Genomic DNA, 57,671 nt, shown 5'->3' on the forward strand with positions numbered 1-57,671 from the left:
AGGCAGAGATCCCTAAAAACCTGGTCAAGGAAAAAGAGCTGGCCGCCAGGGTACACGCTGCTGATCCGGATATTATTTTGCAGGCATGTATTTTTGAGATCGTAACACCGCAGGTAAATGAGCTGGCGGTCCCTGAATGGGCCTTTAAGGCGCTGAACCTGCCCGTGGAAAAACGGAATTTCAGCTACGATGCGATGTTGTATCCCGATGGGAAATTTAAAGGGCAATGGGGCCGCGGTTCGGTACCCGATGTAAGTCAGAACGAAACAAAATTGTTTTTCTATTACCTGGGGGCGTCCTATATTAATGCGGGTATTGAGGGGCTGCATTTTGGCCAGGTAGAGCTGATGAATAAAAATGATAAAAACCTTGACCATTACGCACAGATACTGGGGCTGATACGTGATTATGCCCACAAACATGCCCGCCGTAAAATGGTGATCTGCGATTCGCATGTACCGGGCGGCGGCTTTGTGAAGGACGGGCATTTATTAATGGATGTACATGCGTTCCCGCTAAGGATAAAAGAAATTCCGGACAGGCCCGAAGAGGCAAAACTGGAAGTTGGCCATACTGACGCCTTGTTTTTACGCAGTAAAGGCGGCATTACTCCCAGTGGGTGGAGCTGCGAACATTTGCCATACCTGGTTGAGTTTGATAACTATGGTGTAAGCAAGCAACCCAGCCAGGCAAAAGCAGCAGGTCTTTCTATCTGGGTATGGGGATATGATGAAATAAGCTGGTTTGCTCATCAGCCGGCGGCATATCGGCAAAACTGGTTGCATTATGCCTATGATTGGGTAAAGAAAACCGACCCTAACGGCCATGTGGAAATGCCGGGCGGGCGGCAGACAACCTCGCCAATTGATAAAAAACGCTGGTATTATGCCAACAACCCCGGTACTGCCGTACCTGACGGGTACGGTGATGAGGATACCATCCGTGATATATGGGCAGCCGGTACAGAAAAATAACCATAAAAAAAAGCCGCTTATAGATAAGCGGCTTTTTTTATTATATCAGTGATGTGGTGAATTTATTGATCCCCATGCTTCGCAGCCGGACAAGAATGCTAAAGATCTCTTTATTAATGTTGGCCAGGGACAGCCGCTTTTTATGCTTGATCTCGACGGCTGTTATTACGTCGTTTAATTCTTGCATAATGTTGTCAGCTAACGGCGTATGGTTGTCTGCCTGAACAGCATCGCTAATCCCCGATGTTTTCCTTAAAAGGTAATTGGTATTGTTTAAACGAATACCGTATATCAATTGATGTTCGTCTTCTCTTGTGATATGATTTACAGTAAAGAAATAGGTTTGACTATTAATATGTGCCTGAATCATAAGATATAAAAATTAAGTACAGATATAAATGCAATTAACATGCCACCTTACAACTTTACGTTGTCAGCAGGTTATAAGCTGCCTTAAAAGAAAAAATCAGGGTACGGCGGGTCGGGTTTTAAGCAAGGGAGTTGCCCAACTGTAAGGCAGTGTGCTCCAGGTTTTCGCGGGTGTTTTTTAGCGCGGTTTGCAGATCGTCAGTATTCTTATTAATTGCAAGCAAAATATCAAAATATTGGTTTAATGCCCTGATCGGTTCAGATGGCACTATCCCGGCTAAACCAACCACCTTAATGTTTCTTTTTTTTGCCCGCGACGCCACTACGGCGGGTGCCTTGCCTTGCAAAGTTTGCTCGTCAATGCTGCCCTCACCGGTAATTACCAGGTCGGTATTTTGCAGTGCTGCATCAAAACCGGTGAGGTTTAAAAAGCTATCGGCACCGCTAACCAGTTTGGCATTTATAAATGCAAATAACCCGGCGGCGGCACCACCTGCGGTACCACTGTGCTTAATTGTAGTCATATCTTTACCGGTTTGCTGCAATGCAATGGCGGCAAAATTGGTAAGCATCCGGTCAAGCTGTACAACCTCAGCCCCCGTAGCCCCTTTCTGCGGCCCAAAAACCGCGGCAGCGCCCCGGTCGCCTAACAGCGTACTGTCAACATCGCACAAAACGATGATTTCACAATCCAAAATGCGCTTATCTAAACCGGTTGTATCAATTTGCTTAAGGTTAATAAGCGCTTCGGGCACAGGTTTCAAAATTGCCCCGTCACCGGCAAGAAAATTAATACCCAGTGCGTTTAAAATACCGGCGCCACCGTCTACCGTTGCCGAACCGCCCATCCCGATAATGATTTTGTTAACGCCCTTATCAAGCGCTGCTTCAATCAGCTCACCGGTGCCGGTGCTGGTAGCCAGCATCGGATGCAGGTCACCGGCATCCAACAACCTCAAACCTGATGCCGCCGCCATTTCAATAACCGCTGTCTGTCCGTTATCAACCAGCCCGAAAGCCGCCGTTATCTGGTGGCCGTAGGCATCATGTACAGCCACATTGATTAACTCGCCGCCCAGGTGTTTAATCAGCAGGTCGCCTGTGCCGTCGCCGCCATCGCCAACCGGGAAAAGCCGGCAATTACAATCCAGCTTACTCTGTTTCAACCCGGATGCTATTGCCGCTGCAACGCCTTGCGCATCAAGGCTGTTTTTAAAGGCGTTGGGGGCGATCAAAATATTCATACGCTAAACTAAGCGTATTTTGCTATATTATGTATCACCTCATCCGCAAAGCGAATAAATTAGGGCAATAAAAAAACCATAATCTTTTTAACTCATCTGCAAACCGTTTAAGGCCTGCCTTCGTCAAAAAAACTATGGTTTTTAATTATGGTACTTTTCTGTTTAGTAGCCGATTTTGCCTAAACCCGGTTCTTCTTTTTCAATAGAAGCATCAAAGGGGTTTTTCACAGCCGGATCGGTTGCTTCTCCGCCAATTGCACTTTGGTCAAGGCTGCCTTCGCTTACGGGCAAGTTTGACCTGGTAGTTGCGCCACGGTCATAAAACCGGTCCACATCAAAATAATCGTGGTTATAAAACCCGTTACGATCATACACCAGCGTAGTTGCCGATCCTTCAAACGCATGCCTGGTAGCTAACTCCATTTCAGGGCTTACACTACCGGGTACATAGCCCGGCAATAAAACCAGCTGGGCTGCTGTTGCCGGTATAATTACTACATTTCCATCATAAGCAGGGTTGTACATGCCGCTTTCGTTACCTTCATAAATAACGGCCGAATGATCTACGGGGTCAATCACGGTAACGCTATTAACGGTGCTGCCATCTGTGCCGGCCACTGCTTCGCTTAAATCATTGCTGCTGCTATATAACTGGGCTATACCTATCGGTATCAGCACGTTTTTTCCGTCGGTGACATCTATTTCACTGTCTTCAAGGCTAACAACCAAATAACGCACTTTGCGCGCCTGCGGGTCGAACAGCATTTCGGCTACCTCGCCAATTTTTAAGCCCTGCTCATTTTTTACGTCCCAGTTTTTTATATCCGGTTCGCCGTCTACTATCTCGTAACCACTACCACTTAGTTCTTCCAGGTGGGTTGATCTATATGCTTCATTATTATTGTCGAAACTCATGTCTTTAAATTTTAAGTAATTTCCCTCTTGATTATTTATGGTCCGGAAAGGCAACTATCTGCACATTACGGTTTTGTTGCCTGCCGCTTGCGGTTGCATTACTTGCTACCGGTTTACTTTCGCCAAACGTGTGTAATGATACTTTGGTTGAGTCAAGCCCGTTGGCTACCAGCCAGTTTTTAACCGCTACTGCGCGCCATCCGCCCAGGTCGGCATTGTGTTGGCCTGTACCGGTTGAATCGGTATTGCCGTAAATGGCTATAGGCGCACCGTTAAAGCGTTTGTTTAATGAAGCCGCTATCTGTTTAAGCTTGGCACCCGCGCTGCCCTGCAACGTGTTTTTATCGCTGCCGAACAGGATGTTTTCGCCCAATGTGTAGATGGTATATTTATCTGTACCCGTAACGGCGATATCTTTATCCGTAACATCAGGGTCGGTAGTAGCCGGTGCGTTAAAATCCACATTGTTCCAGTCGGGTTGTGTTACCGCAATAGTTTCTTTACTACTGGTAGAGTCAGTAACTACCTGGGTGGTTTTGCCGTTACATCCTTTTAGCAGGAGCAGTAAAACCAATATCGCGAAAATTGCCAGTAAAAGCCAGATCCACCAGGGGGCCGACTTTTTGGGTTGAACATCTAATTGTGCCATGTTGTGTGTGTGTTTGTTTTAAATGGATAATGATCTGCAGTAATTACTGCAGCCATCCGTTAAGAAAAATAATTTCCCTTCAGAGTGAATAAAGAAGGGATGGGGATAGAAAATGTTTTATAAATTAAATATTTAATTTATAGGATTAAAAATTCAACGGGTAATAGTGCTGCAATGATTCTTGCCGTCGCGGCGCAAAGCCGGCGCCATTGGTTACCGCCGGGTGTACTATATAATTTACTGGTTTTAAAAAAGATGAATATAATAATATGCAGTCAACCAGAAGTTTACCGGCTAATATGGGCCTAAATCGCCTTTTGGGGGCCTAATTGCAAAAGGGTTCGTTTTTTGCAGGTGTGATCCCGCAGAAATCTTCAATCTGTTACTTATACTTTATGGAGCAAGCAGAACACAAGCGATTAGAAATAGTACGGCGGTTTAAAGCATTAAATTTAAGTAAGAGCCAGGAGTTAAATGACCTGGTGCTGCTGGCCTCTGAGATATGCAATACACCGATCGCCATGATCACCCTCATGGATGACGACATACAATGGATAGAATGCGCCATAGGTGCGGACATAGACCACAACAGCCGCGAAAATTCATTTTGTAAATACCTGGTTGAGGCCGAGGACGTATTGGTTGTGCCGGATGCGCTTAAAGACTCCCGCTTTACAGAAAACCCAATCGTTACAGGCCCGGCCCATATCAGATCATACGCCGGGGCGCCGCTGATCACCAGCGACGGTTACCATGTAGGTTCGTTATGTGTATTTGATCAAAAACCGCATTCGTTTTCGGCCAGGGAAACCAGGTTACTGGCCATCTTATCAAAACAGGTAGTTAACCTGATGGACCTGGAACTGAGCCTGCAAACCGTAAAATTGCAAAAAGAAATTATTATAGCTTCCGAGCAAAAGCTTCGTGCGTATTTTAACAGCTCCTCGTCCAGTCATATGCTGCTCGGCAAGGATCTGGAGATCCTGGATTTTAACCAGGCCTGCCAAAATTTTGTTGCCAAATTAAATTTGAAACACGTAGTACTGGGGGCTAACGTTCTTGATTATGTCAGGCCGTCTTTTAAAACTAAATTTGTGGACTTTTTCAAGAAAGCGTTAGGCGGAAAATCAACCTACTATGAAATTTTAATGGAGTATGAAACCGGGCCAGCCTGGTGGAAAATAGGGTTTGAACCGGTTAAAGACGAGCATGGGAAAATTATCAGCGTAAGTTACCAGGCCACGGATATCACCGAAAGTAAACAGCAAATAGCAGAAATCGTATCCAAAAACGAGTCGCTTTTAAATATCGCCTATATCCAGTCGCATGGTTACCGCAAACCGGTGGCCTCTATCATGGGCCTGATGAATATCATTAAGGGTGAGGATTATAAGCCGCAAAAAGAATGTTTATTAATGATGGAAGAAGCCGTTAATGAACTGGACGAAAAAATTAAAGAAGTGGTTAATTGCACAGATATCAATAGCTGCAAGAATTCTGCCTGAAACTATTTAGGGCTCTATTGACGGTTCAACATATATAAGAGACCGGCCGGCTTTATTTTTCGTTTATTTTTTTAGTGAATTGGGCCTGCAAATCTTTTAATTGCGCATCATATCCTTTCCTGTCTATAAAAGCCGCCGGATTATAGGCCGAGCCGGGCCTGTGCTTATCATAAAGACCAAACTGGCTGGCATGCGATGCCAGCCAAATATCAAATGTCAGTTTTTTCATTGCTGCCAGGGTATAGGCATAATCAGCGGCAATATGCGGGTACGCAGGGATCTCTGAGAATTTTTTATCCGTAATAATGGTAGGCAGGTTGGCAATCAGCACCCTGTACTTTCGTTTGCTGTCTTTCACATCAAACAAAAAACTGCACGAGCCTTTGGTATGCCCCGGATGATGAAGCACCACCAGCGACATACCGCCTAATTTTACAGTATCGCCGTTATGTAACAGCCGGTCTGCCTTTACAGGGGCATAGGGGCTTGTTGTACTGCCCAAAGCATAATCAGACCGGCCGCCGTCGGCTAATACGGCAGCGTCGCCTGCATCCACCATCATTTTGGCGCCGGTAAGCTTCTTTATGGCCGCCATAGCGCCCATGTGGTCATAATGGGCCTGGGTGGTTAAAAGAATTTTGGTGTCGGCCAATTTAAAGCCCAGGGCTTCAATACCTGTTTTAATAACCGGTGCCGACGATGCCAGCCCGGTGTTGATCAGTATATTACCCTTCGGCGTTACAATCAGGTAGCAGGCCAGGTCATAAGTACCCACATAATACAGGTTACCCGCAATTTGAAAAGGGGGATAAGGCTTTGACCATTCAGGGTGCGCAGTTGTTGAGGGTTCGGCTACTTTTTGCGCCAGGGCCAAATAGTTAACACCTAACAGGATGATCAGGAACAGGTACTTTTTCATGCATACGAATATTGATAACGACTAATATAGATGTTGGGTATCGTAGTTGCAAACGAGTGCATGATAGAGCCCACTGTCTGTCACTTATCCTAAACTGTTTTTTTAATATAATTCCGAACATCGTTTGTATCAGAAACGGACACCCAAAACCATTAATTAGTTGACAACTAATTAAAAATCAGTATTTTGAATAAATGGCATAGCATTTGGTCCCCATTGAGACATGAAAAAACTAGTCCTGGCTTTTGCTTTGTTTGCATTATGCGCAAATGTTTTTGCACAATCTTCTGAAACCGGTAAGTTTATTGAGGCATTTACAAAGAAAAATAACTTTAACGGAACGATTCTTATCGAGCAAAATTCAAAGACCATTTATAAGAAAAGCTTTGGATTTGCAAACTTGCCCTTTAAAGTGCCTACTACAACCGATACAAAATACAAGGTTGCGTCCATTACCAAAGCGTTTACTTCTGTCCTGATATTGCAATTAGTTGAGCAGGGAAAAATTGATTTAGAAAAACCGATTACGACCTACTTACCCGCGTATAAAGGCGCTGGCGGAATTAAAGTGACGATCAAACAATTGTTGAATATGACTTCCGGCATGCGCAATTTTGATGAGAACGGAGCATCGCTGGACTCTGTTTTAAGAAACGGGATACCACAATACCAGTTACCTTTTACCTCTGATCAATTGTTGACTAAATTTTGCAGCTACCCCTTGGTCAAAGAACCAGGTAAGGAATTTGACTACAATAACGCCGATTTTATTATTCTTGGAAAGGTTATCGAAAAAATCAGCGGCAAAAGCTATGAACAAAATTTACAGGAAAAAATATTCCAGCCTTTACAAATGGCCAGTTCAGGACTTTTGTCACAAAACAAGATCATTGACAAACTGGCTGACACCTATTTTTACCGGGGCGACCTTAAAGCATTGGTTAATGACCTGCCTGTATACATGGAAAACTGGTATGCAGCAGGAGCGATCTATTCAACAGCTGACGATATCCTGAAATTTTCAAACGCTTTATTTAGTGGAAGATTGTTAAAACAGGAAACTATGAACCAAATGTTTACTTCCGGGCTTGGTGAATATGGCTTGGGCGTTTGGGTATATCTGAAGTATGAAATCAATCATAAAATGTTTACCATTGTTAAGCGGCCCGGTTCTATAATGGGCGCTCAGGCCATGCTCTTTCATATACTCGAAGATGGGTCAACCATTATCATCTTAAGTAATACAGGCACTGTAAGCCTGGATGATTTCGCGGCTGACATCGCCAGGCAAATTATTAAATAATCAGGCACTATAACATCAACATCGGGCTGGTTTTCAATGCGATACAACCGCTGCAAAAAATTATGCACGCCCTTTGCAAACGAATGCAGGCAGGTAAACAAAAGGCTCCCGGTATACCGGGAGCCTTTATCAATCTTTTGAAAATTTAATATTATTCACTGCCTTATGATATATCAATTGCTTATATCGTCATTACTTATGCCCCGTTTATTTTTCTTTATCGATTCTTTTAATTTTCCTAATTTATAACTCAGGGATGCGCCGAATGAGCTGAAGTTCTGCTGATCGTGGCTTACCTGGTCAAAATTTGGCCCGAATGAATGGGTAGTGTTAATGCGGTAGCGTTTGTACGGATTATTAGTGAAGGCCGAAAAAGTCAGTTTATCTTTAATAATATCCTTGCTCATATTAAACGATGTGCTGATATACGCGTTTGATTGCTGCTGAACGGTAAGCTGGCCGCCATTTACGTAGATATTAATGCCGGTTCGCCAGCCATTGTTTAATTTCAGGCCCGAAGTAAGGTTGGCGTTAAACATAAACCCATGATTGCGTATTGGCTGGCCGTTGCTTACCCCGGTTGCCCAGCCATGTGCCAGGCCACCGTTCAGGCTAACATTCCAGGTTTGGGTTAACGGATAGTTGAAGTTAATATTGGTTCCTAATGCCTTAGCGGTTCCGGTATTTTCAAAACGTGTACGGGTAATATTGGTTACTTCATCATACGAAGATACCGGGAAGATAAGACCCTTTATCCAATTATACTGCAGGTTAAAAAACAGGTTGCCTTTGCCGCCCCAATCAAACCCAAATCGTACCTGGTTACCCGTTGTGGGGCGTAGATCAGGATTGCCGGAAGTTTCGAAGGTGGGGTTTGACCGGTCAACAAAAGGATTTAACTGGTTGATACCCGGGCGCTGGATGCGCTGGTTCCAGCCAAAGCTAATACCTGTGGTTTTAAAGCGCCGGCTTAGGGCTACAGCAGGTACTACGTTAAAATATTTTTGTGATACCTGCGAAGCAGTCGACATAAAATCGGCAGCAATATCAGTATATTCAACCCTGACACCGGCTTTTAGCGACCAATTGTTGATGGTATATTGATAAGAGTTGTAGCCGGCCAGGATAGTTTGCCGGTTGTTAAAAGTATTTGTTTTTGAGGGGTCGGCTAAATAATTGCCGCCTGAATCCTCGGCTAAATACTGAAAGTCGCTTTCGTTAAACCGGATAATTGCTTTTAAGCCTGCTTCAATGTTGATCTTATTGAGCGGATAGACATGATCTAACTGCACGGTATGCTCGCTCATTACGCTTTTATTAGCCTGGCGAAAATCGGGCAGCGCGTAATTTACCCTGTTGTTAAAAAGCTGACCGGCATTTTGGTTATTGGCAAAGCCATAATACCGGTAAGAAAAAGTAGTGAGTTGATTTTTGTTTCGGCGATAACCTTTCTGATAATTGACAGCCAGGTCTGCGCCTTTCCCGTTATTGTCATTGTCTGTCAGCAGATCATAGCGCTGGGTAATAGCGGCGTCCTCACCTAATACTGAGTTTTGTGACGACCGCCCGGTCCCTTTGCTTCCGTTCACATTAAACTGCCCCGAGATCAAATTAAGCGAATCGATCTCATAACTTAATTCCACACCCAGGTAAGCATTCTGATTGTCGCTCTTGCGGTCGCCTGACTGGAAAAGAGCTGATGACAGATCCTTACTGGTACGCAAAACGTCGTTTGTTGTTACGGGATTATTAGCCAGGCCACCACCGCCAAAAGCCGACAGACCAAACTTACCGGATTTGGTGGTAAATGATCCCCCGACAGACTGGCCGCCCGCCGGAAAGCGTTCGTTAATATTGATGTTGGCGTTATAGCCGTCGTCTATCGTTTTATTGGTGATGATATTAATGATGCCGGCCAACCCTTCTGCATCATATTTGGAAGAAGGTGTGGTGATAACTTCGATTTTTTGGATGCTGGATGCAGGCATGCTTTTTAAGACGTCTTTTGGATTGCGTTCCAACAAGCTCGATGGTTTGCCATTGATAAAGATCCGGTAAGCCGGGCTGCCGCTTAACTGGATGTTATCTTCAGCATCAACCGTTAATAACGGGACCTTTCGCATCATCTCCAATACATTGTTGAATTTGCTGGTAGCATCGGCCTGTATATCGTAAGTAATCCGGTCAGCTTCCTGTTTAATAACCGGTCGGTTAGCCTTTATAGCTACAGCTTTAATTTGCGTGGCCGAGGCGCTGATAACCACATCCCCTAAATCAAGCGGCCTGTTACCGTCAGTATTGATATTTATGGATTTACCCGTATAGCCAACCAGTGTAAAACTGATTATAAATTTCCCCGGCTTAACATCACTGATGGTAAAAGTGCCATCCATTTTGCCGACAACCGTTTTTAGCTGCTGGTTATTCAGGTCTTTAAGTGCCACCGTGACAAATTCGGCAGGCTGCCGGGTTACCGAATCAATAAGCCGCCCTTTAATGTTACTGCCGGCGGTGCTTTGTGCAAGCGATGCATATACCCCCACGCACCAAAGTAATAAGGTTAAAGTTGTTTTTAGTTTCATCTGTAAGTTGTTTTGGGGGTTAGACTACAGGCGGCCGTACTATGTTACACATAGTACTAAAATATTGCATAGAACTTTAAGATTTTGATAAAGCGCTTACAATTCACAGCTTAAAAGCCGGGATACGCTAAGCGGGCCATCGGTTAACCCGGAGCACGGGATGTTTGAGGAGAAGTGATGATGCCAGGTTGGTGGCTTGTAATTCGGGCGTTGCCTCCGGCCCGTGCTTTCCACTCATACTGCGCGGGCATTAGCCGCGGGCCGGTATCCGTTTCAATCACTAACGCAACAGCAGGGTGTGCGTCTGCAAAAGGGACGGGACAGGTTGGGCTGGGCGGACGCACTTCACCGCACGTCATTGCGAGGAACGAAGCAATCTAACACTGTCCGAAGTTTGCAACTTCGGACGACTATGCCCGTAGTCTTTAGACTACCGGACCAAGTTAGCGCTGTCAGAATAATAATGCCAACAATGCCCGCTTGCCCGCTGTCCGAAGTTTATAATTTCGGACGACTATGCGAGTAGTCTAAAGACTACCGGCCAAGTTAGCGCCGCCAGAATAATAATGCCAACAACGCCCGCCCGGCTCTCCAAATTTTCGTATCTTTGAGTAACCTATACGCCTGGGGCCGGCCCGTAAATCAGCCTAAAAATTTCAAACACATTTTTACCTGTTTTTTGAAGGATTGCATTTATTTGATTGATAATCAGAGTTTTATACTAAAATGTCACTACCGGTATAACCCCCAATACCCGAAAAACACCATTTTTTACTACCGGCATAGCGCCTGATACCTGAAAAGTGCCCTGTTTTACTACCGGTGAAAACGGCAATACCCGGAAAAAGGTGTTTTTTACTACCGCCAACCGGCTTTATATCGGTGTTAATTAATTACTGCGTACACCAATAACCCGGCCGGCCAGAGTTAATAATTAGGGTTCCGCCAAACCAAAAAGGCCCGGGAAAATATCCCGGGCCCCTGGCAATTGTTGTAAGTTTAAATTATCGTTATTCGCCGCCGCCGCTATGGTCATGCACTTTTTCCTCGCGGAAAAGCTTGGCGCTGAAATAGTCGTTATTCATGCGGCTGATGTTGGTCAGCGTGATTTCTTTAGGGCATTCAGCCTCGCAGGCGCCGGTGTTGGTGCAGTTACCAAAGCCTTCTTCGTCCATTTGGGCTACCATGCTTTGTACGCGGCTCCAGCGCTCGGGCTGGCCCTGGGGCAACATGCCCAGCTGCGATACTTTGGCCGATACGAACAACATAGCCGAAGCGTTTTTACAAGCTGCCACGCAGGCGCCGCAACCGATACAGGTGGCCGAGTTGAAAGCCTCGTCGGCAATAACCTTAGGGATGGGGATGATATTGGCATCGGGCACACCACCGGTATTTACCGATACGTAACCGCCGGCCTGCTGGATCCTGTCAAACGCTGCACGGTCGACCGCCAGGTCTTTGATAACCGGGAAAGCTGCTGCGCGCCACGGCTCGATGGTAATGGTTTCGCCGTCATGAAAGCTGCGCATGTGCAGCTGGCAGGTAGTAATGGCGCGTTTTGGTCCATGCGGACGGCCGTTGATATATAACGAGCACATACCGCAAATGCCTTCGCGGCAGTCGTGGTCAAAATGGATGGGCTCATCCCCTTTAAGGGAAAGGCTTTCATTCACTACATCCAGCATTTCTAAAAATGACATATCCGGCGAGATATTCTCGGCCTTGTAAGTCACCATTTTCCCGCTGCTGTTAGCGTCTTTTTGTCTCCACACCTTAAGTGTCAGATTCATGTTTCCGTCGCTCATTTTCTTTTTAAATTTGAGGTGTGAGATCTGACGCCTGTGCGTCTAAAATCTCAAATTGTTCTTCACTAGTTATTACCGGCTTTTTAAGAATTCTATTTTTTTCTTTAAAGCCTTCGCAATATGTATTTGTATCTTCTATTTTAAAACCACGTTCAAGGTCAATGTCGTTTTTGCGTTTATGCTCGCCCCAGGCAAAAAACCGTTCGAAAAACGGGAGCAGTTTATTGCTTTTTATCTGTTCATAAAAGTAAACTTCGTGCTCTTTTTCCTTCAGGCTCATCTCGTACAAGATCTCATCATGCTCAGTAATACCCTGGGCATTAAAAAGCCTTTTCATCCGCACATATTCGCATACGTTACCGCTTTCTAAACTGCCGGCAAAGTAAAATGGCATAAACCAACCTATCAAATAACAACTCGCGCTTATCGTTTTACCTATAACATGATCCCTAAACTCGTACCATTTTGAAGTTGGCACGTTATACAGATCCATCATTTTCAGCACTTCGGCCCTATGATTCCACTCGTCTATCTCAATTTGTTTGATAGCCGTTTTCTCATCAGCCTTACTTACAGCACCCGCATGTCCCTGGTAAGCAAACGCCGCGGCTTTCTCGCCCGAGTATGCCTGCTTCAATAGTCTAACCAAAATAGGGTCTGTAATGGTCATTCCTTATTTATAGCTACGCTGTGTTAAATGAACAAATTCAAAGTCCAGCGCTTCTTTGTGCAATTCCTCCGGCTGGTTATCACCTTTGTACTGCCATGCACCTACGAAAGCAAATACATCGTCATTACGCAGGGCCTCGCCCTCTTCGGTCTGTGATTCCAGGCGGAAGTGGCCGCCGCATGATTCTTTGCGCATCAGGGCGTCGTCAACCATTAGTTCGCCAAGCTCCAGGAAGTCGGCCACGCGGCCGGCCCTTTCCAGTGAAGCGTTTACTTCTTCGTTAGCGCCAACTACCAAAGCGTTCTTCCAGAAATCGGCACGCAGGGCCTGTATCAACCCTTTGGCTTTGGTAAGGCCCTCTTCGGTACGTGCCATGCCGCAATATTCCCACATAATGTGGCCCAGGTCGCGGTGGTATTCGTTTACCGTTTTGGTTCCTTTTAAAGCCAGCAATGAGTTGATACGGTCAACCACGTCCTGTTTGGTTTTGGTAAAAGCAGGGTGGCTGGCGTCAACCGGTTTCGGACCGATGGTAGCCAGGTAATCGCCCAGGGTAAACGGAATAACGAAATATCCGTCAGACAGCCCCTGCATCAATGCCGAGGCGCCCAGGCGGTTTGCGCCGTGGTCGCTAAAGTTACACTCGCCCAGGGCATAAAGGCCCGGTACGTTGGTGCTTAAGTTATAATCAACCCAAAGGCCGCCCATAGTATAGTGTACGGCCGGGTAAATGCGCATAGGTTGGGTATATGGGTCCTCATCGGTAATCTGATAGTACATATCAAACAGGTTACCGTATTTGGCGGCTACCGCATCTTTGCCCAAACGTTTAATCGCGTCAGCAAAGTCAAGGAAAACGGCAATGCCCGATCCGCCTACGCCGCGGCCATCGTCAACCATTTCTTTAGCGTTACGTGATGCCACGTCGCGCGGAACCAGGTTACCAAATGATGGATATTTGCGTTCCAGGAAATAATCGCGGTCCTCTTCAGCTACCTGTGCGGCAGTGATCTGTTTGGTGCGCAATTTCTCGGCTACTTCTTTTGTTTTAGGCGCCCATACACGGCCGTCGTTACGTAACGACTCAGACATCAGCGTTAGCTTGCTCTGATGATCGCCGGTAACCGGGATACAGGTTGGGTGTATTTGGGTATAGCAGGGGTTGGCAAAAAACGCACCGCGTTTATGCGCACGCCAGGCCGCTGTAACGTTTGATCCGATGGCGTTGGTTGACAGGTAGAACACGTTACCATAACCGCCGGTACATAGCAGTACCGCGTGGCCGGTATGGGTATCAATTTCGCCGGTAACCAGGTTACGGGTGATGATGCCCTTGGCATGGCCGTCAACGGTAACCACGTCCAGCATTTCGCTGCGGGTATACATTTTAACCTTACCCTTGTGGATCTGGCGGTTTAATGCCGAGTAAGCGCCTAATAATAATTGTTGTCCGGTTTGGCCACGTGCGTAAAACGTACGTGATACCTGCGAGCCACCAAATGAGCGGTTGTCCAGCAGGCCGCCGTACTCGCGGGCAAACGGTACGCCCTGCGCCACGCACTGGTCTATAATATTTACCGATACTTCGGCCAGGCGATATACGTTGCCTTCGCGGGCGCGGTAATCGCCGCCTTTAATGGTATCATAAAATAACCGGTAAACGCTGTCGCCATCATTCTGGTAATTTTTGGCCGCATTGATACCACCCTGTGCAGCAATAGAGTGCGCACGGCGCGGGCTATCCTGGAAACAAAATGCTTTTACATTATAACCCAACTCGGCCAGCGATGCTGCTGCTGATGCACCTGCTAAACCGGTACCTACAACTATTACATCGTATTTACGCTTGTTGGCAGGGTTAACCAGCTTTAAGTTAAATTTATGCTTGCTCCATTTTTCGGCTAATGGGCCCTGCGGAATTTTAGCATCTAAACTCATGTTTTGTTTATGTTTTTGGCTGATTTGGTTGATTGGTTAATTACTTAAGTCCATCAACTGGTTCAACTTAATCTAACTCTATTTAACTATTTACTGATACTGTGCAGATAATAATAATACACCGGCATCAGCGCAAATCCCAGCGGGATGATCACCGCAAAGAACCAAGTGCCTATAAATTTTACTACCGGTGTGTATTTACGGTGTGTCCAGCCTAAGGTCTGGAACGCGCTCTGGAAACCATGCAGCAGGTGGAACGATAAGCTGCCCATTGCAATTACATAGATGATAACATACCAGAGGTTACTGAAACTGGCAGCCACCTTGGTGTGCAGATCCTTAACCCTGACAATCTCCTCATCATTTTCTGTGGTTGATGAATGTTCAAAGGTTGGGTCGGCAGGTGTAAAATCCGTAACGGTACGCTGGTTGGTCAGCACGTTGGTGCGGTATTCTTTAAAGCCTACGCTATCGGTAAATTTGTATTTATACCAAAAATCGCCCATATGGATCACGATAAACAAAAACAGGATAGAACCCAGCAGCCCCATGTTTTTTGACGACCATGATGCCGGCGCCTTATTTTGCGATGCATAAGCAACCGGGCGCGCCTTGCGATTTTGAACGGTTAATATTAAGGCGTAAAGGGCGTGTACCAATATAGCCAGGTAAAGCAGGTAAGCTATCACTTCTATCGGCGGGAAATGCGTCAGGAAGTTGGCATACACATTAAAACCATAACCCTGGTCATTTTTAAACAGGAACAGGTTGCCGCCCAGGTGTACGATAATAAATGTACACAAAAACAAGCCTGTTAAAGCCATTATCAGCTTTTTGCCCAGCGATGAGTTAAAGGTTTGTTTAATTTCGCTCATTATTTTATTGTAAATGAATATTTACGCAAAAGTATTTATTAAAAGCCAAAAGATATAAATGGTTTCTATTAATTAACAGGCAATCCATTATTTAGAAACAATCTAATAAAGAGTGTATTTTTTCTGTTAATATTCGTTTCTGATTTTGTAGCTAACTATAATTTGCAGTAATTTGGCCTTATCAAAAACCTATGCCGTTATGAAATACATCAGCTTTTTATTTTTACTCCTAGTATTCGCATCGTGCAAGCATATGCAGGGCGATATTGAAATTAACGGTATTGCAAAAGGTGTAACTTATGGCAATGTTATTATAAAGGATCAGGCCAATACCAATATTTTCAGGGCCGATATTGAAGCCGGCAAATTTAATATCAAGTCTTATTTACAGTATGCCGGATATTACAAAATGCTTTACGCATCAAAAGCGACGAAGGGCGGCTCGCGCGAGATCGAGGTGTACCTTGAACCCGGTACCTATACCATTGATATCAATCAGGATAAGATCAACGATTACCCGCTTATCACTTCCTCATCTGAAACCCAGACACAATTATCAGCCTATAACAATGTGCGGGATTCGCTGAGGCACGAGGCGCGTCAAAGAGCCATCGCCATAAATAATCAGATGAGGGGTGTAAACAGCGATAACGGCGTAAAATCAATGTCAGACCTGGATACGTTGAATAAACTGCAAACAGCCGAGTTAAAAGCTAACCAGGTTGATGAAATGAATGTTTTCAATGCCTTTATGGCTAAATATCCTGATAATGAAATTGCCGCACACCTGCTTAAGGCTTTAGATTATCAGAATGACCCGGTAGGTTATTATAAGCTTTTTCAAAAATTCAGTCCCGTTGCCAGAAACAGTGATGATGGTAAGCAGCTGGAAGTTAAACTTAAAGAACTAAGTAAACTGGCGCCCGGCAGCCCGGCCCCGGCTATTACCGGCACCACGCCTGATGGCAGGGAGCTGGATATCAAAGCCATGAAGAAGAAGATCTTTTTACTTGACTTTTGGCGGTCAAGCAATGGTTCGAGCCGGGATAATCATCAGCAAATTATAACCCAGCTGTTGCAGTTGAAGCCCAAAGGCTTTGATGTGGTTAGTATTTCTTTTGATACCGATAAAGATAAATGGCTGGCGGCTGTAAAATCAGATAAAATGGACTGGACCCAACTATCAGATCTTAAAGGAGACGACTCGCCCAACGGCGCTACCTGGGGGATCAAAAGCATCCCGGCTTATTTCCTGTTAGATGGGGGCGGTAAGATCATAGCCCGTATTGCCGACTTTGCCGACGTACCTGCGGCGGTTGATGAATACATGAAAAAACATTAATTACTAAATTTTTAGTTTTTAATATTTTATGGTAATTTGGTTGCACCTATTACCTTTTTCGCCATGAAATATTTATACCTGCTCTTTATTGCTGTGGCTTTTGCCGGATGTACCCGCAATGAGATTGAAATAACAGGCACTGCCTACGGCGTTGCTGACGGGACTATATTATTAAAGGACGCTTCCGGGCAGACACTGGCCGGCGTTAACATCAGTAACGGCAGGTTCCATATCGGCAAAACCTATTTACCATATTCCTATTATGGTACGCTAACCCTATCCCAAGCGGGCAAAAGTGCACAGGATTTTGAACTTTATCTGGAGCCTGGCCAATACGAGATTGTGTTCGATAAAAATAACTTAAACAATTATCCACAGGTGACCTCGGGGTCGGCCATACAAAACCAGCTCTCGGCTTATCATGCCCTGGATGAAGAAATAAAGGACGCCTCCGAACAAAAACTCCGGTTGCTTGACGGAAAATACAAACGCGCCATAAAATCGCCCCAAAAGTGGGATGACAGCACCACGAGTATTGCCAACCAGGCACAAATTGAGCGGACAAAGGCATTGGGCATTGGCCAACAGGTGATGATGGCTTATGTAAACAAATATCCTAAAAATGAGATAGCAGCGCACATGATGCAGGGGATGGACTTTGAGGCGGATCCGGCCGGTTATTATGCCGTTTATCAAAAATTAACCTCGTCACAAAAAAATAGTGACGAAGGCAAAGCCATAGGCAGTAAACTAAAAGCGATCATCCGTTTGGTGCCCGGTGCACCGGCCCCGCCCATTGTCGGCACCACGCCAGATGGCAAAACGGTAGACCTGGCCGCCCTGCACAAAAAAGTTATACTGGTTGAGTTTTGGAAGGCCGCTAATGTGGCGAGCCGCAGAAACCACCAGGTTATGGTGAGTAATCCTTTCCCGGCTATGATGAGCAATAAGCTGGCCATTGTGAGCGTATCGCTTGACAGAAAGCGCGATTGGTGGCTGGGATCCATGCGGGATGATAAATTAACCTGGACCCAGGTTTCTGATCTGAAAGGGATCGACTCGCCCAACAGGAATAACTGGGCCATTGATGATTTACCAACCTATTATTTGCTTGACGGCAAGGGCCGTATTATTGAGCGTAACGTATCGTTTAACCACATCTCAACATCTGTAGGTAATTATCTGGACAGCCATTAAGCAATCGGCATTACTTTATCTTTCAATACGGCAAATATACGGTCGGTTTTTAAACTGCGGATAGCTACCCGGCCGGTAAACTTACCAAATGACGGCAGTATACCCTGCCTTTTGCCAAATGCAAAACAGGGCAGCGTTACGCCCTGCCGCCCTTTGCCTTTTAAACTTACCCCGGGGTGGATATGCCCGCAAAATACATAACCGTTTAATTGGTCCAGCTCCCCGTCATCCTGCGGATGGTGCAGCATTAAAAAAGGTTCTAATAATAAGGAGTGGTGCAGGCCGATATTCAATTCGTGGTAATGGTCATCATGCACGATATCGTGATTTCCGCGTATCAGGATGATCTCCAGCTTTGGGAATTGTTGCCGCCATAGCTTGAACCAATCCCAGTCGGCATTCATATCACTATGGAAAAGATCACCCAGGAATATTATTTTTTCGGGACGGTATTCGTGGATCAGGTCTGATAGTACCGCCAGATCATTTTGCTCCATATCGCGCGGGACAGCGATACCTGCCTTACGGAAATGCCCAACCTTGCCTAAATGAACATCGGCAGCTATCAGCGCCTTTTGCTGCTGCCAGTAAATGGCCCGCTGGGGTAATAATAACAGGTCCTGATCTAATAATGTAAAAGGGGTGGCCGCACTCATCGTCATAGTTAATGCAAAAGTAGTAAAAGGTAATTTTATTGTAGGGCGATCACCGGCTGATGATAATAAGTTATTTAAATGCCGTAATTAAACGCAGATCAACATTAGCGCTTACCGCCTGATTTTTCTCCGAAAAATTAAATATCTTGTTACTTTTAAGTAAGATGAAAAAATTAACTGCCTTTTTAATTGGTGCAGCACTTGTACCGGCATTGAGCGCCGGTGCGCAAACCGTCGACCCTGACGATGCCGGATCGGCCCTGAAAAACCTTAAGCAGCTACAGGAACAATTGCAATATGCTCCGTTGGCAGCCGGGGCAGCGCGTGTTGGGCAAATAAACCAAATGTTAAAGTTGGGGGTATGGGACAGGGCCTGGAAGCTGATTAACGCTGCGCCTGTTACCGCAGACAGCCGCCTGCTAAAAGCCGACTACCTGCTATTGCATAATGATTTTTTTAATGCCGAAGCACAGGTGAATGCGGTGCTTAAAACCCGGCCCGAAAATATAAAGGCCCGGCAACTTAAAGCAACCTTACAGATACAGGCATGGCGATTACCGGAAGCCATTGCCATCTGCAAAAATATATTAAAATCACATCCCGAATCTGAAGCTACTGAGTTGATTATGGGTAGGGCAATGCTGTTGCAAAAAAGGTATCCCGAAACGCTGGCTATTGCCAGGAAGATTGAAAGCCGCGACGCTGCCAGCGCCGGCGCTTACCAGTTGGAGGCCGACGTTTATTTTTGGGATCAGCACCCGGAGCTGGCAGAGGCGCCGCTGAAAAAATCGTTGGCGATCGATCCTTATAATGCCGATGCCCGGTTTAGTTATGGTTATGCCATTTGGCGCCGGGTTGATGCCATGCAGTTAAACGCAATGGCCGCACAATGGGAGGTAGCGTTGACGGTTAATCCCCTGCATTTTTCAACCAACTGGCATTGGGGCAACGGGCATACCAACCTAACCTATGCCGACTATGCCCAAAAAGATGATGATGAAGTGCGCACCGCTTTAGAAAAAGCAGATGCCTTATTCAGCGCCAATAAAATTGACGAAGCCATAGCATATACCCGCACCGTGCAGCGAAAATATCCGGCATCGGTATTGCCGCTGATGCACCGCGGCTCGCTTTACTACAGTGCTTTTGATATGAACCGCCGGCTAAGGCTGGATTCGGCCGAGCGTATTTTCAGGCAAATCCTGCTGTTGAAAAAGCATTACGGGCCTGCGCACAATGGATTGGCAGCCGTAATCAAGTCTAAGCGGATCCCTTACCTTTCTATTTATGACTCGGTAACCCGCGTATTGCAAAATGTAAAGATCACCGATATGAAAAACTTTGAACAGGTTTTTCCGGATGTGTCTTATTATCCCGGCAATTTGGCCAAAGCCATGGTTTGGAACCAGCTATATGCTGCGGTGGTTTATTTTCCGTTCCTGTCAAAACAGGGAGAGACATTCCGGGTATCGCCGCTGCATATTGACCTGGCAATTACTATGCATTCGCCCTATTTCAGGTTCATGACGACTTTTGATAACCGCCAGTGGATGGATATCCGCGGGGTGGGCAGCGGCTGCGCAGATATGGAATATGTTGAACGCGGAGCCTATCAGGAGCGAAATGTCATTTTGCATGAATATACCCACCTTTATCATGGCACGGTGTTTACTGACGAAGAAAGCCGGCAGGTTAGGGCACATTACTATAAAGCAATGGCCGAACACCGGACATTGGACTATTATTCCCAAAATAATGAGTCGGAGTATTTTGCACAAACTTACCCGGCTTATTTTGAACCTGTAAAAGTGCACCCCTTGGATTTTAAATCGATGAACACCACCAATGATCTGAAGACAAAAGATCCGGGGATGTATGCGTTTATTGATAAACTGGTAAAAAAACAGCGGGCTTACCTGGGCGGCGACAAAGGCGCCATGGCCGATAACTGGGCACAGGTATACCTTAATTTAAGCCAGTCGAGACGGGGCAGCGGCCCGGGGGAAATGCAGGCCTGCCTGGATACCTCACTTAGTTATGATGATAAGTATCTGCCAACTTACCTTGCCTGTTCGAGATTAAAATCGGCTCAAAAAGATTTTGCCGGTGCTGCCCAATGGTTGGAAAAAGCTGAAGCCATTAACCCCCGCTACGCACCCATTTATGTGGCGCGGGCTGATTTGGCGCTGGCCCGGTATAACGCAAAGCTGATCGATCAGCCTGAAGCCGTTAACCAGCAAGCCGGTTTTTTAAACAAAGCCTACAAACTGGAAGATGATTACCAGGAGCTGGCGGCCATCAACCTAAAACTGCGCGAGATGTACCGCCATAACGGGCAAATAGCCGACGCCATTGCTGCTGCCGAAGCTTATGTAAAAACGGCCGCTACCGTATCCACCTATTTAAGAGATCAAAGGGATGATGCGGCTGCGTTTGTGGCATCGCTTAAATCAGAACTGGGCTATACTGAGCCGGTAATTACTTTGCAACATTTAGTGGAGCAGAAACCGCAGAATTTTGAATACCGTACCATGTATGCCGATGCCCTTGCTGCTAATAAACACTATGACCGGGCAATAGTCACCCTGCAACAGGCCCAGCGTATTTTAAAGGCGAGCGGCAGCGGCCGTGCCGGTTTCGACCTGCAAATTGCCGAGTTTTATAACAACCTGCACCAGCCGGATTCGGTAGCTAAATACCAGGCCGCTTCGGGTCTGGGTACACCAATCAGTAACAGATATGGGCGTAACGCCGATAATAGCCTGCGAAATATCCGCCTGATGGCGGCGGCAGGCAATATTGAAAAGGCAACAGAAGCGCTAAAGGCCCTCCCGGCAACCGGCGACAATGCTTATCTGAGCGAGTTGGCCTATACGCAGGGTAAATTGCAGGAAACAGCCAACCCCGAACTGGCGGCGGTAAGTTATGAAACCGCTATCAGGTATAATCCCTATATGTTTAAGGCGTATCCCTGGTTGTTGAGTTATTATAATAAAAACGGCCTGCCGGCTAAAAGCAGGGCTTTGAAAGACAATCTTAATTCTTTAAAAATACAACCCGGCCCCGGTATCGGGCCAATGTAACAAAACCAGGCAGCCACCCAATTGGATGGCTGCCTGTATGGATAGGTTACTGATTGTAAATATTGTCCCGCTTCAATAAATTAACCTCGCCGGGTGTTATGTCTACTATGGCACGCATGTTATTGTTTGTGATATTCAGCTCATCCATCATATTCACCATGTTAGCGTAGTTTGACTGGTCGCTGGGTTTTATCAGTACGATCATGTCTTTGCCCTGTTGCTGCTTTATACGCGCACTTTGTTCAAGCAACGCCCTGCGTATGCCGTTTTTACCAAAATTGTCAACCGACGGCTGAGTTAAAGGATGCCCCGGCTGGCCGATGTACCATTCCAGTTTATTATTGGCTCCCAATAAAACAGTCATTGTTCGCGACTCGGGCACTTTGATACGCGTATCGCCCTGGTCGGGCATTACCAGGTCCATTGCCGTGGGCTTTTGCAGAGTAGTGGTAAGGATGAAAAAGGTGATCAGCAAAAAAGCCAGATCTACCATGGCTGTTAAGTCAACACGGGTTGATTTTTTGTTGCTTTTGGTCCGGCCGCCGTTATTATCCGCAGCGGGTTTGGTTTCTAATTCTGCCATAACTTTAAGATTGGTGCCATAGGGCGTTAATAATTAGGTTGATTGCCAGGTGAGTGCCCGACTAATTATTAAACGCAACATTATTGCATTTTGTTTCAATCTTAATAAAGTATTTTCAGGCAGTTTTTGCCTGTTGTTCGGATATAAAAGGATAGGGGTAAACCGGCCGTATATCTGGAATAATTAACCCGTAGCCTCGGCTTTTTTAAGCAACTGATAGCCAATACCAGCAAATACGGCAAAAACCACATGCGCCGGGATTAACTGTAAATAGTATTTATTAAAACTTAAAACCGGGGGCAGCGGATGCAGCTTAAACGTAGTTTTCCAAATTGCTACCGCAATAATGCCGCTAACGCCGCCAAGCAGTAAATTCCGTTTGATGGACGATTTGATCTTTTTACGGCTCCAAAGCTCAACATATACCAGGGCAAACAGCAAGCCGACAGCATAATGAGCGGCCCAGCCGGTTAGTTGTTTTTCTTCTTTGTTTAGCATGGGCAGCAGGTTGTGTGCCAGTTGGCCCAGGCGTTCGGGCTCGCTAAAGTTTTCGCCGTCCAGTTCAGAAACCAGGTAGCTAAACGCTGTCATAAATGTGGTGCCGGTAATGCCTGCTACTAAAATATCCCTGGTTTTCATAGTATAGTATTTGTCTGAATAACACCGGCCGGTTTCTAACTGTTTTGACTATTAGTAAAATCCTGAAATTTTAGCAATCCGGTCGCCTGCAGAGGTTAAGCTCCCGGCATTAGCATAGGTAGTCAAAAAATGCCCGGGAATGTAATAATTTCATATCACTTTAGGGTAAAGGGCCACCTGGGCGGGTGGCTTTTTTGTTTACTCCATCTTTTTTATAAATTTAGGCAGCGATATTAACCGCTCAACTGATCTCCCAAAAAAAGTTCAATAATCTCATGAAGAAATTTTATCTATTCTTTCTACTTGCACTATCTCTATATCAGGTAAAGGCCCAAACGCCCGTTGTAACCCCGCCTCCCGCTAAAGGCAATTATCAGCTGGCTTCCAAATTCTCTGCCGATAAGATCAAAAAGATGGTTTTCTCGACGGTTGTCGACCCGCATTGGTTAAAGCTATCCAACCGGTTTTGGTACGTTTATGAAACCAGCGATATTAAAAGCTGGTATTTGGTTGACCCCGCCGCGCATTCAAAAAGGCGGATGTTTGATAACGAAAAGCTGGCCGCACTGATAACCTTAATTGTTAAGGACCCCTTTGACGCGCAACACCTGCCTATTGAAAACCTGAAATTTACAAAGGATGAAACCAGTATCCAATTTGAGCTGAAAAGTACCATTGATGTGGTAAAGAAGGATCGAAAGGATAAAAAAGCGGCCGACTCACTGGAGAAAAAGACTTTTTACTTTACTTATAACCTGCAAACCAATAAGCTGGCCGAGTTAAAAGATTTTAACAAGGTTAAGCCTAAGCCTGCCTGGGCCTCAATAGCGCCCGATAGCTCGGCCATTGTGTTCTCAAAAAACTTTAACCTGTACTGGATGGATAAAGAGAATTACAAAAAAGCCGTAAAAGATGAAAACGACAGTACCATTGTTGATCATCAGCTGACTAAAGACGGCATTGAATTTTATGCCTACGGCAGCTCAAGGGGCGATGATGAAATTAATATGGATAAAACCAAGGCCGCCAAAAAAAGAAGGCCCGCCGGTGTGTTATGGTCGCCCGATTCGAAGTATTTCGTGATGGAGCGCGTGGACGAACGTAAAGTAAAGGACCTTTGGGTGATCAACAGCATTGCCGATCCGCGCCCTACTTTAGAAACTTACAAATATCATTTACCCGGCGAAAAAGAGTCGCCTTTAAATGAAATGATCTTGTTTGATTTTGCTGATAAATCTTACAAAAAACTAAATACCACCCTGTTTAAAGACCAGGACCTGGGCCTTTGGCGCGCGCCGACGCTGCAAAAAAACAGGGATGACGAATTTAGCCCTAACGTTTGGCTGGGTACTACAAGCAAGTTTTATTTTTACCGGACTTCGCGCGACTTAAAACGCATCGATGTTTGCAGCGTTGACATCAAAACCGATAAGGTTATTGTGCAGGCGCAGGAGCGCATGAATACGTATGTAGAGATTGCTACGCCGGGTTTAATTAACGGCGGTAAGGAACTGGTAGAGTGGAGCGAGCGCGACGGCTGGGCGCATTTTTATTTGTATGATGACGCCGGTAACCTGAAAAATCAGATCACATCGGGTTCTTTCCACTGCGACGATATTGTCAAGATCGACGAAAAAAACCGCGTGCTGTATTTTACCGCATCTGGCCGCGAACCCGGCGAGAGCCCTTACTATGTGCACCTGTACCGGGTTAACCTGGATGGCAGCGGATTGAAATTGCTGAATCCCGGTAACTTTAACCATACCAGCAGCCTGAATGATAACCCTACCTATTTTGTCGATAATTTTTCAAGGGTTAATGCTGCACCAAAATCAATATTATATGATAATACGGGCCGTAAGATAATGGACCTGGAAGCCGCCGACCTTTCAAGATTACTGGCCGCCGGATATAAATTCCCGGAGCCCTTTAAGATCAAAGCGGATGATGGTATTACCGATCTGTACGGTGTAATGTACAAGCCCTTTGATTTTGACCCGGCCAAAAAATACCCGATTATTGAATATGTTTACCCCGGCCCGCAAACCGAGGCTATAAACATAGGCTTTACCACCAGCATGAATTATGTTGACCGTTTGGCACAACTTGGCTTTATAGTGGTAAGTGTTGGTAACCGCGGCGGCAGCCCTGAGCGTTCAAAATGGTACCATAACTTTGGCTATGGCAACCTGCGCGATTATGGCCTGGCTGATAAAAAGGCGGCGGTTGAGCAACTGGCAGACCGTTTTCCGTTTATCGACATTAGCAGGGTTGGTATTACCGGCCACTCGGGTGGCGGTTTTATGAGCGCGGCGGCTATGTTTGTTTATCCTGATTTCTTTAAGGTTGCGGTGTCTGAGTCGGGTAACCATGATAACAGCGTATACAACCGCTGGTGGAGCGAAAAACACAATGGGGTTAAAGAAGTAATTTCGGCCAAAGGTGACACTACTTTTCAATACACCATTGATAAGAATCCGGATATCGCCAAAAATCTTAAAGGCAACCTGATGCTGTCAACCGGTGATATTGATAATAATGTGAATCCGGCAAATACTATCCGCGTAATTAACGCGCTGATAAAAGCCAATAAACGGTTTGATTATGTACTGTTACCGGGCCAGCGCCACGCTTATGGTGATATGACCGAATATTTCTTTTGGCGCAAAGCGGATTATTTTGTACAGCACCTGCTGGGCGATTACTCACAACCGGTAGATATTTTAGAAATGACGCGTGAAGTTGAAATGAACGGCAAAAGGAAATAAAGCTCAATCAACCCCTCTCCCCAACGGAGAGGGGTTTTATTTCGAAGTATGCTTGTAAAAAAGCTAAATTTACTATCGTCATATCAACAGCTACCCAATGACCGTTAAATTACTCATTATTGTCCCGTGTTATAATGAGCAGGCCGCCCTGCCGGATTTGCTGACAGAACTGGACAAGTTAAGTATACCTGGATATGAAATTACCACGCTGGTAGTTAATGACTGCTCAACAGATGATACCTATGCGGTCGCCATTCGGCACAACGTAAAAGTGCTTAACCTGCCCATCAACCTGGGTATTGGCGGCGCGGTGCAAAGCGGGCTGATTTATGCATTCAATCATCAATTTGATCTGGCCGTACAACTGGACGGCGACGGCCAGCATCCGCCAAAAGAATTAACTAAACTGTTGACCTGCCACCGGGCCACGGGCGCCAACCTGGTTATTGGCTCAAGGTTTATTAAGAAGGAAGGTTTTCAATCGTCATTTACGCGCAGATTGGGCATTGGCTATTTTCACCGGCTTAACCGGTTTTTTACCGGGATGTATATTTTTGACAGCACCTCGGGCTTTCGCTTGTTTGATAAAAAAGCAATTGAACTGGCGTCGGTTTATTACCCGGATGACTATCCGGAACCCGAATCACTGGTGTATTTCGCAAAAGCGGGTTTTAGTATAGAAGAAACGCCCGTTATAATGGCCGGCCGGGTTAGCGGACAATCGTCTATCAGAAATTTTGCTTCTTTGTATTATTGTATAAAAGTTACCATCGCTATGTTTTTTTCGGCAATACGTAAAACCCAATAATTATGGCCCGCATACAGATCATTACCATTATTACCAGTTTATTGTTCCTGTTTTATATTTCAAAACTGATTATAAAAGGCAGGCTGCGCGAAGAATATTCCATCGTTTGGTGCGTTTGCACACTGATACTGGTGATCTTTTCTTTTTGGCGCAGCGGACTGGAAGTAATGTCAAAATTATTTGGTGTTTATGAGGCCCCCAACCTGGTATTTACCGCCTGCATTTTTGCTATACTGATTTATTTGCTGCATCTAAGCGTGGTAGCCTCAAAACTGCATAAGCAAAACAAGCAACTGGCACAGGATATCGCTTTACTGAAAGAAAAAATTTACCGGGAAGACGGCCAGATCGTTTAGGGCTCCTTGCGCCGGCAGGCGTTACTAAACCCCAAACTGCCCCAAATGATGATCCAGGTGTTTATAAAACATGATATTCCATTCGGCGGCCGATAGTTTGCCAAAAGAATGCGATTCTTTATTGTCAAAATATGCCTCGCCCAGTTGTTGGGTTTGATTAAGATGACTTAACAGGCGGATTTTTTCGGCCTCAAAGTTTTTTTCATCTTTTATTAAAAAAGCCGGGGCGGTTGGGGCGCTGTGTTTATAAGGCGCAGGGCCAACCACCTTATTTTTTACCAGCATTTTCAGGATTAATTTCATAAACGGATTGGGCCTGGGATGTTTGTCGGTATAAACCATCTCATAGCTGACATTGGTATGGGCCAGCATTTGTGCTACCGTCATTTTACCCCAAAGCGGTTGGCTGTCGGGCCTAAGTTTATTGATGCGATAGATAAGTTCCATCACATCGGCGGGGTTAAATACACTTTTCATCAGGGTTGATTTATATAAAGATGGCAATTTACTGCCGGACATTCAAACGAAAAAAGGTCCGGGGAATTATACCATACCGTCGCAAAGTTTGTAATTTTAAAAAATGCGCCGGGGATATCAACTTGCTATATTATTAATGCTGCTGCTTTACTGTACCGGTATCTTTGCCCGACAACCGGTTAGGCCATTCCCCCAGCACAGCCATTATTTTGCGGGGACAATAACACCCGCCCATATCAGTCAGGCTCAATTGGATAACGCTGTCCGTACTTTTTACCTGTCCTGGAAAAGGCGCTTCGTAAAAAATGTCCCCGGTAAAGCCGAAAACTACATCTGGTTTGAAAACAAAGGCGGCAAACAATGTGTGTCCGAAGGGCAGGGCTATGGCATGATCATCTTGGCATTAATGGCGGGGTATGACCCATTGGCCAAAGATACTTTTGACAACTTATTCAGATACTACCGGGCGCACCCCAGCGGCCGCAGTAAATACCTCATGGCCTGGGCGCAAAATACCAGGGGCAAAGACCTTGACCGGACATCGGCATCAGACGGGGATATGGATATTGCTTTTTCGTTGCTGCTGGCGGCAAAGCAATGGGGGAACACAGGCGCAATCAATTACCTCGGCGAAGCTAAACTAATGATCAATGCCATTATGAAGTATGAGGTTAACCATAAAACGGGGTCGGTTTTATTAAGTGACGGCATTGAGGCAGAGAGCAAAGATTATTTCGCCATGCGATCATCAGATTTTATGCCTTCCCATTTTAAGGCATTTAAACAGGCAACTCATGATGCGCGCTGGAACAAAGTAATTGATGCCGGGTACCGCATATTTAGCAATATGCAGGCAGTTTACAGTCCGGATGCCGGCCTGCTCCCAGACTTTATCATCAACATCAACAAAATACCAAAACCCGCCGGCGCTTATTTTTTAGAGGGCAGGTATGACGGCCAGTATAATTACAATGCCTGCCGCGTGCCCTGGCGCATAGCTGCCGATTATTTGTTGACAGGCGATAAACGTGCGAGAAATATCACCACCAAAATAAACAGCTGGATACGCGAAACCACAAATAATAACACATATAATTTATCTGCCGGTTACACTTTGGCTGGTAATGACATTAAAGGCCGTTACTTTGAAGCTTTAAGTTTTGTTGCCCCGTTTGGCGTGTCGGCCATGGTTAATGGTAAGAACCAGGCCTGGTTAAACCATGTCTGGGATTATTTGACAGCTTTTAAACAAAGGGACTATGATTATTATGATAACAGTATCAAACTGCTCAATATGCTCATTATGTCCGGAAATTATTGGCAGTAAAAACAATTAAACTCGCGCTGCTGTCGCTTATCAATATATATTACAATTAGGTTTTAGGCATTCGTCAAAATCGCTATCTTGGCGGCCATGTACGATATTTGTTGCGTAGGGCACATCACATCTGATAAAATTGTTAATACTAAAAGTACACTGCACATGCCGGGAGGCACGGCGTTATACTTTTCATGCGCTGTAAATAAGCTGGATGTAAATTATGTTTTGGTAACCGCCCTTGGCGCGGCCGAGATGGAGTATGTTGACTATCTGCGCGGCAAAGGTATTGAGGTAAAAGTGCAGCCCAGCGCGCACACCGTTATTTTTGAAAATATTTACGGCGAAAACCAGGACGAGCGCACCCAGAACGTATTGCAGATAGCTGATACATTTACGATGGAACAGCTGGAGGATGTGGAGGCAAAAATATTCCACCTCGGCCCGCTGCTGGCAGGCGACTTTAGTACAGATCTTATAAAAACACTGGCAGCAAAAGGTACCATAGCGCTTGATGTGCAGGGCTATCTGCGTAAAGTCGTCAACCAAAAAGTTTACTTAACAGATTGGGCCGATAAGAAGAACGCCCTGCAATATATTGATGTTTTAAAGGCTGATGTTGCCGAACTGGCTGCATTATCCGGTTATGATACCGTAGCTGACGGCGTAAAATTCCTGGCCGGCCTGGGCGTAAAAGAAGCGGTAATAACTAATGGCAGCCGGGGTTCAACCATTTATAGCGATGACGTTTTTTATGAGATCCCGGCCTATCACCCAGAAATGGTAGTTGATGCCACCGGTTGCGGCGATACTTATATGGCCGGCTATTTATACAAACGGATTAAAGATTTTGACCTGCAGCAATCGGGCGAATTTGCGGCTGCTATGGCCGGGCTTAAAACCATGTCGCCCGGGCCCTTTGTTGGTACCGAAGCGGAGGTCATGAAATTTTTAAAAGACCGCAGTAATAACTAATAGCTGCAATTACCCTTTAAACATTACAGGCTGTTTTATTGTTGTATTATTGGCAGCTGGTTTTTCTGCAGCCAAAGTTTTCCTGTTTCTTTTAATGCCAATATTTCTCCTGAAAAAATGGGCGGTTTGTTGGGAAAAATTAATCAGCTGGGATGTATAATATTAAAATTTAGTTAAATTTTGCTTGTTTTATGGCGATTTTAATAAAATAGGTCATAAATAATTGTAAATTATTCAAAAAAACTTGCAATTATTTGAAAACAGTTTCTATATTACATCTTTATAACATAACCGGTTAACAAAAAATAATTTTAGCCTAATATTTCATGCAGGAATCAGCTTATTTTGATAAATACAATCCGATTGGCGGCGTTTGGGACGAAATGTATGGAGCAGATTCAAATGTGCGTGACCATTACCGAAAGGTAATTGAATACATTTCAAGAGAATCGGCCGACGATCTGAATAAAAAAGAAGAGCTGGCAAAACGGCTTTTCATGAGCCAGGGTATAACCTTCACTGTTTATAACAGCGGTGAGGGCATAGAAAAAATCTTTCCGTTTGATATTATTCCGCGTATAATTACGGCGGCCGAGTGGGCCTTTGTTGAGAAAGGCATCAAGCAGCGTTTAACGGCCCTTAATCATTTTTTAAAAGACATCTATCATAACCAGTTCATCATCAAAGATGGTGTGGTACCTATTGATATTATTTACTCCTGTCCGCATTTTCTGCGCGAAATGTACCAGCTGCAGGTGCCGTATGATATCTATGTACATATATCAGGTATTGATCTGATCCGCGATCATGACGGTACATTTTATGTGCTGGAAGATAACCTGCGCACACCGTCGGGCGTAAGCTATATGCTTGAAAACCGCGAGATAACCAAGCGCCTGTTCCCGGACCTGCTGCCGCAATGCGGGGTACGCAGCGTTACTGAATATCCTTCGATTTTATACAAGAACCTGCTGGCGCTTTCACCAAGGCAGATCGCTAACCCAAACATCGTATTGCTTAGCCCGGGTATCTATAACTCGGCTTATTTTGAGCACACTACGCTGGCCCGTTTAATGGGGGTAGAGCTTGTTGAGGGGCGCGACCTGGTGGTGAACAATCATAAGGTGTACATGAAAACCACCATCGGCCTGCAGCAGGTTGATGTAATTTACCGCAGGGTTGATGATGAATACCTGGACCCGTTGGTATTTAACCCGAGCAGTATGCTGGGCGTTGCCGGTATCATGGGCGCTTACCGAAAAGGTAATGTAGCTATCGTAAACGCTATAGGCAATGGCGTGGCTGATGATAAAGCGGTTTATACGTATGTGCCTGATATGATCCGCTATTACTTAAATGAGGAGCCGATATTAAAGAACGTGCCCACCTATCAGCTGGGTAATGATGACGAGCGCGAGCATGTGTTTAAAAACCTCAACAATATGGTGGTTAAACGCACCAATGGCAGTGGCGGCTATGGCATGCTGATGGGTCATGCTGCATCTGATGAGGAAATAGCTGATTACAAAAAAGAGATCATTAAAGAGCCGCGCAATTTTATCGCGCAGCCAACTATCAGCCTTTCGGCAGCGCCATGCTACATGCAGGGCGAGCTAAAACCGAGGCGCATTGACCTTAGGCCCTATGCGCTATTTGGGCCGGACGGTATTGAGATAGTACCCGGCGGCTTAACCCGTGTGGCACTAAAAGAAGGATCGCTTGTGGTAAACAGTTCGCAAGGCGGCGGCAGTAAGGATACCTGGGTGTTGGCGTAACCCCCCGGCCCCCTAAAGGGGGAGGAAATATGCAGATTAATATGAATAAAATAACACAAGAAATAAACCATACAAAGTTCCCCCTTCAGGGGGTTAGGGGGTTATATGTTAAGTAGAGTAGCAGCAAGTTTGTATTGGCAAAGCCGTTACATTGAGCGTAGTGACGGTATGCTGCGGATGCTTAAAATTAATTATGCGTCATCGCAGGATGCGATACAGGAGTTTACGTGGGAGCCGGTTATCCGCATATTTGCAGGGCTTGATGATGACGAAGGTGAGAACCTGGGTAATGATAGCCGCGCCGTATTAAAATATATGGTGATGGGCAGAAACAATTCAAACTCGGTATTGAATATCATTACGCTTGCCCGCGAAAATGCCCGCAGCGTGCAGGAACATATCACCAAAGATCTTTGGCAATGCTTAAATGAATATTATCATACTGTAAAGGATAGTAAGCTGGAGCGCGCCTTACAGCGTGAGGACCCGATAAGTGTGTTGGATGTTTTGATAAAACAGGTAATGCTTTATTACGGTACCGTTGAAATTACGATGGAGCGTGGCGAGGGCCGCAGCTTTATGAACATTGGCAAATATCTTGAACGCGCCATCCAGTCGGTGGATATTTTGGATACCAAATTTGGTTCGATAAGTGATAACCCGGATCTGCTAACCGACACCACTTACTGGAAGCACCTGCTGCTTTCGCTAGGCGGCTATGAGTTGTATCTGAAAACTTACCGCGAGGGATTTGAAGCCGAGAATGTACTGGAGCAGGTGGTTTTGAACAATGATTTTCCGCGGTCGGTTATTTACTCGGTAAATAATATACAGCGCTATTTTGAGCGTCTGCAAAACGATAGCAATATGGACGATTTCAGGGACATGACCTTTAAGATAGGCCGCCTGCAGAGCCGTATTAAATATAGCTCGGTAAAAACCATCAGGCAGGAAGGGCTTCATGCTTTTTTAACCCAGATAAGAGGTGAACTATATGGCATTGCCGACGTGCTGAATCAACATTATTTTGCGAATTCGTAATTTGGATGAGATCAAATAATTTAAATAACCAACCCGCAACGGGCGCGGGCATACAAGCGAAGCGATGCCGGGGTGAATAATCGCCAATATAAATTAAGATCAAAAAGTATTAAATTATACCGCAATGCCAGAATTTGAAATACAACATATAACCAGATATATCTATGACAGCCCGGCGCGCGACAGTGCGAACCAGATCATCCTGTTTCCGATTAAGGATGAGTATCAGGATGTTTTGAAACAGGAGATTACGGTAACCGGTCATCCCATAATTGATAAGCACATTGATTATTATGGAAATGAAGTAGGCAGTTTTACCTACAGCGAGCCGCATTCTATTCTGATCATTAACTCAAAAGTACTGGTAAGCACCAGGCATCGCCCTTACCCGGTAAATGATATTTTCCCTTCTCAGCAATGGGAGGACCTTAAGCCATTGCAACGCATGGTGCCTTATATTGATTTTTTAAGGCAGGAATATTTTGAGGGATTTGAAGATTTAAAAATGTTGGTTGAAGAACTGAAGGGTAAAGATGAAACACCCTACCAGGTAGCATTGCGATTTTGCGAGTATGTATACAAAAATTTTAATTACATTAAAGGTGTAACCACTGTCGAAACTACCCTGGATGAAATATGGAAGTTAAAAGCCGGCGTTTGCCAGGATTTTGCCCATATTTTAACCGAAATGCTGCGTATGATAAAAATACCGGCGCGTTATGTAAGCGGTTATATCTGTACCGATAAAAATGGTATGCGCGGCGAAGGGGCAACCCATGCCTGGGCCGAAGCCTTTATCCCAGATTATGGCTGGCTGGGCATTGACCCTACCAACAACATCATAGCCAACGAAAACCATGTGCGCCTGGCCGTGGGCCGTAATTTTATGGATTGCTCGCCGGTAAAGGGTGTATATAAAGGTTCGTCGGGCCATAAGCTGGAGGTCTCTGTAACCGTTGATGACGACAGCCCGTTAACCCGCGAAGAAAATTTAGCCGATAGCGCGGCGTATACGGTTACTACACCCGCTGCAAATCAGGTCAGCAAAAACAGTTACCAGCGTCATATGGAAATGATCCAACAACAGCAGCAACAGCAGTAGGTTAGTTTTTGCGATTGCGTTTGATTAATAAACTAAAACATTATCCCTTCTTACCATCGGCCACTTTAACAGCCTTTAACAGGTCGCTGACTTCGGGCTGTTTGCGGAAAGCTTTGGTTAGCTTGCCTTTGCTGTCATAAACAGCTACAAACGGTGTGGTTTCTATCTTAAAGTATTTTTGTACGCCATAGCTATAGCCTTCGGTACCAATTTCAATATTTGGATATTTCTTAAGGTTATAATCGCGTACAAAGTTTTTAATGGCCCTGATATCATAGTTGTTTGACCAGGTTATCATTATAATCTGGGTATCGCCAAACTGTTTCAGCTTTTCACGCATGTCCATGGTTAAGTGCTGGCAATGCGGGCAATCAGGCGAAAAATAGATCAGCATGGTGCGGCGATGTTTTAAATTAGCCGGGGTTGCCCAGGTGCTGTCTGTTTTTAATATGCGATAGGGCGGCATAGCGGCGCCACGTGCGTCTGTTTGGGCGTTACTGCTTAAAGCAGCTATTATAAAGCTAAATACCAGGATTAATTTTTTCATTTTTATGTTTATTACGCCTCCAGCAGTTCCATTTGCCAGGCCATGTGTTCTTCAGTTATGGGATATAACGCGTTTTCGCGGATAGCATGATAAACCGCGTAAAATAAATTACTGTAGTCGCCTTTTACAGCCGGTATAAATTCAATGCTCTTTTCGCCATCTGCACCAACGGTAACCAATTTGCCTTCCATCCCAACAGGTTCGATACCGTAAGCATCATCTGTAGGCAGTATGCCTTTATCCAGTTGCGCTTCCTGCACATCGCAGCGGTACTTGCTGTAACTCCCAACTGATCCGTGTACCACAAAGGCGGGCAGCGGATCAGCAATTAACAATCCCGACGTTAAATATACAATCAATCCGGCAGGGTAAGTTAAGCGGTAATTTACATAATCGGGTACTTCAGAGTTTTCGCGTTGTATGGCGGTCAGCTTATCAAAAGCCAGAGGCCTGCCAAATAGATGGATAGCCTGATCTATCAAATGCGGCCCCAGCTCATAAACAATGCCGTTTATGGGTGTTTCCTTTGTTTCCTTAAAAGGTTTGGGGTTAAGCTGCGGTTTGTAACGGTCATATCGCAACGACACTTCGGTTAGCTTACCCAGGCGGCCACTTTCTATCACCCCTTTAACCGATAAAAAGTCACTGTCCCAGCGTCGGTTTTGATAACAAAATACCTGCCGGTCAATGCTTCGGGCAGTGTCAAACAGTTCTTTGATCCCGGCAACATTACCGGCGGCAGGCTTCTCAATCAAAACGTGTTTGCCGGCTTTTAGCGCCTGTTTGGCAAAATCAAAATGGGTAAAATTGGGCGTGTTTACGATGATTAATTCTATCTCACTATCAGCCAGGATCTCTTCTACCGAATTATAGCTAACAATATCCGGGTAATGCGCGGCCATTTTCTTCTGGTTTCGCTCAACCACGGCTTTTAATTTAAACTGCGGGTTGGTGCTTAAAAATGGCGCATGAAACACTCTTCCGGACATTCCGTAAGCCAATAAACCGGTTACTATAGGTGCTGACATGGTAGATAGTTGTATTACACCGCCAAATTATTGTTTTAATCAGGCTTATGCAAAAATAAGCTTATCAATTAGTTAAATTTGATAATAAACCATTGGGATGAAACAATTTTTGTTTTCCATATTAACTGCTTGTTCGCTTGGGCTCCATGCGCAGCAACAAGGCGCGATGCCGGTTATTATCCGCGATTCAAATTTTGTGTTTGACAAGCATTACTATGAGTTGGAAAACCGTTGGGTGGTATCGCCAAAAAATAATAGTTTCAGAGGGATGAAGACTTTGTACACGTTAGGATTCATCATTTTTGATGCAGAAAAAGGCTACAGTATTTTTTATGATGGCAAGTTTGATGTAGATGCTAACGGGCACGCCGTGCGCGATACCACGTCTATGACAAAATCGCCAAAAAAATCCTTGTATCCTGCAGGATGGCCGTTCAGGTTTCAATTGCTTCCGATCGCTAAATTGATGGCAGCAATACCCGATAATATGCTTAATGATTTGGGGCTTAAAAAAGTGCCGGACTGGCTGAAAGACTATCGCAGGAAAAATCCGGATACTATAAAATCACTAGAGAAGAAAATACAATTTGGTCGTTTATATCACATCTATGCCAAAGAGGTAAACGAACATATTGGCGACAATGCTGTGGTACAGGGCATGATCTACGGTGGCAGGGCAATAGTTGACCAGGACAGACCGTGGACAAAAATTGTATTCTTGTATATGGGCGGCGGCAATTATCCCAACCAAAAACTAACCATTATTATTAAAGATGCCGGCGAAAGGGCGCAAGACTGGCTTACGGCATTAAAGGTAAGTCCTCAGCCGCAGGAAAAAACCGGGCTGGAAGTACCGTTATACAGTGTAAAGGGCAAGATATTTTTATACGACAAGAAACCAGCTATAGAAATCTCTAAGACTGAATTAGGTATGGTATCGTGGGTTGATAGGTCGCCTACCGCGGCTGAGATCAAAAAATTCGAGTAAGCCTATTTCAAACTTCCTTCAATAGCTTCAATTAAATCAAGATGCCGTTGTATGGTTGGTATATTCCTGGTAGCAAATTCCTTTATCTGTGGGTCGAAAGCGCTTTTAGAGGTAGCCTGAAAAAGAACCAGTGCTTTTTTATAATCGTTTTTCATTTTCCCCATATAAGCATGGTCAAATTCATTGGCTGATTTTTTGGCCAGCTCTGCTATGGATTGCTGATCGTCTGCGCTTATGGTATCAGCCAGGGCTATCTTTTTAGATTTAGCCAGCAGTGCCAAACGCCCGTGGCCTTTAGTCAGGTCTTTTACCAGCAAAGCTCCCAGGTTTTTTACGCGTTTGTCGGCGCCCCGGCTTTTTGCTAAATCACCTATCTTAATTTCGGCTAAACAAGCTTCAGCAACATCGGTTACAAATTTGGCATCGTCTTTACCTATAATCAGGGTTACATTTTTTGAGGTGTCTGTAATGGTGGTAGTGGTATCATCTTCGCCGCTGTTTTCATTACCGTGACAGGCCTGTAGCAAGCAGGCGGCAAGGAGCGTAATAAATAGCAACGCCGGTTTTTTCATTACAAGATTTTATAATTGGTTATGTGCAAATCCCGTTCCATTAATAGCGGGACTGATTTTTATTAAAAATACAGTTTATAAGGGTAATTATAGCGTGTTGCGCAAAGTTTTATTATTTTTGGATAAATTAAATGATCATATGAACTTCCCTGCTGAACTAAAGTACACAAAAGACCACGAATGGGTTAAATTAGAAGGTAACGTAGCTACCATTGGTATTACTGAATTTGCCGCGGGCGAATTAGGTGATATTGTTTATGTAGACATTAATTCGGTAGGTAAAGAGGTAAGTAAAGAAGGTGTTTTTGGTACCGTTGAAGCGGTTAAAACAGTTTCTGACTTGTTTATGCCTGTTACCGGTACAGTTACCGAAGTTAACAAAGCGCTTGACAGCGAACCTGAATTAGTAAACTCGGATCCATACGGAAATGGCTGGATGGTAAAAGTAACAGTTACAACCCCGGCCGATGTAGACAGCTTGTTATCTGCCGACGATTATAAAGGTTTGGTGGGCGCTTAAGCCAATGACCGTGTTTTTAAAATATCAAAGGCTCACTGTTTTGTGGGCCTTCTTTGTTTTTATAATGTGTAACGCCGATTTTGGCAGCGTAGGGAAATCGCATTTGTTTTTTCCGGGATTTGATAAACTGGTACATTGCGGTTTCTTTTTTATGATGGTGGTGCTAAGCTGTAACGGCTATATCCGAAAAAACGGCGCCGGCAATTTATGGTTTAAACCTGCGTTTGTAATAACCCTGCTGGCCATTTTATATGGCGCTATCATCGAGTTGCTGCAACTATGGGTTTTTACCTGGCGCAGCGGCGAATGGAACGATTTATTTGCTGACACCGTAGGTGCAGGTATGGCTATATTTAGTATATTAGTAACAACCGGAGCGTTGAAATATGAAAAAAAATAAACTTTTTATTATAGGACTGGCCGGCTTATTAAGCCTGCCGGCCTGCGGCATTTTTAAAAAAGATTGCGGCTGCCCGCATTTCGGCAAAGTAAAAACCCCGTCAAAAACAGGGCTGGCGCCGGTTGTTTACGCCGCACAGTAAATTGCTTGCATAGCTTCGCAGCAACTGCATTCTGGTTGCCTTATGAGATACGGTAAGCTGGTTTTTTATTCTTTTAACTAAATCGGGTGTTCCTGAGAGAGCGGGACAGAATTTACTCCGCTATCCAGATCGTGTCGACAAACCATTTTTTATTATCAAAGAACCGGTCGAGCGGGCGGAAGCCTGTATGAGCAGCCATTTGGTCGGTTTGCATAATGGTGAATTTTTGCGAGATCTCCATATAAATATATTCGTCCTTAACAAAACGAATAGTTTCCTTGCCAAGGGTTACCAGTTGGTCCTGTAAGCTTATCAGGTAGCTTTTGCAGGCGCCGGTCTCAGGGTCATACATGGGATAATGGTCAAACCGGTTCACATCAAAATTGGCATCCAGTTCGCGGTTTATACGGTGCAATAAATTAAAGTTAAATTTTTTGGTGATGCCGCCTTTGTCGTTATAGGCCGCCAATATGGTTTTAGGCGATTTTTTCAGATCGAAACCTATTAATGCCATGTCTCCGGGCGCCAAATGATGGCGCAGCTCTTTACAGAAGTCTGTTGCTTCATTTACCGGCATATTACCGATGTTTGATCCCAGGAACAACACTACCTTACGCCGGTTTGACAGCGCTGCGGCTCTTTTCAGCATATCAAAATATTGGCCATTTAGCCCGGTCATTTTTAAACCGGGGATGGTAAGCGGCAGCTTTACGGTAAGGTAATTGATTACGTTGGCTGATATATCAATAGGCAGGTAAGTAAAGTCAACCCCCTGATCCTGTAAATACTTAAGTAAGTACGATGATTTGGTAGCGTCGCCGGCACCCAGTTCAATAAGGTCGAAAGCATCGCCATCTCCGATCATGGTGTTTGCCAGATCAGCGGTACGCTGAGAAAATATTTCCAACTCGCACTTGGTTGGATAATATTCAGGACAATCCATCAACTCCTGAAACAGCTTATCTCCCGCGGCATCATAAAAATACATGGAGTTTAAGCGTTTAGGCGTTTGCTTTAGCCCTTTAATAACATCATTGTAAAACGTTTCCGTGTCACTTTTTGATGTTTCAATCATTGCTGGTTGTGTAGATGGCTGGTTCATAGGTTTATAGTTAGTGCAATTTACTTAGCAAGCCTTATGCCAGTAAATTGCCAACGTAAATGGGTCTGAAAAAAATTGCGGTAAGTAATGCGGCTATGTCCCGGTGAAGTAACTTCTGAAGCTCCTCTCAGTACTTTCTGGTTCACCATAAACTTGCCATTATATTCGCCAATTGCCCCACCTGCTTTAAAAAAGCCAGGGTAGGGCAGGTAGGAGCTTTCGGTCCACTCCCAGGCTTTGCCCCAGGCAAACTGGGGTGCGGCGGCTTCCCATTCAAACTCGGTAGGCAGGCGCATTCCCTTCCAGCTGGCGTAGGCATATGCCTCGAAATAGCTGATATGGCAAACCGGTTCATGTAACCTTAGCGGCTCCAATCCGTGGAAAGTATAGGCGTGCCATTCGCCATCTATTAAATGCCAGTAAAGCGGTGATTCAATTTTATTGCTTTTAACCCAATCCCAGCCTTCGGCATGCCAGTGGCGGAAGTCATGGTAACCATCAGCGTTAATAAACTCCAGGTATTCGGCATTGGTTACCAAATTGGGGCTAATCTCAAAACTATTCAGATAAACTTTATGGCGGTTCAATTCATTATCAAAACAAAAGCCATTGCCGGCATAGCCTATCTCGTAAACGCCTTCCTTCAGCCTGATAAATCCTGCATTGCTAACCTCAACTTTTGGCGATACATAGTTTTTATTGTAAGCCGGGAACAGCGGGTTATGGCCCAGGATATATTTAATGTCTGTTAATAAAAGTTCCTGGTGCTGCTCTTCGTGGTTAAGGCCCAGGATCAGCAATTCTTTTACATCTGCAGCTGGCTCCGCGCATAAAAACTTAGTCATGGCGTCGTCCACATACTCGCGGTAGCGGTAAATTTCTATAACCGTTGGCCGGCTTAAATTACCCCGGTCGGTACGGATAACGCGGTTGCCCACAGTTTCGTAATAGCTGTTAAAAACATAATTGTATTCGGGGTTATATTCCTGGTAGCCCATAAAATAAGGCTTCAGTATAAAAGTCTCAAAGAACCAGGTTGTATGCCCAATATGCCACTTGGGCGGACTAACATCAACCACGGGTTGCACCACGTAATCCTCGGTTTGCAGGTGGCTGCAAATGGCTTCGGTATGCTTTCTAACTTTAAAATAACGGTCAAGTAATTCCATCAAGAGTTATTTACGCTCTAAATATTGTTTTAGATTGGATATAGTTTTAACACCTAATTCGCCGGCTTGTTTTTTGCGCATCATTAAAGCATAGGCGTTGTTAAAGCCAATAGGTTGCAGCCATTTAATGTGGTAGCGCTTTTCAAACTCGTTTTTCACGTAAGTGTAAGTCTTTTCTTTATCACCGGTTACCGCGTCGATCTCTTTTTGCGATGGCTGCAAAATTGCCAACAGGCCCGTGCCGGTATATTCGGGGTAAAGGTCTATCTGGTTGTTAGTCATCGCGTCAAAACAAATTTTAGTGCCGCCCAGGCCGGTTTTAGTAGCCACATCATAATCGGTATAACCTTTAATCAGCATGGTATACATACTGGCTAAAATGTACTGCTCGCCAAATATTTTTGAGCCGATGCGTATAATACCGTTACTGCCGCCCCGTTCGGGCCGCAATAAATTATGAGCCATTAAAAAATCCTTTGCTACGCGTTCTGGGTTTTGGTGAAGATAGTCTGTACGGTAATTTAAATCTGTCATCACGCTATCATTTATTTTGCCTGCCAGCAGATTTAATGTTTTCTCCAGTTCAGGAAATTTCTGCAAGGCATCGTCCCGCACAATCGGCGCGGCGTAATAAGGCGGGAAGATCTTCTTGTCATCATCCAGAACAATCAATCCATAGGCTTTTAAACGGCCGTCAGTTGAGTAGCCGCTGATTACATCCAGCTCTTTTTCAAACGCGGCTTTGTACATTACCGCATCGCTGATTACAATGGTATGGATCTTTAAACCGTATTTACTTTGCAGACCCAGGTTGCCGTCCTGCCGGCCCATAAACTCTGGCGTAAAGCCGGCGGTAAGCTTGCCGCCATAGGCTGACGGGATAAAATAGAAACAAGCTAAGATGAAAAGCAGCATAGGTAAGGTGGCCGTGGCCGTTTTTAGCTTTTTTAAATTCAGATGCTGCAATCGCGACAGCAAAAAATCAAACAAAATCGCCAGTAATGCCGCCGGGATAGCACCCGCTAATATCATATTGGTATTATTAAGCGAGATGCCGCCGAATATAAACTCGCCTAAGCCGCCCGCGGCGATATATGATGCCAGTGTCGCCACACCCACATTGATGACCGTAGCGGTACGGATACCTGCCAGTATCACCGGCATAGCCAGCGGCAGCTCAACTTTAAACAGCACCTGCCATTTGCTCATACCCATGGCCTCTGCCGCTTCTTTAACCGAAGCATCGACACCGGTAATGCCGGTATAGGTATTGCGGATAATAGGCAGCAGGGCATATAGCAACAGGGCCACAATAGCAGGCTTTGCGCCGATGCCCAATAAAGGGATCATAAAACCCAGTAAGGCTATGCTGGGAATGGTTTGCAATATACCCGCCACCCCTAAAACAGATCCTGATAGTTTTTTTTTGCGGGCAATAAGGATACCCAGCGGCAAACCAATTAATACGGCAATAATTAGCGAGATAAAAGTAAGCCCGATGTGCTGCAACGTTTGCATAAGCAGCTTATCGCTTTGCTGCGCCATGAACTGCCACAAGGTTTGCTGTTGCTCATTCATGCGGCTGATGTTTTTTATATTGATAAAATGCCGACATCAACTCCTCAAATCCTGCCGACCGGTAATCATCCTTTTGCTGATGTTTAATATGCAGGTGCTCTGTTTTAATAAACTTAAAAGTTTCAATAGCCGACCAAAAGCTTACATCGCCATGCAAATTAACCGAACCCTGTTTGGGCGTTTGCGATGGCAGGTACTTCCAGATATCATTCAACCGCAGGGCCTTAAATTCCAGTTGTAAACGTTGCTCTTTCAGGAAATCTTTCACAAAGGCATTGGCCGGTTTAAACAGCAGCTCAGTTGGTGTACCGTTTTGAATGACTTTTCCTTTATCCATCAGGCAAATGCGGTTGCCCAGTTCAAACGCCTCCTGTACATCATGCGTTACCATAATGATGGTTTTGCGCTTTAATTCATCCAATACCTTAAACTCGGCCTGTATTTTTGAGCGGGTTACGTTATCCAGCGCGCCAAATGGTTCGTCCATTAACAACACCGGCGGGTCAGCAACCAAAGCCCTGGCCAGGCCAACACGTTGCTGCTGGCCACCGCTTAACTCGTTAGGGTAAACGTTTAAATATTTTTTATCAAGATGTAGTTTCTCAAGTAATTCGCTAGCGCGATGTTTGATTCTTTTCTCGTCCCATTTAAGTAACCGGGGGACAATAGCGATGTTTTCGGCAACAGTATAATGCGGGAACAGGCCGTTATTTTGTAAAACATACCCGATGCCGCGGCGCAGCATTTCGGGCGGCTGGTCCATGATGTTTTGATCATTGATAAGTACTTTACCACCGGTTGGCTCGATCAGCCGGTTGATCATTTTAAGCGTGGTGGTTTTGCCGCAACCGCTGGTACCCAATAAAATAAGGTTCTCGCCTCCGGCAACCTCAAACGAGATCTGATCGACAGCTTTAGTTTTACCAAATGACTTGCTTAAGTGGTCAACCTTTATCATCGGCAATTAATCATCAATCCCCATAAATAAATTGTTTAACGATTCTGAATACAAAGGGTGCGCAAATACACAGTACCTTATGCGGTCATACGTTATACCGCCTTCCATCGCCATTTCCAATACTGACATAATCTCGCCGCCTTCCTGCCCCAAAATGGCCGCCCCTAGTATCTTTTTGGTTTTGCGGTCTACAACCGCTTTCATAAATCCGCGAGTATCGCCGGTTTCAACCGCACGGGCCACGCGCGCCATAGGCAGCCTAGCAATTATGACATCAAGGCCCTGCTCTTTGGCTTCGTGCTCGCTTATGCCTACACGGCCCAACTGCGGGTCGGTAAACATACAATAGGGTACAGGGCGGTCCCCGGTATTATAGTTTGTTTTCTCGATCAAATTGCGGTACACAATGGTATAATCGTTATAAGATATATGCGTAAATGCCGGTCCGCCTTTTACATCGCCCAAAGCATAAATGCCTTTAACATTGGTTTCCAGTTTGCCATTTACTTTTACGTAACCTTTATCATCTAACTTAACACCTGTTTTATCTAAGCCCAACGTATCTGTATTTGGCCTGCGGCCAACAGCAACCAGCACATGGCTAAATTTGGCTTTCTTCTCCTGTTCCGCATTTTTTATGGTGGCAATGATCCTGCCTTTTTTATTTTGTTTAAATTTCATGGCCTGCGACCCGGTTTGCACGTCAATATCCTCCAGCTCCAGGATCTTGCGCATTCCGGTGGAGATGTCTTCATCTTCGCGCGGTACCAGGCGGGTTGATTTCTCAAGGATGGTTACCTTACTGCCAAACCGGCGGAACATTTGCCCAAACTCCAGCCCAATATAGTTGCCGCCGATTACCAGCAGGTTTTCGGGTACTTTATCCAGCTCTAAAATTGAGGTCGAAGTTAGATATTCAATATCAGCCAGGCCTTCAATATCAGGTATAAAAGTTTTGGCACCAACGTTCAGGAAGATCCAATCAGCTTTTAACAGCCGGGTGCCGCCTTCATTTAAGGCAATGGCAATGGTTTTAACGTCAGTAAAAACGGCTTCGCCAAATATCAGGTCGAGGTTGGGGGTTTCCTGCGCGTTTTTGGTGCCGCCATTGCGGGCATGGATCACAATATCATCCTTGCGCTTTTTAATCAGCGCCATATCTACCTTATAGCTTTTTACTTTAATGCCAAGCGGGCCGCTATTGGCAGCCATATACGCGGCTTTTGCCGATGCTACCCAGGTTTTTGTAGGCGTGCAGCCATCATTTACACAGGTGCCGCCTACCCAGCGTTTCTCTATCAGCGCCACTTTTTTACCGGCTTTGGCCAATTTTTTAGCTAAAGGTAAGCCTGCCTGCCCGGCGCCTATTACTATTGCATCATATTGTTTTGGCTTCATGCTAATGGCTTGTGGATCTGTTAATAAAGATAAGCTTATACTTAATAGGTTTATAATGATAAAAAGCGGTTTTTGTTTGAATATCAGCTATCAAAATGCGCAGGTAAAACATCGAAAAATATTTTTTTTAAAGAATATTTTTAATTTATCATTAAAGGTATATCTTTGCAATCCCAAAATAAGGGAATGGTTTAAGTCGAAAGCCAAAAGTAAAAAGTCAAAAAACCGATTTCTTACTTATAAAAATAAGACTTAGCCACAACTTAAATGGCCCGTTCGTCTAGGGGTTAGGACGTTAGATTTTCATTCTAGAAACAGGGGTTCGATTCCCCTACGGGCTACAGAGCCTCCAGCGAAAGTTGGAGGCTTTTGTGTTTTAAATGTGCAGGTAATCCCCACCGGACATGGGCTGAAACAATTCTATTATACTTTTATTGATTGAAAATTGGTTTAATACAACTAAATTTGCGTCACCTACACTTGAAAAATTTATGAAAAACCTTAACCTTATTTATGCCGTTTTGCTTTTGTTGGCATTTGCATCATGTAAAAAAGAAGCTAACCCGCAAATTTCTTCCACCCAGCCTCAAGTACCTGTAATAGCTCCGATACGTGATTCGGTATCTTACACGATAGATGGTAAAACGTATTCGGCTGGTGGTATGAGCCTTAATAATATATCCAGCGGAGGCGAAGATGCAAACCGGAAACTTGTTTTTACCAATGACAACAATATCCCCGGGTATTCCCTTGTCGGCAAGCCAGACTCTGTAATGTATTTTCAGAAAAACGCCATATATTCTAACAGTGCAAACATAAACGTATTCTTTTTAAAAAAATGCGCCAGGCAAAAACAAGGGCTTCCATGGATGCCTGGGTTAACTGATGTGCTTAAATTGTTTACAGTCGGCAAACATCCGCTAGCTGAAGATTTTGAATGGCAAAATTCACAAAATGGCATTGCCATTGATGTAACAACCAATAACAAAGAGTATTCATCTTATAATGCCTATAACGGCGTCAATACGGTCATTATTCCACCGGGATTTCAAAATAATTCTACTTTCGAGATACTAAGTTTTACAACAACATCTAATGGTGGCGGTTACAATTTGGAAGCAAAATTTACCGCAGTTGTATTTGGCGCTGATGGACAACAGAAACAATTGACAAATGGTTATTTACGGCTCAATTTTGGTGTGTATTACAACACTCTTGCTAATTGATTTTTCACTAAACACGCCTTTGTTTTTTCAATTTGAGTAACCAACAGTGCGAACCGGGCAGACAAATAAATTGAGACTGGAAGACCTCAACCAAATTAAAAATTGACCATTTACCAGCTTCCCGATTCTTTTGCCTCTTTTTTGCAAAAAATGATGTCCCTTGAGCCGCCGATAGACAAGGGTAGCAAAAAAACAAAGGCTTACCAGTACGTTCACCGACCATTTCAAACCAACAGCTTTAGATTCATCCCTTTTTTGGGAAATATCTTCCACCATTGATGTTTTTATCGAACTATTTCCTGGTTTGGTTTTCAGCTTAGTTACGATTTTATCATTGTTTTTAAATTTCGGAACATTTTTTGACAATAAACCGTACTAGAAAACTTAAAGTTAAAATTCAATCCCTATAATTAATTTATGAAAAGACTATTTCCATTTTTATTCCTTGTTGGTTTATTTATTTTAGTTTCATGCAAAAAAGAAAATTCGCCGAATAAGCAAACTGATCTTAATGTAGCTAAAATAGCGCCTGACGGGTTCAATTTTTCCACCTCACAGACTGTAAATCTGAACGTTACCCTTCGAACTAATAATGATCAGCCTTTAGCTGGTGTTGTGGTAAGCGTTTACGCTCCTGATAAGGTTGATTCCGGCGATCCCTTATTTAAAGGCGTAACTAACGCAGCAGGCAACTTAACAGTAGCAGTTGCCGTTCAGGCATACTATAGTACACTGGTTATTGACCCTGCGTATGTAGGTTTGTTGCGCAATGCAACAGCTAAAATTAACAACGGTACTATCTCGGTGGTAATTGGTGGTAAAGACGGCTACAGCGGCGACATTGTAGCAGACGTAATTAATAATAAGGTTGAAATTACGCCAGGCAATGGTTCAATAAAAAGCAATTCATTGTTCGGTACAGAAATTGGATATCCCACTGGCTACACTGCTTTAAATGCTTTCACATCTCCAACAAACCTTGGCCGTCCGACATATCTTGAGGCGGCAAGTGATGTAATTGATGCTTCATTACTATCATATATTAACGCTTCATTGCCTGAAGGCAAACCATTGGCTACTACCCATCCTGATTATCTTAACAACAAAGTAAATACGATTAACCTGACAACGAAAACTGATGTATGGGTTACCTATGTTTCAGAGGGGGCAGGTTATCAAAATACATTAGCCTATTATACTTACAGCACTAGCAACCCGCCATCACGCTCAAGCGGCGGTACGCTGTTTGATGGCATTGATAAAATAACTTATATATTCCCTAATGCTTCAGGCAGCGGATCGGGTGGCGGCCTTAAATCAGGCGATAAAGTAAAACTTGGCACTTTTGATGCAGGTACAACAGTTGCATTTGTTTTGTTACAAAATGCCTGGACCGGATACGGTGTAACTACCAGTGCCCCCAAATTCTACAGCCAGAATGAGTTTAACCCGGAAACCAGCAGCGCCCTGCGTCAGCATGAGGTAATGTTATATGATGATGTACATAAGGTTTATGTTATGGGATTTGAAGATCAAAACAGAACAAGTTCTGATAATGACTTTAACGACCTGGTAGTTTACGCTACGGCTAACCCCATCACGGCCATTAATAACACCAACGTGGCGATGATTGATAAAGGCGGTGATACTGATGGTGACGGCGTGCAGGATGAGCAGGATGCTTTCCCTAACGATGCCACCAAGGCTTACATCAACTATTACCCGTCAAAAGATACTTACGCTAATATCGCGTTTGAAGACAACTGGCCTAAAAAAGGCGACCTGGACCTGAATGACATGGTTGTGCAATATCGCTACAGCTTTGTTAGCAACGCTAAAAATCAGGTAGTGAGTATGACAGGCGATTATGCAGTAGCTGCCGCCGGCGCATCCTTTAAAAATGGCTTTGGTGTACAGTTACCGGTAGCCGCTTCGGCAGTACAATCTGTTAGTGGTTACAAACTATCAGCCGGCAGCTATATCACGCTGGCAAGCAACGGGGTGGAAGCAGGACAAAGCAAAGCTGTAATTGTACCTTTTGATAATCATGATCTGATGGTTCATAATTTTGATTACGCGTTCTTTATCAACACCCTGAACTCGAAGGAAAAAGTAACCGGCCAAACAGCTTCTGTAACCGTAAATTTTACTTCACCGGTAGATGCCTCAACTTTGAAAGTATCTGCCTTTAACCCATTTCTGATCAGCAACCTGCGCCGCGGTTACGAAGTTCACCTGCCGGGCTTTGCACCAACAGATAAAGCTGACAGCAAATTATTTGGTACAGATGATGATAAAACATCCGTTGCAACGGGCAAGTATTACCTATCTGCCGATAACCAGCCGTGGGCCATTAACTTTACTGACTCGTTTATCTATCCTATTGAGACAGCAAATATTAATCAAGCTTACCTGCATTTTGCAGACTGGGCCCGGTCAGGCGGAACAAGCTATACCGACTGGTATAGCAGCACAGCAGCCGGCTATCGTAACACAAGCAACCTATATCTAAAATAACCGTTTTAAATATAATACAGCGCCACATCCGGATAGATGGGCGCTTTATTTAGTAGGTAGATTTGAATGAGACAAGATCGCGACGGTTATCTACATTACCTTAAGCTAACAAATGCGTTGCAATAGGCAAACGAAAGTACGATGTCAATGTATACCGGTCAATTTGGATTTTGGCGCAGGCCGCGCCTAATGCCTGCGAGTAGTTTATTAATAATAACTTTTTAACCTTCACTTCATATTAAAAAGCATTTTTTGCAGCAGATTAATTGCCAAAATGAAAAAAATATTGCTGCTTTTATGTTTAGGTTTTTGCCGGTTGGCGTTTGCCCAGGCGCCTACCCAATTCATTTCATCCCCAAATTGGGTACAGGCCAAAAATTACTACCTGCTTACTTTGTTTGAGCAGGATAAGGTGGTTAACCAACTATTGAAAAATGATTCGGAATTATCCCGGTTAACCGAAAGAAAACGGGAAGACTTAAATAATTCTGTTACAGAATGCAAAGATGCCGCATGCTTTACCGATCGTGTTAAATTTACTCCTGATGAAATTAAACAGATAAGTGCTAAACTTACCACACTCTGCAAACCCGGCAGTTCTTTAGAGCTATTGGTTAAAAATAAATTGATCCCTTCATATACCTATAGTTTATATAAAACTACAAACCCGGCCGAACTATTGGTAAAAGCATGGGAGCAGGATGCCGCAGGCATTAACTACACTATAGAAGTTTATGGCGAAGGGAAAAAGCCAAACTACCCGCTTATTGATTCCATTAGCTTTAATACCAAAGCCCGGAGATATGCTAAATTGTTGTATGATGTAAATGCAACGTTAGCAGGCGAAGTAAAAACTACCCGCTTATTTTTTGAACCGGCTATGCAGGCAGCCTTATTGTATCTGCAAATTAATGAGCGGCAAGACCCCGCCAATTATGAACCAATGGGGCAAACCGTTAACAAGCCGGCTGTTGACCAGGTGAAAATTACCGACTGGAAGAAATATCCTTATACAGTAATTTTAATACCCGGCGCCGGGCCCGATGAACCTTCGGTTGCATTGAGCGCAGAAGGCATGTTGCGCTGCCGCCTGGCTGCACAGGAATACCGCGATGGCAAAGCGCCATTTATTATGCCCTCGGGCGGCAAAGTGCATCCTTATAAAACCAAATACTGCGAGGCTGAAGAAATGAAGACGTACCTTATAAAGGTGTTGCACATACCTGATCGTGCCATTATTCTGGAACCCCATGCCAGGCATACTACTACTAATATGCGTAACGGTGTCAGGTTAATATACAGGTACGGTATCCCGGCAACCAGGCCCGCTTTGGTAATAACTGATAAATCGCAAACTAACGGTATCCTGATGATGGCCGCCAGATGCGAAAAGGAATTAAAGTACGTGCCCTATAAATTAGGTAAGCATGTTTCAGAAACTGAGGTTGAATTTTTTGCGGTACCGGACGCTATGCAGATCAATCCGTATGAGCCGCTTGATCCATAAGATTTCCCGGCAATCATTTTCCACCTATCATGAAAAAAGCTATCCCCGCAATATTATTATTAACTATCGCGCTCCTGGCATTTAAAACCTACCAGGCTGACATTATCCTTGAGCGTTCCATTACTGTGGATTCATTGGGCGCCTGCCAGGGCATATCATATCAGCATGGCCGCATTTTTTTATATGGTGACCGCGAGGTGGGCATGATCCGCGAGTTTAAAATGGATCATGACAGTTTGGTTTATCTGCACGAAGAATATAAACTTACCCGAAACGGCCGAGATGTGATCAGTCACCCAACCGGTATCGCTTACAATGGCGTCGGGCCGACCTTTATGGGGAATTCTGTAAAAATGAATCCCGAAGGAACCGTCTGGAAAACTAATATCTATTGTATTGACTGGAAAGGATTGTTAGCAAAAGGCACCCTTGACGGCCCGTTATTAAATACGATTGATGACGATGCCTGTATACAAGGCACCCGGCCCGAGTATGTAAAATATCATAACAAATGGTATGTCGCCACGGCTGACTACGGCGATCACGGCAATGAGGTCAGGTTATATGATCCCGTAAAATTAAGCACCTGCAAAAAAACCAGCGAACCGGGCGTGCTATTTAAAAAGTTTACCTGTACCCCCTGGGTACAGAACCTGAACTGGATAGCTGATAAAGGCTTGCTGGTACTTATCCAGAATAAGATAGAGGGCCGGCAGTGGCGGTTTACTTATGTCGACCTGGAGCAGTCTGTTGATGCCGGCAGGCAGGTGACGGTGAACGTGGTGGATCATATTGACCGCGGGGATGAATTGGAAGGGTTTTCGTTCACAGGTAATGATCAGAAAGGAATAGCCGTAACTTCATCGCGCAAAGACAATGTAAACTTTATGCACATTAGCTGGTAAACTCCCCGCCTCGTTAATTAAAGTTCCCGGTTTAACCGCTCTGTATAATATAAACTTAATCTTTTAATAGCATACGCTTAAGATTGGGGCGTTAGCTTTGCCAATATTTCAAAATAAACGCGCTGTTTATACGTCCTTTTTTAAAAACAGTTCGCTTTTTTGGAATATCGTTAACAATTGTTAATTAAATCCCCCTTTACGTCTGCCTATGTAAAAAACTGAACTCATTAGATATCGGCACCGGCGATATAAAAAAATGAACCGGAGAATGCGCTAACATTCATCCGGCCCGGCTAATTGTCAAATAACTCATAAAGCGGTTGCATGCTTTTGTTCGTTTCTAACAATCAATTTTTAAAAATATGAATAAAAAGATTACTCATAATTCTTTAAAAAAGTTTTATGCAAAGTTAAATCTTATGGGCCTGTTATTACTGGCCTTCTGCATGCCCTTAAATGCGGCAATATTACCCAATAACGCAGCTGACGCCGTAAAAGTATCGGGCGTGGTCCTTGATGAAACAGGCCAGCCTTTGCCGGGGGTAAGCGTATATGAAAAAGTATCGCATAAAGGTACCGTTACCAACACAAGTGGCGAATTCAGTCTGTCAACCGAGACGGGTACCACTCTGGTTTTTTCATTTATAGGCTATGAAACCCAGGAAATAGTGGTTCGTAACAGCACTAATATCAGTGTAAAAATGAAACCCGCCGCCAATATGTTAAACGAGGTTGTTGCCGTAGGTTACCAAACCATGCGTAAAAGCGATGTTACCGGTGCTATTTCAAGTGTAAAGGCAGCAGAATTAAACCTGTCTTCGCCAACACTTGGCCAGGCACTTGTTGGTAAAATTGCCGGTGTACAGGTATCGCAAACAAGTGGCGCTCCTTATCAAAGCCCAAAAATACGGGTACGCGGCATTGGGTCGCTCAATGCCAGTTCAGATCCTTTATACGTAATTGACGGATATCCGGCAGGTAATGATGTTTTTATCAATCCGGAAGATATCGAATCTGTTGATATCTTGAAAGATGCTGCTTCGGCAGCGATCTACGGTTCGCGCGCATCCGGAGGTGTCGTAATTATTACAACCAAACATGGTAAAAAAGGCGTTGGTAAATTTGAATACGATGTGCAGACCGGGGTTAACCAGCTGGCACATAAAGTAAAATTATTAAACTCTGATCAGTTCGCCCAATTGGTAATTGATGCCCGTAATAATACTTACCATGACCTTTGGGTTAATTCCGGGCATGTTTGGAACGATGCAATGTACAGCGATGTTAATGCTACCCGTGTAACTAATGTAGGCAATGCCGGAAGTGTGCAAATCCCAACGTATATCTATGATTTTGCCAACCAGACAGAAATTCATCAAACGGTAAATACCGATTGGCAAAATGAATTATATCATAACGCCTTTTTCCAAAAACACAATCTTTCCTTTTCGGGTGGTGGTGATAATATGCGTTATTATGTAAGCGGTGGCTATCAAAACCAGGATGGTATTATTCATACCACCGGGCAAGAACGGTATAATTTCAGAACCAATGTAGAAGGCGATGTAAACAAACGACTGCATATCGGTGCAAATGTTTCTTATACGCAAAACACCAACAAAGAGGTTCAGGAAGGCCGTTTTGATCACGGGCCTATTTTAGGGGCATTGATCTATATGCCATTTTTCCCGGCTTATAATGCCGATGGGTCTTTGGCAACTAACCGGGCTGCCTCCGAGTCATCCGCGTATGGCTGGCAGTCGATAGAAAACCCGGTTGCTTTAGCCGAGCGCACAAAAATTAACCGGAAAGGCTATCGGGGCACCTATAACGCGGCTGTAGGTTATACTATTATGCCAGGCCTTGTTTTCAAAGCAAACCTGGGCATGCAAAGCTATACCGAAAAATACGATTATTACCTGCCTACTAACTTAAGTAATGGTGCCAATCCTCCGGGATCGCCGCAATCAATAGCCGCCGCAACTGCTGCAGCGCAAAATTTAACGCAGTCAGATCAACTGGGCGAGCTTACCTTGAATTATAATAAGCAGTTTGGTAAGCATCACCTGGATGTATTGGCGGGTTACACGGCGCAAAAAACAAGCACTGATATTGTCAGCGTATTTGCAAGGGGGTTCCAGAATGATAATATTCCGGAAATTACCAATAAAGGAGCCGACCCAAGCAATTTCACCCTGGTTACCCTGGCAAACCCTCAGGCGGGCTTAGGTCTTACGCCTACGCAAAAATCCGTTTATACACTTCTTTCCTACCTTGGCCGGGTTAACTATAATTATGCAGGCAAGTATTTTTTAACAGGCTCATTCCGTGCTGATGGTTCATCACGTTTCGGCCCGTTAAATAAATATGGTTACTTTCCTTCAGTTGCGGGCGGCTGGACGCTATCAGAAGAACCTTTTTATCATGACTGGCTGGGTAAAAACTCGACTGCTAAATTGCGTGCCAGCTGGGGTTTAAGCGGCAACTACAATATTGGTAACTACAATACCCAACAAACATTAGCCAGCCCTACCGGCGTTGTTATAGGTAATACCATCACTACGGCAACTTATCCGGGCGGGATCAAAGACCCAGGTCTTAGCTGGGAGTCAACTTCGCAATATAACTTTGGCGCAGATCTTGGTTTGTTAAACGGCCGCTTATTTATCATCGCCAATTACTATTTGAGTTATTCTTATAACCTGTTATATAACCAACCAATTTCAGCAATTGCGGGCAGTACCACAACCAATACTACGGTTGTTTTAACCAACCTTAAAAACTCACAGATCAGGAACAATGGGTTAGATCTGCAGCTGGATGGAAAAATAATTGATAACAGGGATTTTAAATTCGGTGCAAGCGGCAACATTTCTATCAACCGGAACATGGTTACCAAACTAAGCAGTAATAATACCATTATTATTAACGGCGCAGAACGTTCATACCTCACCAACATTACCAAGCAGGGCCAACCGGTGGGCATGTTCTACGGATTTAAAGTAGCAGGTACGGTAACACCTGAGAATATTAGCAAAGTGCCGGCGTCGGCTTCATCAACCAATCCTGTAAAACCGGGCGATCTTTATTTTGTGGATATGGACGGCAACGGCGTTATTAATGATAATGATAAAACCGTTATTGGTACACCTTATCCAAAATTCACTTATGGTTTCGGCGTAAACTCAACTTATAAAGGTATTGATCTTGCTGCTTCATTTAATGGTTCGTATGGCAACCAGGTGCTTGACGGGCAGGATTATTACCTGTATAACGGCGAAGGCTCAGGTAATCAATACGCAAATGTGGCAGATCGTTACCGTAACGCGGCTAACCCGGGCGATGGTTCATTTTATCGTGCATCACGTGGAGGTACTCAAAGTAACAGTACACGTTTATCAACATTTTACCTGCAGGATGGTTCGTTTTTGCGCTGTACCAACATAACGCTGGGTTACACCTTACCATCCCTGTGGATGACCCGGATAGGTATAAGCAAGGCGCGTATATTTACCAGCGTAGTCAATGCCTTCACAATAACCAAGTATAAGGGCTATAACCCCGAAGTTGATTATAACAATACCAGCAGCACCTCAAACAACACACAACCGCCAAACCTTACCCCCGGTATTGATTATGGCGTTTACCCATTGGTACGCTCATACAACTTAGGAATGAATATTACTTTTTAAAGAAATTTAAACGATACAGTAATGAAAAACAAGTCAATCATTATAACCAGTTTTACGCTCCTGATCCTATTGAGTTCAGCCTGTAAAAAAAGTTTCCTGGAACAAAGTGACCCCAATGCGGTTTCTCTAAGTGAGGATTTTAAATCGCCAAATGATGTTTTATTGGCCGTAAACGGCATCTACCAGTCTTTGCGCAGCAATAACAATATTGGTGAAGACAGCGGCCTTTGGACAGACGAGCGCTCGGACGATACAGGCCGTAACGATAATCAATCTAACGCGGGCGAGCCATTTCAGTTCAATAACTTTTCGCTTATCCCCAGCAATACGTATTTAAAAAGCCATTGGGTGTCCTTATATACAACCATAAGCAGGGCCAATATCGTGTTAACTTATATTGATAAGGTCCCTTTTACAGACGCTAATCAAAAACTGCAATACGCGGCCGAAGCGAAATTTTTAAGAGCATTAATGTATTTTCATCTGGTACGAACCTGGGGAGATGTGCCGTTGGTTACCACCCAGCTAACCACAGTTGCAGATGTTACCGCTGGTACTTTCAGGGAAAAACAGGCCACTGTTTATAAACAGATTTTAGCTGACCTTACCGACGCATCTAATGCACCATTGCCTAATCTCCAAACACCTAGTACGATTGGCCGTATTTCAAAAGCGGCGGTATATACGTTGTTAGGCCAGGTGTATCTGACCATGGCAACCACGCAGGATCAGACTAACCGTACCGCCAATCTTAACAGCGCCAAAACGGCATTGCTGAATGCTTATAACCTGAGAACGTTTACAACATTAAGCACCATTCCGTATACTGATGTTTTTGACGTAACCAAAAAAACATCGTGCCCTGAACTGATCTGGCAGATAAACAATAAACAGGGTGATGTAACTTATAGTTCGGATATCGCCTATAATAACCAGGCCAAAGGCGAGACTATAAATTCATTAAAACCCAACTCCGGTGTTGGCGGTAATGTGCAGCATGATTTGATTAACGAATACGAAACCAATGATCCGCGAATGGCTTTTTCGGTAAAGTTTGCCAATGATCCTATAGTGAAGGACTGGTTCATTACTAAATTTAGAGATGCGAGCGCTGCAGCTTCCAACTTAGGTTATGGTGGTAACGACTGGATATTGATGCGTTATGCTGATGTAATATTAATGCTTGCCGAGGTAAGTAACTATTTAGGCGATACGGCCGGCGCTATCCAGTATTTAGATATGGTGCGTACCCGCGCGGGTATGCCAACTTATGCCGTTTCTATGACCGACCCGGCTTATGCCACTAAATTCCCTTCGCTTAAGCTGGCAATTTTACATGAGCGCCGTGTTGAGCTGGCCTTTGAGCATCACCGCTGGTTCGACCTGTTGCGTACCTTTACCACCGATGAATTGGTGGCTTATTTTAAAGCCAAGAACCCGGCTGATTTCGGAGCCGTACAATTGGCAAATTTCACAACCAAGGATCGTTATTACCCTATCCCGTTTGATGAGTATAAATTGGATCCGGTAAAAATGTACCAAAATCCTGGTTATCAATAAATAACTGATCGTAAAAAGGGAGGCTGCTAAAAACACCTCCCTTTTTACTTTACGATGAAAGGCCGATAAACGAAACTATTATAAGCCTTAAATATCAGCGACTGTGTGTGCCATGCATTCCGGATCAAATTGATACGATTCAGATCTAATGATGCGGTAGTTTGTTTTAATCTCAAGGATAGGATTTGCGACCCCGGAGAACCTTTTTACCCGAGACACGATTTATTCAACTTTGTATCTATAAACCTGACGGCCCAGGTGGCCCTCGCCATCGATCCCTTCGATAATAACCCGGTAAGTACCCGGAAAGCCTGCGTTGTAATATTCAAAAAAGGCATGTCCGGTTTTATCCGTAATAACGTTTGGTTTCCAGTAAATGGTTGTCCGCAGATCGGCTACGGACTGATTGATTTTTGGATCATCATATTGCGGCGAATAAAATTCGCGCGCACGATAGTAGCCTTTTGGCGCATAAATAAGCATGCCGGGTTCATTGGCCTTTGGAGTGCTGTCTTTTTCATCCCCGCGTTTCGTGGTAATGATGATTACCCCATTACCACCTCTAACGCCGTAAATTGCGGTGAGGCCGCCGTTTCTTAATATTTCAATACTTGCTACCTCCTGTACCGGAATAGTACCTAAAAAGTTTTTTTCCAACGCATTGTCTTGCGGGATACCGTCTAGTATGATTAGCATAGCGGAATTCCCTCCACGTGTGCTATACGGTTTGCCATCACGAAACATAACGCCGGTCAGCATTCCGTTAAGGCAATCATCTAAAGAAAGACAACCGCGTTTATCAAGGTCTGCGCTTGTTACTACCTGATCTGCATTTCCCGGGCCGTTTCGGTTGTTTGAATGTTCAAGCACCGGCTTCTTATGCTCTTTTATGGTCACCTCTTTTAAAGCGATATGATGATTACCCAGGCCATATTTCAATTCTTCATCATATAGTTTTTTATCAGCTTTTAAATAAGCAGCAAACAGCCGGTAATTTGTACCAAAATCATTTGCCGGCAGGGCTGCGTTTTTAACAGTCTTGTCCCGGCCGTCAGTATTCATTTTGATAGCGACATTTTTGCCCCCGCTCGATGTATAGGCTTTGATCACAAAACGCATGCTGTCTTTTAAAAACAAATCTTTAAAAATGAAATCCCCCTGTTTGTCTGCCAGGGTATCTAACATAAACTGGCCGGCCGCTGCTGTAGCAAACAGGGTTACTTTTGCATTGGGCACCGGTTTACCGGTTAACGTTTTAACGCTGCCGGATACGTTGATTGATTTTTCCGGCTCGTAGATTGGCAAAGGCAGTGAGCCTGCCAGTACCGGCTTCCATTCAAAACGGCGATAGCCTTGGGTAAGCATCAATATATCCAGGTCTGCCCGGGTGGTTTCATTGCTTTTGTTAAAGTAGTAATTAGGTTGTTCGACATATCCCCGCAGATCAGAAGTAAGCAAGATATGTGACAGGATGGTCGTCTCGTCCGACTCATCAGCCCCGACTATATGATCATCAATTACCGTAGCCGAAAAGCTGCCGATAGCCGGGTTGCCGCCGTTTTGCGCATTTAGGTCAATCCTTACTTTTTCACGGGGGGCAGATACTGATTTGGCCGCATGTACATCAAGCTTTAACAGGCTGTCATCATGTTGTATAAAGGCAATGCGTTCATTCAAGGGCTCGCCATTTGCCGAAAACAACGTGAACTGCACGACGCCGGCTGGAAACCTGCTTTTGGCGATTGTTGCATTAAAAGTGGTGCCCGATGCTTCGTTCTCGCCTACATAGCGTGTTTCGCCGCCCGACTGGCCAAAGACATAGATAGTTCCGGCACCGGCAAGGTCTTTACTGCCTCTTACATTTAAGCTTATATTGTTCTCGTCAGTATTATTAACAGTTAATAGGTAACCGGTATTTAACGCTATGGGTAAATTAACGGCGCTTTCAGAGCCATCAGGGTAGGTAACTAATGCTTTATAGGTTTTTCCGCTTT

The 57,671-nt window shown here is 44.5% G+C and carries 48 protein-coding genes and 1 tRNA gene (2 of these 49 cut by a window edge); 25 read left to right on the top strand and 24 right to left on the bottom strand.

Going from position 1 to position 57,671, the window contains the following annotated elements; all coding sequences use genetic code 11:
- Positions 1-974 carry the 3' portion of a hypothetical protein gene (locus LJ658_RS06945; RefSeq protein ID WP_230545751.1) on the top strand. It extends 268 nt beyond the left edge of the window, so 974 of the gene's 1,242 nt are visible here — the last part of the coding sequence; the start codon falls outside the window, past its left edge; the stop codon is at positions 972-974.
- A gap of 40 nt (positions 975-1,014) precedes the next feature.
- On the opposite strand, the gene LJ658_RS06950 is transcribed toward LJ658_RS06945, so the two are convergent.
- The 4 genes from LJ658_RS06950 to LJ658_RS06965 form a co-directional block, all read right to left on the bottom strand.
- Positions 1,015-1,344 carry a hypothetical protein gene (locus LJ658_RS06950; protein WP_230545752.1) on the bottom strand — a complete coding sequence of 110 codons (330 nt, stop codon included), beginning with the start codon at positions 1,342-1,344 and terminating at the stop codon, positions 1,015-1,017.
- A 118-nt stretch (positions 1,345-1,462) separates the two neighbouring features.
- On the bottom strand, positions 1,463-2,587 hold the full coding sequence (locus tag LJ658_RS06955; protein WP_230545753.1) for a glycerate kinase: 1,125 nt from the start codon (positions 2,585-2,587) through the stop codon (positions 1,463-1,465).
- 162 nt (positions 2,588-2,749) lie between these two features.
- Complete coding sequence (locus tag LJ658_RS06960; protein WP_230545754.1) at positions 2,750-3,502, bottom strand: PRC-barrel domain-containing protein; 753 nt, start codon at positions 3,500-3,502, stop codon at positions 2,750-2,752.
- Between the two features lie 31 nt (positions 3,503-3,533).
- Positions 3,534-4,151 carry an OmpA family protein gene (locus LJ658_RS06965; protein ID WP_230545755.1) on the bottom strand — a complete coding sequence of 206 codons (618 nt, stop codon included), beginning with the start codon at positions 4,149-4,151 and terminating at the stop codon, positions 3,534-3,536.
- A 395-nt stretch (positions 4,152-4,546) separates the two neighbouring features.
- On the opposite strand from LJ658_RS06965, the gene LJ658_RS06970 reads away from it, so the two are divergent.
- Complete coding sequence (locus tag LJ658_RS06970; protein ID WP_230545756.1) at positions 4,547-5,656, top strand: GAF domain-containing protein; 1,110 nt, start codon at positions 4,547-4,549, stop codon at positions 5,654-5,656.
- 52 nt (positions 5,657-5,708) lie between these two features.
- On the opposite strand, the gene bla is transcribed toward LJ658_RS06970, so the two are convergent.
- Positions 5,709-6,575, bottom strand: coding sequence for a subclass B3 metallo-beta-lactamase (bla, locus tag LJ658_RS06975; protein ID WP_230545757.1), 867 nt, complete (start codon positions 6,573-6,575; stop codon positions 5,709-5,711).
- Positions 6,576-6,798: 223 nt separating this feature from the next.
- Between bla and LJ658_RS06980 the strand changes: the two genes are divergently transcribed.
- Positions 6,799-7,878, top strand: a complete 1,080-nt coding sequence (locus LJ658_RS06980; RefSeq protein ID WP_230545758.1) for a serine hydrolase — start codon at positions 6,799-6,801, stop codon at positions 7,876-7,878.
- A 173-nt stretch (positions 7,879-8,051) separates the two neighbouring features.
- On the opposite strand, the gene LJ658_RS06985 is transcribed toward LJ658_RS06980, so the two are convergent.
- From LJ658_RS06985 to LJ658_RS07010, 6 genes are all read right to left on the bottom strand, one after another.
- The gene (locus LJ658_RS06985) at positions 8,052-10,460 is read right to left on the bottom strand and encodes an outer membrane beta-barrel family protein (RefSeq protein ID WP_230545759.1); all 2,409 of its coding nucleotides are present in this window, start codon (positions 10,458-10,460) and stop codon (positions 8,052-8,054) included.
- A 721-nt stretch (positions 10,461-11,181) separates the two neighbouring features.
- The gene (locus LJ658_RS06990; protein WP_230545760.1) at positions 11,182-11,328 is read right to left on the bottom strand and encodes a hypothetical protein; all 147 of its coding nucleotides are present in this window, start codon (positions 11,326-11,328) and stop codon (positions 11,182-11,184) included.
- A gap of 142 nt (positions 11,329-11,470) precedes the next feature.
- Positions 11,471-12,265 carry a succinate dehydrogenase/fumarate reductase iron-sulfur subunit gene (locus LJ658_RS06995; protein WP_230545761.1) on the bottom strand — a complete coding sequence of 265 codons (795 nt, stop codon included), beginning with the start codon at positions 12,263-12,265 and terminating at the stop codon, positions 11,471-11,473.
- A gap of 7 nt (positions 12,266-12,272) precedes the next feature.
- The gene (locus tag LJ658_RS07000; RefSeq protein ID WP_230545762.1) at positions 12,273-12,935 is read right to left on the bottom strand and encodes a hypothetical protein; all 663 of its coding nucleotides are present in this window, start codon (positions 12,933-12,935) and stop codon (positions 12,273-12,275) included.
- A 3-nt stretch (positions 12,936-12,938) separates the two neighbouring features.
- A complete protein-coding gene (locus tag LJ658_RS07005) occupies positions 12,939-14,873 on the bottom strand; it encodes a fumarate reductase/succinate dehydrogenase flavoprotein subunit (protein WP_230545763.1) in 1,935 nt (644 codons plus the stop codon).
- Positions 14,874-14,959: 86 nt separating this feature from the next.
- Positions 14,960-15,748, bottom strand: coding sequence for a succinate dehydrogenase cytochrome b subunit (locus tag LJ658_RS07010; RefSeq protein WP_230545764.1), 789 nt, complete (start codon positions 15,746-15,748; stop codon positions 14,960-14,962).
- Between the two features lie 199 nt (positions 15,749-15,947).
- On the opposite strand from LJ658_RS07010, the gene LJ658_RS07015 reads away from it, so the two are divergent.
- Complete coding sequence (locus tag LJ658_RS07015) at positions 15,948-17,090, top strand: TlpA disulfide reductase family protein (RefSeq protein WP_230545765.1); 1,143 nt, start codon at positions 15,948-15,950, stop codon at positions 17,088-17,090.
- Positions 17,091-17,153: 63 nt separating this feature from the next.
- Positions 17,154-18,287: a thioredoxin-like domain-containing protein gene (locus LJ658_RS07020; protein ID WP_230545766.1), complete on the top strand. Its 1,134-nt coding sequence runs from the start codon at positions 17,154-17,156 to the stop codon at positions 18,285-18,287.
- On the opposite strand, the gene pdeM is transcribed toward LJ658_RS07020, so the two are convergent.
- Positions 18,284-18,943: a ligase-associated DNA damage response endonuclease PdeM gene (pdeM, locus tag LJ658_RS07025; RefSeq protein ID WP_230545767.1), complete on the bottom strand. Its 660-nt coding sequence runs from the start codon at positions 18,941-18,943 to the stop codon at positions 18,284-18,286. The genes LJ658_RS07020 and pdeM overlap by 4 nt on opposite strands.
- Positions 18,944-19,107: 164 nt before the next feature.
- Here pdeM and LJ658_RS07030 point away from each other — a divergent pair, with 164 nt between their 5' ends.
- Complete coding sequence (locus LJ658_RS07030; RefSeq protein ID WP_230545768.1) at positions 19,108-22,026, top strand: hypothetical protein; 2,919 nt, start codon at positions 19,108-19,110, stop codon at positions 22,024-22,026.
- A 46-nt stretch (positions 22,027-22,072) separates the two neighbouring features.
- On the opposite strand, the gene LJ658_RS07035 is transcribed toward LJ658_RS07030, so the two are convergent.
- The gene (locus tag LJ658_RS07035; RefSeq protein ID WP_230545769.1) at positions 22,073-22,609 is read right to left on the bottom strand and encodes a biopolymer transporter ExbD; all 537 of its coding nucleotides are present in this window, start codon (positions 22,607-22,609) and stop codon (positions 22,073-22,075) included.
- Positions 22,610-22,792: 183 nt separating this feature from the next.
- Positions 22,793-23,248, bottom strand: a complete 456-nt coding sequence (locus LJ658_RS07040; RefSeq protein WP_230545770.1) for a hypothetical protein — start codon at positions 23,246-23,248, stop codon at positions 22,793-22,795.
- Positions 23,249-23,523: 275 nt separating this feature from the next.
- On the opposite strand from LJ658_RS07040, the gene LJ658_RS07045 reads away from it, so the two are divergent.
- From LJ658_RS07045 to LJ658_RS07055, 3 genes are all read left to right on the top strand, one after another.
- Complete coding sequence (locus tag LJ658_RS07045; protein ID WP_230545771.1) at positions 23,524-26,016, top strand: DPP IV N-terminal domain-containing protein; 2,493 nt, start codon at positions 23,524-23,526, stop codon at positions 26,014-26,016.
- Between the two features lie 97 nt (positions 26,017-26,113).
- Entirely contained in the window at positions 26,114-26,824 is a 711-nt protein-coding gene (locus tag LJ658_RS07050) for a glycosyltransferase family 2 protein (RefSeq protein ID WP_230545772.1), read from the top strand.
- Between the two features lie 2 nt (positions 26,825-26,826).
- Positions 26,827-27,180, top strand: coding sequence for a DUF2304 domain-containing protein (locus LJ658_RS07055; RefSeq protein ID WP_230545773.1), 354 nt, complete (start codon positions 26,827-26,829; stop codon positions 27,178-27,180).
- 24 nt (positions 27,181-27,204) lie between these two features.
- On the opposite strand, the gene LJ658_RS07060 is transcribed toward LJ658_RS07055, so the two are convergent.
- Positions 27,205-27,657 (bottom strand): DUF1569 domain-containing protein, encoded by a 453-nt coding sequence (locus LJ658_RS07060; protein WP_230545774.1) that lies wholly within the window; start codon positions 27,655-27,657, stop codon positions 27,205-27,207.
- A gap of 136 nt (positions 27,658-27,793) precedes the next feature.
- On the opposite strand from LJ658_RS07060, the gene LJ658_RS07065 reads away from it, so the two are divergent.
- The 5 genes from LJ658_RS07065 (at position 27,794) to LJ658_RS07085 (ending at position 33,868) form a co-directional block, all read left to right on the top strand.
- Complete coding sequence (locus LJ658_RS07065) at positions 27,794-28,984, top strand: glycosyl hydrolase family 8 (RefSeq protein ID WP_230545775.1); 1,191 nt, start codon at positions 27,794-27,796, stop codon at positions 28,982-28,984.
- A gap of 87 nt (positions 28,985-29,071) precedes the next feature.
- Positions 29,072-29,950, top strand: a complete 879-nt coding sequence (locus LJ658_RS07070; protein ID WP_230545776.1) for a PfkB family carbohydrate kinase — start codon at positions 29,072-29,074, stop codon at positions 29,948-29,950.
- Positions 29,951-30,276: 326 nt separating this feature from the next.
- Positions 30,277-31,725 (top strand): circularly permuted type 2 ATP-grasp protein, encoded by a 1,449-nt coding sequence (locus LJ658_RS07075; RefSeq protein WP_230545777.1) that lies wholly within the window; start codon positions 30,277-30,279, stop codon positions 31,723-31,725.
- A 105-nt stretch (positions 31,726-31,830) separates the two neighbouring features.
- A complete protein-coding gene (locus tag LJ658_RS07080) occupies positions 31,831-32,766 on the top strand; it encodes an alpha-E domain-containing protein (protein ID WP_230545778.1) in 936 nt (311 codons plus the stop codon).
- 124 nt (positions 32,767-32,890) lie between these two features.
- On the top strand, positions 32,891-33,868 hold the full coding sequence (locus tag LJ658_RS07085; protein WP_230545779.1) for a transglutaminase family protein: 978 nt from the start codon (positions 32,891-32,893) through the stop codon (positions 33,866-33,868).
- A 40-nt stretch (positions 33,869-33,908) separates the two neighbouring features.
- Here LJ658_RS07085 and LJ658_RS07090 read toward each other — a convergent pair whose 3' ends face one another.
- On the bottom strand, positions 33,909-34,415 hold the full coding sequence (locus tag LJ658_RS07090) for a thioredoxin-like domain-containing protein (RefSeq protein ID WP_230545780.1): 507 nt from the start codon (positions 34,413-34,415) through the stop codon (positions 33,909-33,911).
- An 11-nt stretch (positions 34,416-34,426) separates the two neighbouring features.
- Entirely contained in the window at positions 34,427-35,443 is a 1,017-nt protein-coding gene (locus LJ658_RS07095) for a Gfo/Idh/MocA family oxidoreductase (protein ID WP_230545781.1), read from the bottom strand.
- A gap of 97 nt (positions 35,444-35,540) precedes the next feature.
- On the opposite strand from LJ658_RS07095, the gene LJ658_RS07100 reads away from it, so the two are divergent.
- Complete coding sequence (locus tag LJ658_RS07100; RefSeq protein ID WP_230545782.1) at positions 35,541-36,431, top strand: hypothetical protein; 891 nt, start codon at positions 35,541-35,543, stop codon at positions 36,429-36,431.
- A gap of 2 nt (positions 36,432-36,433) precedes the next feature.
- On the opposite strand, the gene LJ658_RS07105 is transcribed toward LJ658_RS07100, so the two are convergent.
- Entirely contained in the window at positions 36,434-37,003 is a 570-nt protein-coding gene (locus LJ658_RS07105) for a DUF4142 domain-containing protein (protein ID WP_230545783.1), read from the bottom strand.
- Positions 37,004-37,142: 139 nt separating this feature from the next.
- Between LJ658_RS07105 and gcvH the strand changes: the two genes are divergently transcribed.
- From gcvH to LJ658_RS07120, 3 genes are all read left to right on the top strand, one after another.
- Positions 37,143-37,523 carry a glycine cleavage system protein GcvH gene (gcvH, locus tag LJ658_RS07110; RefSeq protein WP_230545784.1) on the top strand — a complete coding sequence of 127 codons (381 nt, stop codon included), beginning with the start codon at positions 37,143-37,145 and terminating at the stop codon, positions 37,521-37,523.
- A 64-nt stretch (positions 37,524-37,587) separates the two neighbouring features.
- Positions 37,588-37,923, top strand: coding sequence for a VanZ family protein (locus tag LJ658_RS07115; RefSeq protein WP_230545785.1), 336 nt, complete (start codon positions 37,588-37,590; stop codon positions 37,921-37,923).
- Complete coding sequence (locus LJ658_RS07120; protein WP_230545786.1) at positions 37,910-38,065, top strand: hypothetical protein; 156 nt, start codon at positions 37,910-37,912, stop codon at positions 38,063-38,065. Before LJ658_RS07115 ends, LJ658_RS07120 begins: the two co-directional genes overlap by 14 nt.
- 112 nt (positions 38,066-38,177) lie before the next feature.
- Here the strand turns inward: LJ658_RS07120 and LJ658_RS07125 are convergent, their stop codons facing one another.
- From LJ658_RS07125 to LJ658_RS07145, 5 genes are read right to left on the bottom strand one after another with little or no spacing between them, the layout of a single operon-like run.
- On the bottom strand, positions 38,178-39,167 hold the full coding sequence (locus LJ658_RS07125; protein ID WP_230545787.1) for an L-histidine N(alpha)-methyltransferase: 990 nt from the start codon (positions 39,165-39,167) through the stop codon (positions 38,178-38,180).
- Between the two features lie 20 nt (positions 39,168-39,187).
- Positions 39,188-40,336 (bottom strand): ergothioneine biosynthesis protein EgtB, encoded by a 1,149-nt coding sequence (gene egtB, locus LJ658_RS07130; protein WP_230545788.1) that lies wholly within the window; start codon positions 40,334-40,336, stop codon positions 39,188-39,190.
- Between the two features lie 6 nt (positions 40,337-40,342).
- Positions 40,343-41,914: an ABC transporter permease/substrate-binding protein gene (locus LJ658_RS07135; RefSeq protein WP_230545789.1), complete on the bottom strand. Its 1,572-nt coding sequence runs from the start codon at positions 41,912-41,914 to the stop codon at positions 40,343-40,345.
- Positions 41,907-42,872, bottom strand: coding sequence for an ABC transporter ATP-binding protein (locus LJ658_RS07140; RefSeq protein WP_230545790.1), 966 nt, complete (start codon positions 42,870-42,872; stop codon positions 41,907-41,909). The genes LJ658_RS07135 and LJ658_RS07140 overlap by 8 nt, the downstream gene beginning before the upstream one ends.
- 6 nt (positions 42,873-42,878) lie before the next feature.
- Positions 42,879-44,270: a mercuric reductase gene (locus LJ658_RS07145; protein ID WP_230545791.1), complete on the bottom strand. Its 1,392-nt coding sequence runs from the start codon at positions 44,268-44,270 to the stop codon at positions 42,879-42,881.
- Between the two features lie 269 nt (positions 44,271-44,539).
- Here LJ658_RS07145 and LJ658_RS07150 point away from each other — a divergent pair.
- The 7 genes from LJ658_RS07150 (at position 44,540) to LJ658_RS07180 (ending at position 55,677) form a co-directional block, all read left to right on the top strand.
- Positions 44,540-44,611, top strand: a tRNA-Glu gene (locus LJ658_RS07150).
- 150 nt (positions 44,612-44,761) lie between these two features.
- A complete protein-coding gene (locus tag LJ658_RS07155; RefSeq protein WP_230545792.1) occupies positions 44,762-45,496 on the top strand; it encodes a hypothetical protein in 735 nt (244 codons plus the stop codon).
- Positions 45,497-45,913: 417 nt separating this feature from the next.
- Positions 45,914-48,013, top strand: a complete 2,100-nt coding sequence (locus tag LJ658_RS07160; protein ID WP_230545793.1) for an LruC domain-containing protein — start codon at positions 45,914-45,916, stop codon at positions 48,011-48,013.
- 274 nt (positions 48,014-48,287) lie between these two features.
- Positions 48,288-49,520 (top strand): YdcF family protein, encoded by a 1,233-nt coding sequence (locus LJ658_RS07165; RefSeq protein ID WP_230545794.1) that lies wholly within the window; start codon positions 48,288-48,290, stop codon positions 49,518-49,520.
- 29 nt (positions 49,521-49,549) lie between these two features.
- Complete coding sequence (locus LJ658_RS07170; RefSeq protein ID WP_230545795.1) at positions 49,550-50,425, top strand: hypothetical protein; 876 nt, start codon at positions 49,550-49,552, stop codon at positions 50,423-50,425.
- Between the two features lie 362 nt (positions 50,426-50,787).
- A complete protein-coding gene (locus tag LJ658_RS07175; RefSeq protein WP_230545796.1) occupies positions 50,788-54,117 on the top strand; it encodes a TonB-dependent receptor in 3,330 nt (1,109 codons plus the stop codon).
- 21 nt (positions 54,118-54,138) lie between these two features.
- Positions 54,139-55,677 (top strand): RagB/SusD family nutrient uptake outer membrane protein, encoded by a 1,539-nt coding sequence (locus LJ658_RS07180; protein WP_230545797.1) that lies wholly within the window; start codon positions 54,139-54,141, stop codon positions 55,675-55,677.
- A 222-nt stretch (positions 55,678-55,899) separates the two neighbouring features.
- Here the strand turns inward: LJ658_RS07180 and LJ658_RS07185 are convergent, their stop codons facing one another.
- Positions 55,900-57,671 carry the 3' portion of a TonB-dependent receptor plug domain-containing protein gene (locus LJ658_RS07185; protein ID WP_230545798.1) on the bottom strand. It continues 973 nt past the right edge of the window, so only the last 1,772 of its 2,745 coding nucleotides appear in the window; the start codon falls outside the window, past its right edge — the gene reads right to left on this strand; its stop codon occupies positions 55,900-55,902.

It is taken from the genome of Mucilaginibacter sp. UR6-11 (assembly GCF_020880695.1).
Lineage (GTDB): Bacteria > Bacteroidota > Bacteroidia > Sphingobacteriales > Sphingobacteriaceae > Mucilaginibacter.

Coding starts and splice junctions, on each gene's coding strand:
- LJ658_RS07105 (WP_230545783.1), bottom strand. CDS start 37,003: ATGAAAAAACCGGCGTTGCTATTTATTACGCTCCTTGCCGCCTGCTTG.
- LJ658_RS07180 (WP_230545797.1), top strand. CDS start 54,139: ATGAAAAACAAGTCAATCATTATAACCAGTTTTACGCTCCTGATCCTA.
- LJ658_RS07020 (WP_230545766.1), top strand. CDS start 17,154: ATGAAATATTTATACCTGCTCTTTATTGCTGTGGCTTTTGCCGGATGT.
- LJ658_RS07030 (WP_230545768.1), top strand. CDS start 19,108: ATGAAAAAATTAACTGCCTTTTTAATTGGTGCAGCACTTGTACCGGCA.
- LJ658_RS07175 (WP_230545796.1), top strand. CDS start 50,788: ATGAATAAAAAGATTACTCATAATTCTTTAAAAAAGTTTTATGCAAAG.
- gcvH (WP_230545784.1), top strand. CDS start 37,143: ATGAACTTCCCTGCTGAACTAAAGTACACAAAAGACCACGAATGGGTT.
- LJ658_RS07050 (WP_230545772.1), top strand. CDS start 26,114: ATGACCGTTAAATTACTCATTATTGTCCCGTGTTATAATGAGCAGGCC.
- LJ658_RS07115 (WP_230545785.1), top strand. CDS start 37,588: ATGTGTAACGCCGATTTTGGCAGCGTAGGGAAATCGCATTTGTTTTTT.
- LJ658_RS07035 (WP_230545769.1), bottom strand. CDS start 22,609: ATGGCAGAATTAGAAACCAAACCCGCTGCGGATAATAACGGCGGCCGG.
- LJ658_RS07155 (WP_230545792.1), top strand. CDS start 44,762: ATGAAAAACCTTAACCTTATTTATGCCGTTTTGCTTTTGTTGGCATTT.
- LJ658_RS07140 (WP_230545790.1), bottom strand. CDS start 42,872: ATGATAAAGGTTGACCACTTAAGCAAGTCATTTGGTAAAACTAAAGCT.
- pdeM (WP_230545767.1), bottom strand. CDS start 18,943: ATGAGTGCGGCCACCCCTTTTACATTATTAGATCAGGACCTGTTATTA.
- LJ658_RS07065 (WP_230545775.1), top strand. CDS start 27,794: ATGCTGCTGCTTTACTGTACCGGTATCTTTGCCCGACAACCGGTTAGG.
- LJ658_RS06950 (WP_230545752.1), bottom strand. CDS start 1,344: ATGATTCAGGCACATATTAATAGTCAAACCTATTTCTTTACTGTAAAT.
- bla (WP_230545757.1), bottom strand. CDS start 6,575: ATGAAAAAGTACCTGTTCCTGATCATCCTGTTAGGTGTTAACTATTTG.
- LJ658_RS07060 (WP_230545774.1), bottom strand. CDS start 27,657: ATGAAAAGTGTATTTAACCCCGCCGATGTGATGGAACTTATCTATCGC.
- LJ658_RS07160 (WP_230545793.1), top strand. CDS start 45,914: ATGAAAAGACTATTTCCATTTTTATTCCTTGTTGGTTTATTTATTTTA.
- LJ658_RS07015 (WP_230545765.1), top strand. CDS start 15,948: ATGAAATACATCAGCTTTTTATTTTTACTCCTAGTATTCGCATCGTGC.
- LJ658_RS07095 (WP_230545781.1), bottom strand. CDS start 35,443: ATGTCAGCACCTATAGTAACCGGTTTATTGGCTTACGGAATGTCCGGA.
- LJ658_RS06980 (WP_230545758.1), top strand. CDS start 6,799: ATGAAAAAACTAGTCCTGGCTTTTGCTTTGTTTGCATTATGCGCAAAT.
- LJ658_RS07100 (WP_230545782.1), top strand. CDS start 35,541: ATGAAACAATTTTTGTTTTCCATATTAACTGCTTGTTCGCTTGGGCTC.
- LJ658_RS07010 (WP_230545764.1), bottom strand. CDS start 15,748: ATGAGCGAAATTAAACAAACCTTTAACTCATCGCTGGGCAAAAAGCTG.
- LJ658_RS07090 (WP_230545780.1), bottom strand. CDS start 34,415: ATGAAAAAATTAATCCTGGTATTTAGCTTTATAATAGCTGCTTTAAGC.
- LJ658_RS07125 (WP_230545787.1), bottom strand. CDS start 39,167: ATGAACCAGCCATCTACACAACCAGCAATGATTGAAACATCAAAAAGT.
- LJ658_RS07165 (WP_230545794.1), top strand. CDS start 48,288: ATGAAAAAAATATTGCTGCTTTTATGTTTAGGTTTTTGCCGGTTGGCG.
- LJ658_RS07055 (WP_230545773.1), top strand. CDS start 26,827: ATGGCCCGCATACAGATCATTACCATTATTACCAGTTTATTGTTCCTG.
- LJ658_RS07040 (WP_230545770.1), bottom strand. CDS start 23,248: ATGAAAACCAGGGATATTTTAGTAGCAGGCATTACCGGCACCACATTT.
- LJ658_RS07070 (WP_230545776.1), top strand. CDS start 29,072: ATGTACGATATTTGTTGCGTAGGGCACATCACATCTGATAAAATTGTT.
- LJ658_RS07075 (WP_230545777.1), top strand. CDS start 30,277: ATGCAGGAATCAGCTTATTTTGATAAATACAATCCGATTGGCGGCGTT.
- LJ658_RS06985 (WP_230545759.1), bottom strand. CDS start 10,460: ATGAAACTAAAAACAACTTTAACCTTATTACTTTGGTGCGTGGGGGTA.
- LJ658_RS06960 (WP_230545754.1), bottom strand. CDS start 3,502: ATGAGTTTCGACAATAATAATGAAGCATATAGATCAACCCACCTGGAA.
- LJ658_RS07045 (WP_230545771.1), top strand. CDS start 23,524: ATGAAGAAATTTTATCTATTCTTTCTACTTGCACTATCTCTATATCAG.
- LJ658_RS07145 (WP_230545791.1), bottom strand. CDS start 44,270: ATGAAGCCAAAACAATATGATGCAATAGTAATAGGCGCCGGGCAGGCA.
- LJ658_RS06955 (WP_230545753.1), bottom strand. CDS start 2,587: ATGAATATTTTGATCGCCCCCAACGCCTTTAAAAACAGCCTTGATGCG.
- LJ658_RS07085 (WP_230545779.1), top strand. CDS start 32,891: ATGCCAGAATTTGAAATACAACATATAACCAGATATATCTATGACAGC.
- LJ658_RS07000 (WP_230545762.1), bottom strand. CDS start 12,935: ATGACCATTACAGACCCTATTTTGGTTAGACTATTGAAGCAGGCATAC.
- LJ658_RS07120 (WP_230545786.1), top strand. CDS start 37,910: ATGAAAAAAAATAAACTTTTTATTATAGGACTGGCCGGCTTATTAAGC.
- LJ658_RS06995 (WP_230545761.1), bottom strand. CDS start 12,265: ATGAGCGACGGAAACATGAATCTGACACTTAAGGTGTGGAGACAAAAA.
- LJ658_RS06965 (WP_230545755.1), bottom strand. CDS start 4,151: ATGGCACAATTAGATGTTCAACCCAAAAAGTCGGCCCCCTGGTGGATC.
- LJ658_RS07005 (WP_230545763.1), bottom strand. CDS start 14,873: ATGAGTTTAGATGCTAAAATTCCGCAGGGCCCATTAGCCGAAAAATGG.
- egtB (WP_230545788.1), bottom strand. CDS start 40,336: ATGGAATTACTTGACCGTTATTTTAAAGTTAGAAAGCATACCGAAGCC.
- LJ658_RS07080 (WP_230545778.1), top strand. CDS start 31,831: ATGTTAAGTAGAGTAGCAGCAAGTTTGTATTGGCAAAGCCGTTACATT.
- LJ658_RS07170 (WP_230545795.1), top strand. CDS start 49,550: ATGAAAAAAGCTATCCCCGCAATATTATTATTAACTATCGCGCTCCTG.
- LJ658_RS06970 (WP_230545756.1), top strand. CDS start 4,547: ATGGAGCAAGCAGAACACAAGCGATTAGAAATAGTACGGCGGTTTAAA.
- LJ658_RS07135 (WP_230545789.1), bottom strand. CDS start 41,914: ATGAATGAGCAACAGCAAACCTTGTGGCAGTTCATGGCGCAGCAAAGC.